Raw genomic sequence first — 45826 nt, forward strand, 5'->3', positions numbered from 1 at the left:
TAGCAATCTTTTTGTTTGTTTAGGATTTTTTTGGATGTAGTTCCAAGTGTAGCTCATGGTTTTTGAGGTTGATAAAAGTGATTAATTTTATCTTATTTTACCATAAGTTTGTTTTTTGGAGAGGTCTATTGTTAGAATTTATCATAGCAATGGCGCAGTTGTGGGAGCAGGATTTTTAGCATCTAACGGCTATTTGCTAACCTGTGCTCATGTCATTACTGAAGCCTTGGGAATTTTACAAACTACTCAAGACGCTCCTAGTGAACCCATTAACTTGGATTTTCCCTTGATTGCTCCCGGTCAGAAACTAACCGCTAGTGTGGTGTTTTGGAAACCTGTTTCGGACACTGAAGTAATTGAAGATATTGCTGGCTTAAGGCTCAATAGTAAATTACCTGATTCCGCTCAACCAGTGCATTTAGTGACAGCCGAGGATTTGTGGAACCATTTGATTAGGGTTTTTGGCTTTCCCAAAGGGCATGATCATGGGGTATGGGCATCGGCAGTATTGCGAGACAAAAATGCCAAAGGCTGGCTACAGATAGAAGATATTAAAGTGCCTGGGTATCAAGTTGAGCCAGGATTTAGCGGTGCTCCTGTGTGGGATGAGGAGTTAGCAGGAGTGGTGGGAATGGCAGTAGCAGCAGAGAAGCGTAGAGAGAATGTTAAAGCCGGATTTTTAGTTCCTACTCAGGTTTTGAATCAATTTTGGTCTGAATTACCGCAATTGGGGCAAATTTTGACGAATTATAAACCATTAACACCTCGAAAGCGTCGTCGCCTTGAGCAAAAATTGGAAGATTTACAACAGCCTTATGATAGAGTCAGAGGAAAACTCCTTACATTGCGTAACGAACGTGCTATTGCCAATGACCCTAGTACTGAATTTAAGTTAGATATGGATATAGAAAAAGAACAAGGGGAACTTGATCAACTTGAGTTGCAGATTGAGGAAATTGAAGAAAAGCTTGGTTGAATTATATAGGATTAAGCTGTAATCAGCTTTCCAAACTTTTCTGAAAATCCAAGTTAAGAAATAGCAGTATACTCCCAATGCCAATACCTATCACGATAAATTGGGGTAAGGTTTGTGAAAGTAAGGAAACCCAAAAATCGTTTAGAATAGGAATAATATTAAATAATTTACTAAAGATTGTTTGTAATCCAAAGGCAATAAGCATAACTAAAAAACTGAAGAATAATACTCTCCACCAATTACCTTTAACTATAGAGCGACTGTAAGCGAAAGCAGCTGTTCCCCTTTGGTCTCTGAGAATAAAAGCAAACCCATAGTATGCATTATTGATTGCATAAATTATACCTGGTATGATAAGTAGCAGCAATCGCAGATAAATGTTAATAAAATAACGAACACCTAGGAAGAATAGGGGAACTAGGATGGCCAATATTTTGTTGACTACACTCTGATAGCTAGTATTTCTTCCGTGAACATAATTTTCGGTAATAACTGATATGGCTATAAAATAGATATTTTGAAATATAGAAAAAACAAATAACCCAAGATAAAAGAACACCTGTAATACCAATGACAATCCTGAAGGATTATTTTGAATGGAAAATGACACAGCTAACATAATTATCATGAAAGGTAAATATATTGTAGAAAATACCAGTAGGATAGGTTTCAAGTTTTTCAGATAAACCTCAAACCCCATTGAGATTAATTCTATTAATCCGATTTTCCTACTTTGAAGTTCAGATAGAATACTCATATTGACTGTTCACTCAAAAGTTATTTATAATCAAAACGCGAAATTGCGTGTGATTTAAGCTGAATTTTCGACTTAACTAGACAAAGCGACTCGCAAACCAATGGTGAGAATCCTGTTTTCAGGAGAAACACCATTGCGATAACCAGAACGACACACGTTTGGAATGTCAATCCAAGACCCACCTCTGATCACTCGATTTGACGCTCTATAATTGCTTATCCTAGCAGTTCCGTCTACGGTCGCATTGATATAGTTATCATACCAGTGGTCAGCACACCACTCCCAGACATTACCATGGAGATCCTCTAGTCCAAAGGCATTGGCTGCTTGATGAGAGCCAACTTCCGTTGTCTGTTGACTAAAATAGTAATAACGCTTTGGTCCAGAACGGTATTCTTGAGTGCCATCATAAGTTGCTACTTTGGGAGAAATGGTTTCACCAAAGTGAAAAGGAGTAGCTGTGCCAGCACGACAGGCATATTCCCATTCTGCTTCACTGGGTAAGCGATAGGGTCTACCTGTTTGTAGTTGCAAGCGTTCACAAAACTCAATTGCCTCGAACCAGGTAACCCCTTCTACTGGCAGGTTTTCACCTGGGAAGCGTGAGGGAGCAGGTGGTAAATCAATCCTAACTTTATCTGTCCTGGCAATAGCTTTCCACTGCGCCTGATTCACAGGAAATCTACTCAAGAAAAATGGAGCAACGTTAACTAGATGTTGAGGTTTTTCTCGATAGTCTCCCTCTTTCTCGGGTGAGCCCATTTGAAATTCCCCTCCTGGGATCTGCACCATTTCCAATACACTTAAACTATGCTCTCCCAGTTGTTCATAAAAAACGTCTGCCTGACCCCAATAACAATTGATCACCCATTTTGAACCCAATCCCATAAATCTAGGTTGTTTAATCAGTTCAGCCATTTCAAACTCCAATGGATGTAAGGAAGGAGGATGGACTTTAACAGTATTAATAGTCCAAACTGACTTCTCAAATTCTGGAATAGGTAAAGTCACTCCTGCCACTACTAGGCAATTATTGGGGGTTGGCAACTGGTCAAACTTAGATGCTGCTCGTTGTTCATGGCCACGAGCCAAATCCCGCATTCCTTGCAAGTAAATTAGCAAATGCTCGAATTGCCCTTCCCTGAGGGGAGTAGCTAGTGTTTCAGCCAGCTTAGACATTCGCACCCACTCTGTTTTTTGATCTAGACTTAATTGGGTCAGTTGTAAGGCTAAGTCACGAGCTGCTGCTTCAGGAGAAATATATGCTAGGGCAGTCCACCGTTGAGCTTGAGCAATAGTCCGAACAGAATTCTTGGGACTATTCAGTTGTGGTTTTATATAAGCCAGCAGAAAATGAGCTAGCATTTTAATGCGCTGATGATTATTTCTGTTAAATCGAGGATTACTGTTGAGTTCCTCGAGCAATACATTTCGTGTTTCCAACTCCATCTCGTATAGCTCATGTCCCACTTCATGACACAGAGGGGATAGTAGTAAATCTGCCACTGCTATCCAAGGGATGTTTAAATTGTCACCTTGTATATCTTGCTGAAAGTTAGCCCACAGACAATAGAGTAGATCAGGTGTCAGAGCAATGGGAAAGGCGGCATGATATGCGAAATACAGATGTGGGTCACCAAATTTATCCCTAAAGGATTGAATTCTATGGATAATGTCTGGTGAAGCAATTTCAGTTGTAGATGCACTAGCCTGAGTCATAATTAACGGATTGATTTTCCTAATTTTTGATCCCGTCCACGCAATATCTCTATGGCTTGATCAAATCCCTGACGATTAACTTCAAACATAGGAACTAGCTTGGCAATTTCTTCAGCAGTGGTGGATTCCCAACGGTCACGGGGGAAAGGATTAAGCCAAGCAATGGGAGGTACATAGTGTTTTAACTCCTTCAGAAAAAATTTGGTGCGACGACGACGCCTAGAACTAAACTGTCCACGAGCAGCCCCGGCATCACTAAAGATTAAGCAAACTACTCGTATTTTTGGCAGTTGTGACAGACAATCTTCAATTGGTACTGCTTCTAGGTGGTATGGATCTTGGTAAAGATAGTCACTAGGACAGTTATGGAAATAATAAACCCTGACCTGATTAAAACGTCCACCTCTTGAGGCTGTATCCACCAGTGCTTGTGAGAGGTGATGAAAAGGTACCATCGAGCCATCTTGATCGATCAGTAATAAAAGCTCTATCTTATTGATGCGACGAGGTTTTACTACCGGATTGAGTAAAAAACCCTGTTGTCCAATTTGCTCTACGGTTGCTTCCAGGTCTAGTTCCGTTGGTACCCCCTCTCCCATCAAATGTCGCAGATAGCGCCACCCTTGCTTCATTTGCCGATAGGTAACCGGAAGATCGTTATTTATAATCAGGAAAGTCTCTCCCAGCTCACTCTCAGGCTGTTTGATTGCTTTGGCAACTTGTATTTCGTCAAATAGGGTCTGAATAACTTTAGGGGAAAGTTTAGCTATCGGTAAATTGGTCAGATATTCAGTATCTTCGTGATCAGAAGCACTAATTATTTGGCGCAGATTTCTCATTTTAACAACAATCAGTAGGGTCAACAAGCCTGCAATTATAATCAGACCAAGTTCCCACCAAGAACCAAACCGTTCTACTAAAGATTCTACTAAAGAATAAAACCAACCAAATAAGTCTAAATCTTCTGAATCAGTAATAGTCAACGTAGCAGTGTCTTGTGGATTTATTTTGACTTGCCCTTGAGGGTTAGTTAATCGCAGAGTAATTGGCTCATTACCCTCGTAATTTTTGTCATATAAAATAGTAATAGGAACTTCTTTTAATCCAGATTTACCATTAGCAAATGTTACATTAATAGAATTTTTTTCAAAGTCTTTAAGTGATGCTTTTATTTTTATAAAAATATCGTCTGTTTCCTCTCTAATCAATTTCCAATAATCCAATGATCGTCCTTCATAATAATCATCTGTTTCATCAATAATAATTGATGCACTGACCTCACCTCTACTTCCACCAGTACGAACAATTATAATTGTTGGATTTTTGTCATTCTCTTGTATATTGCCAAGGGAGTTAGAAAATGGAATAGTTTTAAAGCTTAAAGTACCAGGATTTTGTGGCAGTAGTGTTGACCATAAGAAAGGAATTACAATAGCTGTTACTAAGAAAGCAATAACTCCAAAAATAATGTACCAAATCCGTCGAACAGGTTTACGCTGTTTGGTATTGGCATCAATGTCTTGTCTAGTATCTTCGGGGATGAACTGGTCAAAATACTCTTGAAAGATAAGTTGATCCTGATCAGATTTAACCCAAAGGGTAGAACAAAGTTGAGCTAAGGCATTGCGGTCATCCTTACCGAAACCACCATCCACTGCTTGGAGCAACAGGTGATATTCCTCTAACCCTAAGGGTAGTCCTGCTTCTCGGAGACGATTGAATAACTCTAGCAGTGCTGGCTCATTCATTCGGTATCCTCACTTAGCCTGAGATAACTAATATGTGCTTCCCAACTCTTTAGCAATACTTCTAAATACGGAAGCGGTTTTTGGGATAATTTTCGTAATGCCTCTTCCAGAGTATCTTGCTTTAGGGCCTGAATCCAGTCCAATAACTCACTGGTACTTACTTTTTTAGTAGATCGTCCGGTTTCCTCTGCCATTAATTCACGCAATTCTAAAAATCGGGAAACGGATTTTTTGGTCAGTTGATCGGCAATATCCGGAAATCTAGCCTTGACAATCCCCACAATCTGCTCGTATTTAGGAAATTTAACGTAGTGGAATAAACACCGGCGTAGGAAAGCATCCGGTAAATCCTTCTCATCATTACTCGTGATAAAGATAATCGGTGCCGCTTTGGCACTGATTTCCATTTCTTGATCACCGACTCTCACTTCTTCAACTTTAATAATTTTTTCCTCAAGTTCTAGAAGCAAGTCATTAGGGAAATCAATATCAGCTTTATCAATTTCATCAATCAATACTACCGTAGGTTTGTCATTATTAAAGGCTCGTCCCAGTGGTCCCAGACGCACATAGGACCTTGGATCATCAAATCGTTGCTTTTCTGCCTGTGTCAAGGAACCAGACGCCGCCAATTGAGCATCCCGCAACCTGCCCACGGTATCATAGGTATAGAGTCCATCTTTGGCTCGGCTAGTTGATTTGATATACCAAGCCTCGAAAGGCAGTCCTAACTCATAGGCTACTGCGATCGCTAATTTGGTTTTACCACATCCAGGCTCACCCCTTAGTAGTAGTGGACGCTTTAAGTAAATCGCTAAATTCACTGCGTCTATTAATTCTTTGCTAGGAAGATAGGGATAAATTAGTTTGCCCTGATAGGTTTCTCCAGACTTTTTGGGTTGAACTCTACCCGTGTATTTAGGATAATCTTGATTTACAGGCGCAACCATTTTTTCTCCTGTTCATACCAATTACAGCCGCAGAGAGCACAAATTTTACGAAACGTAGGCTCTGGAATGCCTTTCTTTGCCAAAATTAGTTTAACAGTTTCCTCTTTATCAAGGGAAAGACTCTCTGGTAAATGGTCTTCTTGGTGATCGAGCCAAGTTCTAATAGTTTCGCGACCAAAGGGGATAATCTCTGGCAATTCAAAGGGAAGTCTAGTTTTAAAATCAGGTTGGTAATCAGTGACGAAAGCAATATTCCAAGACCTGACCAATCCTTGATAATCTAGAAAAAAGATTAATAACTTAAATCGACTTGGTTGATGTTGGGATATTGTTTGAACTAGCCCAGTCCATAAATTATCAATTAAATCTCTCAAATTATCTTCAATAGATTCATCGACATTGTTAAAACAGATCAAAACATGCTGTGATTGCCATAACTTTAACAATCCAGTCACAATCTCACCAGGAGAGCTTTCTTCTGCCAAACTAATTCTCCCTGCAAATTCTTCCCAAATACTGGACATATCAGTCCTTAAAGATCTTCTGTTTAGATCAATAAGGATAGTTTTACCTGCCAAGTTTCGGGCAGCATTAAATGCTAATCGATTCGCTAACCATCGTTGACCATAGTCATGGGACTTACCATGAATGAGAAATGCACCGTGAGATTCTTGATGGGTTCTGACAATTTTTTCAAATAGCTGTTGTTGCTGCCAATACCCCAACTTGAACAACACTTTATATAAGGTATCAACATTTTGAGGTTTGTTTATAGCCTGAGAATGATTGCCTCTCTGAGAGTTTTCGATTTTTTCCTCTATATCATCAAGTTCTTGTTCTATTGCTTCAAGCTTTTCTTCATATTCTTCAATGTCTTCCTCTAGCTTAAACTTCACTGCTGTATCAGTTTCAATAGCATAGCTGTTCCTGAGCCTCTTCAACTTTTTGCGTAACCTTTGATAGGTTTCTTCCAAATCTTCTTGTTTTTCCTCCAAGCGTCTAAGTGAGGGCATTCGTCACTCTCAAGATTTAGGTCTAACATAGTAGTTTTTCAACTTACTCCTGATTTTAACCGCTAGAGCAGCGATTAGTTGCGTAGGGTGCGTGATAAGACGGGCTCGCCCTCATTTTCTCGGTAGCCAGTGTTGGGACACTCCGTCCGAAAATTGTAACGGGCAAGATGCCCATTCCACCACCGTGTCAAACAACTTTAATGAGATGCACCCTTTACCTAACCCATGTCAGGCTCAATACTGCTGACCCAATCCTAATCTGATGGCTGGCTTTTTGGTTAGAGTTTGCCAATCCCTGCTTAGCCTGATCAGCTTGTTTTAGTTTTGTTATTAACTCATCTAAATTCAGTGCTGGTTGTCGTAGATAAGAAACCAGATAATCATGGAATAATTGATAGCGGTCAGCAACAGTATCGGGTACCTTAACTACCAATCCCGACTCTAATAAAATCCTTAATACCAACTCTAATTTATCAGCTTCTGTTCCTAAATAATTAGCTAACTCAGCTTTTGTCTTCAGGGGACGATTGCCTGTTTCATCTGTTATTAAATATAGCACCAGTTCCGCCACCTGCTGATTCTCTGGTCCACAATCTTCCACTACTCCAGTCACATACCGCGCCATCAATCCTGGCTTTGAACCCCGTTCCCAATAGTGTTCCAGGGTAGTAATACTTTCCGCCTGCAATTGCGCTCCTACTATCTGCAATTCCATCGGACGTACTTCCGAGAATTCCCCAGCTAAATCCTGTACCAATTCTTCAATCAAAGCTGGTTCCAGGTCAAAAGACGATTGTTTAGTTACTTGCTCAATCACGGACTTGGCATCATCTCCGGAAAAATTCCCTAAAGGATAGCGCACATGCTTACTTAATATGTCATTGCCAATAATGTCCATACTGGCCATGGGATTACCGCTACCCGACCATGGTGCGCGTTCGCACTCCAGTAAATAATGGAGATAATCCTCCCGCATCGACAGAATCACCTTAACTGACGGACTAGTAACACACTCTTCTAGGAATTCAAAAAATTGCCGTCGCTGAGCTTTATCCAGGTAAACAAAGAAAAAGTCTTCAAACTGGTCAAAAATCAGTACTGTCCGCAAATTGTGCTGTTCATTTTGCCGCAATTGCTGTATAATAGCATCTGGGCTTTGTAGAGATGTTCCATGCAATGTCTCTATATTTATTCCGGTTAATGCCTCTACCAATAACCGTCCCAATTCTTCTACCCAATTGCTATAGACTGCCATCACTACAGGCAACACATCTTCTGTACCAATTACAGTCTGTTTCAACCCTGGTACTAATCCCCCATTCACCAGAGAACTCTTGCCCACCCCGGATTTCCCATGAATCACAATTAGCCTGTAATCATTGCTTCCAATCCGTTCAATCAATCGATTGACATCCTGCTGTCGCCCAGAGTGGGCAATTTCTAGCGCTATAGTTTCTGGATTTTCATCCTCTAGGGGGGCAAGGCGTTGCGCTCCAATCAAATTTGTTGGCAAACCCACCAACTTTATCTGTTGTCGTGGCTGTAATCCACCAGCACCAATAAACCCTCCCCAACCATACTGTTGCGCTAACGATTGTTGATATTGCTTAAGTTGGAAAGCTTGGAGATACTGCCCCTGCTGGAAATAAAGCGATTTCCCTAACCGACCGCTACGCGATCGCAATCCCTGCAAAATCCGAGTGTAAAACCGAGGATTATCCTCAGGTGCAATAACCCTTGCCTGTTCTAGATGTTGGAGTGCAGCTTCAGCTTCACCTAGCCGTTGCTCAGATTGAGCTAACAGTAGTAGATACAGACTGGTTTGAAGTGAGTGCATGGTCTGGAGTGCATTGTCCTGAATGCTGACTCCTGAGTTAAGAGATGGTTTTGTGCCCTGTGTTTCCTGTGTTTCCTGTGTTTCCTCTGTGCCCTGTTCTGCAACACCAGAGGAAACTGTCGCTATCGTATCTAATGCTTTCTGAGCATTTTGCTTAGCCTCTTGCCAACGAGATTGGTTAAGAGCCACTTCTGCTAAAAATCCGTAAGCTTGGGCTTTTAGTGGTGCCAGACCTTGCGCCCCTAATAGGATTTGGCGTTGCTGTAACCCGAGGGCATTGTGAGCCAAGTGATACAAATCATCCCAATCCTCTAGGCGTTGCATCACCTCACCTAGTTGATTGATAAACTTCGTGACTAAATCATGACGATTCAACTGCTCAAACCGATCAAGACACTGCTGGAATAATCCTCTAGCATCGTTCCAATAGAGACAGTTTTCTGGTTCCCGAGACTTTTCCCCCTGCTGGAAATAACACAACCCAATGTAAAACAGGACGATTCCCTGACGCTCCAGGAATTGCTGATCAGAAACGGTAATCTCATTTACCGTAGTATCACTTCCGTTTTCTAAGTTATTTATATCCTCTAAGTTATCTAGATATTCTAAGCTATTTATATCATCTAAATTATCTAGATATTCTAAGCTATTTACATCTTCTAAGTTATCTAAATTAGATGAAGAAACATTGTTCCGACTCTCCCCATCTCCTGATCTCGTGATCTCCTGATCTCCCGATCTCTCAGTCTCTGTTTGAGCTGGTTGCCAAAATGCCAAACTTTGCTCATAGTGAGTTACTGCACTACCCAACTGATAGTTAGCATAAGCCTCTTGACCACGAAGGAATTCTATACTAGCTTTGAGAGCAGGTTCAAGGGTTTCACCGCGATGCTGTAAATCCTTCAGAGCAGCATCAATTTCCCGGTGACGTAGAATACCTATATCAGTAGGTACAAAGTATGCTATACTGTTTGATTTTAAAATATAGTCAAAGATAGCATCGGTAGTCTCTTTGAGTTCAGTAATTAAGGTTTCTGTTGCGTTCGCGTAGCGGTTCCCAAGGAACATCGCAAATTCTATCCGTGTCCCCAAACTCTCGAAATCTGGAGCAAACTGGATCAGTTGCTGCTGAACGTCATCTGTAATCCATAACACCAAGGGGAAAGGAAGATTTTTCTGAAACTCTTCGAGCACTTGATTAGTCACACTCAGCATCTGTGCTAGATTCTGCACCGATTCTAAGCCCAACACCATCACAGCACTAGGGCGTTCTTCTGCCAGTATTGACCGAATGGTGTCATAGAGCACGTTGTCCGATGGCTTAAGGGTTACGGTATTAATGTCAACCGAGCAGAGTGTTGGTAATTGCGCTACCAAACGGAAACGCACCCTGATATAATTGCAGCGGGCTAAAATCAGCTTGAACTGTCCCTGAGAGGCTTCTACTGCCGACGCCAGTTTTTTCAGGGCATGCTGATTTTCAGTTGCGATCGCATTAGATTTGTCCATCGACCAATGTAGGGTCTTCCCGCCATTCAAGTAGCCATCTCAACCCTTAACTCTAACATCCAAACTCCAAAAAGGGACGCCAAGGGCGAACCACCGTCAACCACCGATTGCTAGGATAACTGTTGCAAAGCCAGTCACACTCAGACGGTCTTCGTTATAGAAGGCAGTACGTACTACTAAATCGAGATAAACTCTAGGGCGTAATTCCCCTCGCCAACTAATCGAGTCACCCCGTTGGCGGTAAGGAGACTCTCCGGTCGGTAATCCACCCAACTGCGCACCTTGTTCAGTTTTGCCGGTATAACTCAAAGTGGTTCCAGGAATTGTTTCTCCCTGCTTGACTCGGTATAAAACTGGAACCTTGTAAACCACTAGACTGGGGTTTGTTTTGTCCGGTACCTGCGGTACCCAACCAGGTTTAGAAGATACCCCATCTACCGTTAGACTAACACTACCACCAGCTTGTAGGCGTTCCTCACTATAAACTAATACCCGTTGGTTCAGGCCCATTTCGACTCCCCTCAGAGGGCTTCCAGTCCAGTCTAGAGAGTCACCACTGCGCTTGAATGCCCGTTGTCCATTGATCAACACTTCAGCAGTTTTCTCCTCCGTCCTACTGATGTACCGAATATCAGTCCCTGGTATCAATGAACCAGCTTTCACCTCCTGCCTTACTGGTCCTTTGTAGACCAAGGTAGAGTTTGACCGAGGCTGCCGTTCCAGTAGACTGCAACTAGTCGTGGTAGGGACAACAGCCAACAGCACCGCTGTGGCAATTAGTAAACGTTTAAGCAAACTGAGTGCTGAGTTTTGAGTGCTCAGTCCATTCTCTTGAGTGCATTTTCCGGCGTTGCTGAATAATGGAATGATTTTAAGAGTTTTGTAGAATGGGCATCTTGGTGGAACTGGCATCTTGCCAGTTTCAAGAGATTTTCGCGCGGGCAGGATGCCCACTCTACTCCTATTCATTACTTGATTCAGCAACGCCCATTGTCCTGAGTGGTAAGAAGTGCTCAAGACTGAATAACCTAGTCTATGGTCAGCTCTTGCAGTGTAGGATCTGTTTTCCAAGTCAGGTTTCATGTTTAGCCTCTTTTACATCCAAGCTTGCCCCCCGATCGTCGGTGAGTATTGGGGGATACCCTTTTGCTTGTCTTAATTCCTACTATAGCGATTACCAAAACCTATCTGGCTTGGTTAACATCAAATTGGTCACCGTTTCCGCAGTGAGGGCTTCACCAAATAAGAATCCTTGTCCATATTCACAGCCTAAATCTTGCAAAATATCCTTTTGTTCTTGGGTTTCTATACCCTCAGCAATTACCTGAATTTTTAGTTTTTTAGCTAGATTTACAATCGCTTCTACCGTATCAAAATTTTTACCATTTTTTGTAAATCCTTGGCTAATAAAAGAACGAGCAATTTTAATGATATCAATTGGCAAATCATTTAGATAGGAAAACGATGAGTATCCGGTGCCAAAATCATCGATACACAATTTTATATTTCTGTCTTTGAGTTTATGCAAGATAGTGCTATCAACTGAGGCATTATCTACCAACACACTCTCAGTAATTTCCAGCTTCAAGTTCGCCCCACTCAATTCTAACGTGGTGCAGATTTGGTCAATCTGGTCAATCAGCTGGGGTTGGTTGAGTTGAATACCAGACAGATTCACACTGATACTCAAAGAAGAATAATCAGGAAACTGGTCTTGCCAAAGGCTTAACTGTTTGCAGGCTTCCCGTAAAATCCATTCACCAAGGGGGATAATTAGTCCTGTTTCTTCTGCTACCGGAATAAACTCACTAGGACTAACCTTGATGCGAGTGCGGTGCTGCCACCTGGCCAAGGCTTCAAAACCAATAGTTTTGCCGGTTGTCAGGGACACTATTGGTTGATAATTCAGATGCAATGTTTCGTATTTAATTGCCTGTTGTAAGTCGGTTTCTAACTGTAGTCGCTCAATAGCTCTCTTTTGCATACTAGGATGAAAAACTTCTGAGGCTCCTTTCCCCTCTAATTTGGCATAATACATCGCCGTATCTGCCCCTCGCAGCAAATCTTTCGGTTGCTCATACCCCATGGTACTCAGGACAATACCAATGTAGCAATTAGAAGACACAACTCGCCCATTGAGATCGAATGGGATGGAAATCTCCTGATGGATACGCTCAGCTGTCTCTTTCACCTGAGCTAAGTCTTGGATATTCGAGAGCAAAATCGCAAATTTATTCTCTCCCATCCGTGCCAATATATCCTGATCACCGATGCATTCCTGTAAGCGTTGAGCAGTAGCAACTAGGAGTTGTTCACTGAGTAGATCACCTAGACTGTATTGGATAATTCCGTAGCGACTGAGAGTCAGAGATAGCACAGCAAATACATTATCCTTCTGAGTGTTTCCAACAATTGGTTCATCCCAGCAAAGAGTTGGTATAATCGGGTATGCCATCGGTAGACATTTGCGATTGTGAGTTGGCTGTACTGGCTTAAACCACTGGCGCAGGTAGTATAAAAACAATGTCCGATTAGGCAAACCGGTTAATTCGTCATAAAACGTCAGGTCTTGTAACCTCTTGATTGCCTTCCGGTAATTTTTGCGCACCTTTGCTTCTCTTAACTCCCGCTCCACCGCCGGAACTAATCGTGCTAACTGGTGTTTAAGTAAATAGTCATGGGCTCCCGCTTTCATAGCAGCGATTGCCATATTTTCCTTAATCGAGCCGGAGACGATAATAAACGGTAAGTCTAACCCTTTTTTTTGTAAGAGTAGTAAGGCACCAATGGCGCTAAACTTAGGCATGAAGTAATCAGCAATCACAAGATCCCACCCCTTATTATCTAAGGCTTCGTTCATTGCTCCTGGTGCTTCCACTCGTTCATAAATTGCTTCGTAGCCACCATTTTTTAGTTCAACCACCAGCAACTCAGCATCATCTTCTGAGTCTTCGACAATCAAAATTCGCAGTGGTTTATTCATTGATATGTCCTATCTATTGTTCAATAAGTTTCTACTTGATTAGAAAGCTTTTGGATTATGATATTACTAATCTCATCATCTACACATTTATGGCTAATTTTTAACTCAAATCGATGTCATTACCTGAATTGGCTGGTTTTGAGGAGTATACAGAATACATAATTCAGAAATCAGGATAATAATTTAGCAAGGTTAGTGGTAGTATCAATAACGATTAGTGGATTACCAAGCAAATTTATATTAAAAATTCCTGGATGGAAAATCAATTATTATGACTACTGATTCCTGACTACTGACTCCTCAATTGCCGGATAGTTGGTTATGTCGAACTCAGGTAAGTTTAGGTTTAATCCCAACCGATAAATGGCTTCTCCTAAAGTCTCCTTAGACTAGAACTTGGTTAACACCTAGTGCTTTGTAGTGCGGATTATCCTTGAAATCTTTGCTTTGCAAAGTTGACCATAGCTAACCTTAATACTCTTGTATTCTCGGCGTTTCTGAATCAAGTAATGAATAGGAGTAGAGTGGGCATCCTGCCCGCCCGACAATATATTGAAACTGGCAAGATGCCAGTTCCACACAAGATGCCCATTCCACAGGTGCGACCCGTGGCGAATTTAATTCGCCAAGTAAGAGCGCACCTAAGCAAGATGCCCATTCCACAGGTGCGACCCAAGGCCGCGAGGGATTGCTCGCGGCCTTGGAGGCGCGCACCTACTATTAAAATCATTACATTATTAAGCAACGCCGTCTTTGGGACCAACTCGGTACATGTCATAAGCATCAAAGTAAGTGTAATACTCACAGTTTTCAAAATAAGTCTGTCTTACTGCCTACCAAGCCTGCTTGTACAGGTTGTTGGCTTGTTCACACCAGAAAACAAGTAGGTCATTAGTTTCATCTGGTATGTTCCCAGACAATAATCCAGATAATAATATTTTCTTTGTCCCGTATTGCACTAGTTATATCACCTCCTAATCACAAAGAAAGTAGACCAGGGGTGTGCATCCCCTAACTTGTTTTCACCCCCCGCGTCAAGCAGGGGGGCAAACAAGCTGCGATTTCTGTAAATTCAATTCCTAACAGCTTAAATTGCCTAAGCGCCATAATTACCAAAGCCATCTTAAAGCCTGTATTATCATAAAAATGAAACACATGGCTGCCATTTTGTCATTTTTATGTTTGCACACAGATCATCAATTGTAATTTAACTATTGCTAATCATTAGATCAGTAGTGATTGCAATAGTTTTTAGGTAAGCATTCAGCTATCAGTTATCACCTATCAGCTAATGGGCTACGGGCACGCTACTGTTCGCGCAGCGTGCCCGTAGCGCAATCGGTGCTATCAGCTATCAGCCAAAGGCCAGGCTACGGGAATGGCCACGCTACTGTTCGCGCAGCGTGCCCGTAGCGCAATCGGTGCTTTTGAATAAAATAAGCTGACCACTGACCACTGACGGCTGACGGCTGACGGCTGACGGCTGACGGCTGAATGCTTACGTTTTTAGGTGTGGAGGAGACCAAGCAATGGTGTTATTATAGCGAATAATTTTTGAAGGGTGGAAGGGTAAAATAAAACGTTGCTCCTTGTTCAATTGCACTTTTAGCCCAGACTCTGCCACCATGTCGGTGAATAATACGCTTTACAGTAGCGAGTCCAATGCCATTGCCAGTAAACTCGGCTTCGTTGTGCAAGCGTACAAAAGGGATAAATAATCTGTCAGCGTCAGCCAGATCAAAGCCAGCTCCATCATCCCGGACAAAATAGGCGATCGCTTCATCACTAGTTTGCTCTTGCCCCCCTGTCTGAGGTGCGGACAATGGGCAAACTCCAAATTCAATCCTGGCTTGGGGATGATGGGATGTGTATTTCCAGGCGTTGTGGAGTAGATTCTGTAAAACAATCCGGAGCAACGTACTATCTCCATAAGCCTGAATTCCTTTGGCAATGACCCATTCCACGCTCCGTTCAGGTTGGGTTTGTGTGAGTTCTAACCTAATTTCAGCAACCATCTTGCTCAAATCAACCTGCTGGTAGTGCATCGGGTCACCGCTAACTCTCGAAAGCTCTAGCAAATCCTCAATGAGTTTCCACATATGCTGACTGTTAGCAGATATACGTTGGAGATAGTGTTGTCCTTTGAGATCCAACTGGTGATGATAGTCCTTTGATAGAACCTTAATAAAACTCTTAATCCTTCGTAGTGGAGCGCTTAACTCGTGGGATACTGAATAGGCAAATGCTTCTAGTTCCTGATTTGTGGCTTCTAGTTGAGCCGTGGGCTGATTAACTCCGTCTACCAGCTGTTGATTAGTAGCCAACATTGTTGCTGGTTCTAGCACTTGCAGCAAACTATTTTCTGTAATGATACCTGTCGGTCGTCCACTATCCTCTACAACTGGTAGATGACGAATCCGATGTTGGCGCAATCGAGACAGTAGCTTGACTATATTCTCGACATTCTCGACTTCAGTGGCTGGTAGTGTAATTAATTCTGTGGTCATCACGTCAGCGATCGCTAGTCCAGAAAGCCCAATCCCTTCGACTATGACCTTTAGCAAATCTCGCTCAGTAAAAATGCCTACTAATGACAGTTGCGACTGGACGAGTACGTAACTAGAGTCGAACTGGATCATGCGGGCAATTGCCTCTGTTACTAGAGTTTCGGGAGATACAATCAGAGGATCCCTATTAATTGCTGCGTCTAGGTTCAAATACATCGGGTAAGAGTGTAGCACAAATTTCAACAATCTAGCAGTAGGAATTGGTGAAATTATAGCGATTGTGATTAAACAAATTCATTCCAAAATGGCGAAAAATTTCAATTTAACTAGTCAAGATAGAGGGAAATTTTTATTTTTACCTCTCCCTCTTACCCTTTCACCATAATTTTAACCAACTGCACCAGTAAATTAATAAGCAAATTAATACGATGTCAGCATTCAGCATATGCGCATTCGCGCACGCTACGCGAACAGAATTCAGCCATTCCTAATCAGCCCTTAGCTACAAGCAATCTTGAATCAACCAACCTTTAAGAAAGAACATTCTCGCCCGAATACTTATGTACTCCCATCATCTACTCCCATCCAGACCCAAATACCTAAGTTTGGGTCGATGCTTTAGCTGACTCCTGAGCAGCTGAGCCCTGAAGGCTTACCGTTTAGCTCCAATTGACCAGGTTTTTTGTTGATCCTTGACTGTTCACTGCTGACAGTAAACGTCATCTAGTATTTCCAAATAAATCATGAAACCCAATGCTGATTTGTCATAACAAGTAAGCATAATGCCGTCAGCCTAATGCCGTCAGCCTTGTGGCACAGGCTTTGGCCTTGGCCTTTTGGCCTTTTGGCCACGCTACGCGAACGGCCACGCGTGCGCGTTTGGCCACGCTGTGCGAACGACGCTGTGAGGTAACTCAGCATTATTCCAATGCTTACTTGTTTTATTCCAAAGCTGTTCGCGTAGCGTGCGCGTAGCGCATTAGCTGATAGCTGATAGCTGATAGCTGATAGCTGATAGCTGATAGCTGATAGCTGATAGCTGATAGCTGAATGCTTACCATAACACCAAAAAAATACTTGGAGCTCTTTCCTACTGTTACCTACCCCCCTTATTAAGGTTAGGGGGGATTCCTGTACCCTTTTTCAATCAATCCTAGTTTCTATCAAATGGGTTCTATAGACTGTGAACAGTCAACAACCAGACTATTACGTTTATTTTTACCGTCCCACTTACTCGATCACGAAACTGCTATTCTATTATGGATTTCTTGAACAAGACTTCCCTGGCTAGGTAGTGATTAGTTATTAGTCCAGTATTAGTCCATTGTCGTCAACAATAAGTCTTCTGGTCTTTAGCAATGACTAATTACCAAAGACCAAAGACCAAAGACTAATGACTAATGATTAATGACTAATCATTAATAGACTAATGCTATAGCCAACGACTAGCAATTGGCATCCGCCAGCCAGTACCAAAGGCGCGGTCAGTAACCTTTAAGCCTGGCGGGGCTTGTCGGCGCTTAAATTCAACACGAGCGACTAGTCGGATGATTTTGTGAACCACTTCGGGCTGATGACCTGCATCAATAATTTGCTCCGGGGCTTGGTGCTGCTGGATCAGTCGCTCGAGAATATCATCTAGGATATCGTAAGATGGCAAGGAATCTTGGTCTACTTGACCAGGTTTTAATTCAGCGCTGGGGGGCTTGATTAGAATATTAGCAGGAATAATTTCTGTTTGGCTTAAAGGTTGTTCGCCTTTGGCGTTCGAGTCAGTTAGGTTAGCAGGTTGACGCTGATCAGCTTGAAGCTTAGAAGAGGAGTCTGAAGGTTCAAGATTGAGCGTACTAACCTGCAACTTCTGATTAACCTGGGACTCCTCTGCCCTAGAATTTAGCCACCGACATAGGGAGTAGACCCGGGTTTTGGGAACATCGGCAATTACAGCTAATCCACCATTCATATCACCATAGAGGGTACAGTAACCCACTGCCATCTCTGACTTGTTGCCAGTAGAAAGCAGGAGATAGCCAAATTTATTAGCGATCGCCATCAGTAAGGTGCCCCGAATTCGGGATTGAATATTCTCTTCAGCCACACCGAACTCTGTCCCAGCAAATAGAGAGGTTAAGGTTTGGTCAAACCCTTCCATCAAGGAACCAATGGCTAGGGTGTGAGTCTTAATACCTAGGTTTTGTGCTAAAGAGAGAGCATCTTTGACGGAGTGGTCAGAACTGTAGGGAGAAGGCATGAGAATCCCCAAGACATTCTCTGGTCCTAAGGCGGCGGTGGCAATAGCAGCTACAAGAGCAGAATCAATCCCACCACTCAAACCAATTACTACTTTTTTAAAACCACACTTACGGGTGTAATCTCGGACTCCTAGGACTAAGGCTGACCAAATTTCTTCGTCTAGGCTGGCTGGGGCTGGTGCTATTGCTGCCGATGGTGGAGACTCTATAGTTGTTTCTGGTGGGGTGACCAGATCGTGTGTTTCTCGGTCATATTCCAAAATGACTAAGTCTGTTTCAAAGGCACGGGCGCGACATACCATCTCACCAGCCTGATTAAATGCTACACTACACCCATCAAATATCAGGTCATCATTGCCTCCTAGCTGATTGGCGTAGAGGATAGGTGTATGGTAACGGCTAGCGCTATGGCGCAACATTGCTTCCCGAGTTTTCTGTTTACCCGCGCTATAGGGTGAGGCGGACAAGTTTACCACTAGGTCTACACCCTGTTGAACTAAGTCTGTGATCGGATTGACTTGATAGCTGCGTTTGCCCCAAAACTCTTCATCGTTCCACAAGTCTTCGCAAATGGTAACACCGATTTTAATTGGAGAGTGGGCATTCTGAGTTGTGATTGCTGATGGCTGGTGATCAATGGTGAAGGAATTACTCTCCCGTCCTGGTTCAAAGTAGCGGTTTTCATCGAAAACATCATAGGTGGGCAAGAGTCGCTTGTGAAAAATCTGCCGTACTTTTCCCCCCTCTAGTAGAGCAATGCTGTTATATAAAGGTTTGCCACCAGCAAGCTCTGCTTTGGTATTCGGTGTTACTGTCCCCACCAAAACAGCTAGAGACAATGGTAGCTGCTGAGCTAGTTGTTGCACTTGTGTAGTCATCGACTCTCGAAACTTGGGATTGAGCAGCAAATCTCGTGGTGGATAGCCACACAAGGATAATTCTGGTGTCAGCAACAGACGCACATCCTGACTCGCAGCAGTGTTGGCTACTTCAAGAATCCGTTGAGCGTTGCCTGTAATATCACCAATGGTGGGGTTGAGTTGAGCGATCGCAATCTTCATCATTTTTGATTGTTTTTTATAGTTTAGGCCATCTACTTCACACAATCTTTAGTAATCTGGGTTTGGTTAGTAATTAAATGACAAAATATACAGTTTATATCGTCTTGACCAATCCGGTTTTTTTATCAAACCAAAAACTTGCTTATAATTAGCATTTTTTGTTGATATTTTTACTTCTTAATTAGTTGATAAACTTATTGGCAAATCAACTAAAAAACTTGCTATCAATATTAGTAATTTATGATATCATAAATTACTAATATTGCATAAATGTTGAATTCCAAGAGTTATGTACCTAAAATTAGATACACTACACCTATAACACGCCAGATAGGTTCACGAGAACACCATCTTATCAAACCAATGTACATAGCTAATATTTTCACACATAAAAGCTTGTAAATATCGTAGTTTATCTAATGTTTTTTTACCGAAACATTTTGGAATCACCACTAATTGTAATAAAACATAACCAATTAGACAGCTATATATTTGTATCTCAATTCCATTGATATTTTTTGTGATTAATCTGTCGAGTTTTAGATGCATCTTCAAAAATTTCCAGAATAACTCTATTTGCCAGCGCCAACGATAAAAATCTCCAATATCTTCATTACTTATTTCTGATTCACCTGTTTCTGGTAGGTTAGTCACTAGTCTAAATTCAGTTTTAGTTTCGAGGTCACAAAAGTTGACTACTCTAGCTTCTATTTGATCTTTTCCGGTTCCGATTAGAACCTGCCCATTTGATAACATTTCTAGCTGAAAGTTCTGATTAATTCTTAATACAAAATAACGATTATATTTGGTCTTTAGATTTTTTATCCTCTCCAAGCTCGCAAATCCTCTATCCATTACGCCAACTCCGTTTTCTGGAGTTGATTCTATTGTGTTATCCCCATATTTACTATCATGACCTTGACCAAAATGAATCATTATTCCTCCTGGCTCTGCTGTTAATAAATTTAAGCCACTGAATAATTTTACTTGATTAAAGCCTTGGCTCCATAAAAGCTTGCTTGTTAATGTTACTATGGTCGAATCAATCGGAAATAATGCTAATTTATTCTTCCCTACTTTTGGGCTTTTATGTAGAGCTTTTCTTAATTGAATTAACAAATTATAAAACAACATTGGATTTCTCACTTTGCTCGCCTTAGAGAAAGTCGATATGTCTACATCTATGCCACGTACATTCAAACGCTTAAATAAACTCCTCATACTAGTTTGACTTTGGTCTAATACAAATTCTAACCAGGTTGATACAAATAGCGATGCAGCGCGGTCTTGGGGGTTTCCCCCATGAGCGACTGCATCAAGACAGGAAAGTATTGAGGACTGGATAATCATCAGTAGGTAGTTTTCCTAGGTGTTTTTTGATGATTTGTGGAAAATTTGATATCATTTAAGCAACATTATTATATTTTTATTTGGCCTCTATTTTATCAAATTAGAGGCTATTTGTCTAGTTTTTTAACTATCATTCAACATTTCTGCTAATATTGATAAGTATTTAGGGGTATAAATGTCGATTTTTTTTATTTTTTTTACCGTTGTTTAGATGTTTTAAACTAATAAATAATAATCAGGTGGCAACGAAAGTAAACATAAACGTAAACTCGAACGTAAACCCTAACGCAAACCTAATCCTTGATAGTGTAGATTAAGTTATCATTAATAAATCATGAACGTGGAAGAACTATAAAACCGTTATCGAGAAGAGATTCAAAGTCTAGCTAACCAACTTCAAAATGCAGTTCTCGGACTGTCTCAGACAGAATAAAAAATTGCTAAGATGGGACGGTCTATAGAGAACCTGAGCCAAATCCTTGAGTAATTTATCTTACAGCAGAATCAAAAAAAACTAATTCCATGACTGATGGACAATAAATGTCAAGTCGCTTGACCGTAGGTCACGCTGCGCGAACGCTCCAATTCAAAGTTCAAAATTATTAATTCAAAATGATTCGGACAATTCTAGATTTTTAATTTTTAATTTTTAATTTTTAATTCCCCGGGGGGCTTGTACCCGGAATTAATTAATTCAAAATTTGTTCAATGTCTTGATGCAATAGCGAGTGGGGGAAACCACGGCAATAGCGAGTGGTTTGTTCGCGTTCGCCTTTGGCGTGGCCTACGGCCAAGCGTCGCCTTTGGCGATAGTTACCGTAAGACAGGCTCGCCTTAATCAATGGAGGCGCGCTTTCCGCTTGAAGAATTAAATTACGGGGTCGCGCCTCAAGTTTTAACCCTTTTTTGCATAACCTACCAACCATAAAGGCTCAACGTAATCAGGTTTCGTCTCCGGGGGAGACCACGGCAATAGCGAGTGGGGGAAACCCCCAAGACCGCGCTGCCTCCCCAAGACCGCGCTGCCTCCCCAAGACCGCGCTGCATCGCTTCTAGATTTTTAATTTTTAATTTTGAATTTTGAATTCCCCAAAGGGGTCAATGATTTCCCTAACAGGACTTACGCAACAACCCTATCTGTAGGGTGCGTTATTAACTAACCAAGCGCTTTTGTGGAAGCACCTTTGTGGCCGAGTTTTGCGTAAGTCCTGCCTAAGACTTCAAACTCATATCATCTCCGGTACCATCGGTATTGTATACCACAAGAGTGTTTTGCAGGCGGCTCAGCCTTGTGGCTCTCAAGACAAATGACAAAAAAAGCGGACTGGATATCAATTGGTTATTTCTTCCTCTATGGCTTGTTCTATTTCTCTGAGAAGCGCTGGTTTGACTAGATAACGACGAGCTCCTAGTCTGAGAGCTCGCTTTTTGTCTGCTGGGAAGGAGTAGGCAGAAAGGATAACTATAGGGATTGTTGCCCATTGGGATTTCTTGAGTTTTTCGATCAAGGTAAAGCCATCAACTTCTGGTAATTTGAGATCCAGCAGAATCAAGTCAGGTTGAAAGTCGGCGAGGTCTCGTTTAATGGTTAACCCATGGGGTAAAGCGCAAACGTCATACCCTTGCAACTGAAGGTATTCAGTGATAACTTCTCGATTGAAATCGTCATCCTCAATAAATAGGATTTTCTGAACCACAATTACAGATGTTTTTTCATTGCTACATAAATACCAACGGTTTATCCTTTAAACGACCATATGCCTCCGCATCAAAGCGGTACAAATTTCAGGGACGACCTGCTCCATGAGATACTCTTAAACTAGTATCCGCCAGGAATAATAGCTTTAAAAGACGAGGGCTAAAATTGTAATAATCCGAGACGTTTTCAAAAAAAACTGTGGTGTACAGTTGATAAATAGTATAGATATTATTGAGGGTAAATACATCTCGGAACAGGTCAAAGGCGACAGGATTGTCTGCCAATTTGTTGCGCAAATGCCGATAACCATAGTCCAAAATTGGATTATGCTCAAAGGCGAGCTGCGGCACATGCTCGATGGAATACCAGGTAATACCACTGACATGATCTGTGTTGAATTTAGCTTCTTCTAGTCCCACTAGGGCAAAGTAACTGACGGATAGGTAACCCATGGCATAGTGGTGGTTATAGGTAACCTCGACTCTAACCAATTTTGGTTGATAACGACCTAGTTCTCCGAAAGTGTACAGTTGCTCTAGGTTCAGGTTGTTAACTCCAATTTTCTCTGCCCAAATCCGATCGCATAGCGTGGCCATTCGCGTAGCGTGGCCGAAAGGCCAAGGCCAATCGCGTAGCGTGGCCATTCGCGTAGCGTGGCCGAAAGGCCAAGGCCAATCCCCAGCATTGTCTAATGATTCTCCGTCCGACACCAAGGTTCCTGGTAAACTCGATTTACCGAGGAAGGCTTCCTCTTGGAGTACCAAAAGGCGGCTTTGTTGGGTATTGAGGGAAAAAATCACAGGATCAACCCCGACCTGGACGTTGGCTAGAGCTGGTAGTTTGACCTGTTTGGTGCTGCTTTGGGTCATTGGTACAACTGCTCTTGATGGATATAGTCCTTAACCAGAGGAGTCAGTGCTTTTGTATCACCATTCTCACGATACGCTGTAGAGGAAACTGATGGTACCGTAATATCAGCGATCGCTAATTGTGCTCCTAGATGCTTCAACTTTTCTAAACTAGCCTGATCTACTCCATATCCTGAACGAGGTATCACCAGCAACTGTACTTGTTTTAACAATTGTTCAATTTGATACCAACGGGGCATCTGACGGACTAAATCAGCACCAATCACCAGAGTCATGTTTGCCTGTAATCCCCAGCGCTGTTTAGCTAGTGCTATGGTTTCCAAGGTTCTAGAGCTACTCAAGTCGGGGCTGACACGGATCGGATTTTGATACGGGTCAATCTCCTCAATCAGTAACTTGAGCATGTGGGAACGTTGTTCTAGGGTAGTCTGATGAGACTTGAATGGATTATCTGACGCCCAAACCACCACTTGGTCATAGTGATGGGATAGCCACTGGAGAATGGATTGATGAGCACAAGTTGGGGGATCTGCACTGGTACCAAACAGGGCTATATTGACCATAGTTAGTTAAAAGTTAGTTAAAAGCTCAAAGGGGTTTGAGATTAGGTTTGCTCTTCAGTATCTAGTGCGTGAAAAGCGATCTAAGCCTAGGCTTGGGTTTTAGCTTCAGAATTCTAAAATTTAAACGCGCCACGGCTTAGGGTACACTCAAAGGAAACAGAATGGGATGGATGCGCGTCCCGCAATTAAGCGAACGCTTCAACTGCTACACGCTATATATAGCTTATTTGCTTCAGCCCTGAGACCAATGGTGAGAGCCCCCTAGTTGATTGACAAAAGTCCTTAAACTAGGGGGCATGACAGTTGGTACAATGGATATAGCCTGAGAAATCCGACAAATCAAATAGGATTTACTGAGAACTCCAACTGATCAGGACTTATCCAGGAACTCCCTTGAGTAAGGTGCGTTATTAACCCACCTTACTAAGCTGTCGCCTATTTAATTTGTCTATTTTTGAATAAGCGGGAAAAACTATACAATCTTCTCCCCTTGCCGATTCAATTTATAAATCAATTAAATGTAGATGCGACCAATATGTAGATGCGATCAATATAATATGCTTGATGTAGATGTTTTACAGCTTACTTACCTTTCTTCCCACTGTTCTATCTCTTTCATCCCACCACCAATAATCTCTCTAAAAGTGCAACGCCCCTCAAAGTGTGGGAGTTTCAACCGCCCGATACTGTAGCGTGGCCATTCGCGTAGCGTGGCCCAAAGGCCAAGGCCAATCAACTGGTGCGATCTCACCTCCATTGCCTAGGCTAAGCTTGTTTCAAGCCTATTGTTTCAAAATAAACACCGGATCCTGAGCGTTTAATTCAATTCCCTCCTGGTCAAAGAAATCCTTAATCATTTTACGAAGCACTAGCTTGATCTGGTGGTGCTTTCCTGGTTTAACTTTGGTAATGGTTCGTATGGACAGATCAAAATCCCCAAAGTCCTCGATTCCATCCACCTTGGTCGGTTCAAGTACCTCCGAATACTTTTCTTTTAACTGGTGTCCCACCTTTTCAATCACCCTGTACACCTGATCGAGGTCAGCATCATATTCTATGCCAACTTCCACTACAGCATAGATATAATCCTTGGAGTAGTTGGTAATTGAGCCAATATCCCCGTTCCGAATAATATACATTTGACCATTGACGTGTCGAATACGGGTGGTTCTCAGTTCAATCGCCTCCACAATCCCCTCCGCTTCCCCTGTCTGGATATAGTCACCTACCAGGTAGTAGTTTTCAAAGAGGATAAAGAATCCACTAACCATATCGTTAATTAGATTCTGCGCCCCAAGACCCACTGCTAGCCCCACAATGCCAGCACCCGCTAGGATTGGGGTGGCGTCAATTTCTATGGTATCGAGGATCAATATACCCGAACCAAAGTAAATCAAGTACTTCAGTAAACTCTCTAGTACGGGAATAATCGTTAACCGCTTCTTTCGCTGCACATCAGTCAGCTTCGGGTACCTCAGCAGTGCTTCTTGGAGGAACAAATTGGCGATCACGATCAAGCCGCGACTCAGGAAGATGATACCGATAATTTTGACAGCTTTCGATCCATAGGTGGCTAAGTTAGCAATTATCTCTATCTGCTCAACCACCAGGGTGGCAATGCTAACATAGATTATATATTCTAGGCACCGCTTAAAGAAAGGAATCAGATGCCTGAGATTGCTATAGAATCGCAGGATATTCTCAGGGCTAGAGTATTGAACAGTCAGGGTGTCTATGCTATCGATAATGACCACAATGGATCTCAGAATGAGCAACCCGATTCCAATAATCAGATAGATGTTCAGAAGAACGTACAGATACTTAGCTGTGGATTCTGGCACTTTCAGAAACTGGCTACACCAGATTAGGGAAAGCAGCCAGAGTCCACTGGTGAGGATTTTGGTTAAGTAACTAAAGAAATCCTCAATGCTTTCATCACTAGCAGTGATTTGTTCTAGTTTCTTTGCCCGAACACAGCCATAGTTGAGCAAACGCTGCAAGGGTTTTATGGCGAAGGCAACTAGCATCAGAAGGCAGATGCATTTGCCTAACCCAGTGCCAAGGGTTATCCAGAATCCTTTGGGAATATTACTGACTAACCCGAGTGTGTATTCCTTGAGGTCTTTCCCCCGATAGATCAGCCAACTGTTGCCACCAACAATTACAAGGCATAGCGCTATACAACAGATAACGATCAGCGCCTGGAGGTTCCGGCGGAGGTTTCTAGCATTGCTGTTCACCTTTTGGAACCAAGCAACCCTGATCAGTTGCTTGAATAGTCTACTCACCAGCCAGTTGACTAGACAGAAAACTACGATGACCAGGCTGACTTCAGCCAAGATAATAATTATGTTGTTCACTTAACAAATCAGCTCAACCTTTCAGTATAATACAATACTTTACTCATTAAATATAAATTATATTCTTAACTACAATTAAATTGATACCACTACAGGAAGGTTCATCCACCGCCTCATAGCCATAAGTTCATGAAAGTTTCAAAACGTTTTTCTTGACAGTATTCCATGGACAGGAAACGCCTAGGTCGATCTGCGCCATTTGATCACAACTTAAGATCAGATCATCACTTCAGCTTAATTTAACATTTTCTTCACATTTTCTTCATTATTTATCCCTGTTTTTAATTATGCTTCATAATCTTTGCGTAAAAGTTTTAATGGTGTATTTTTTAGTGTATTTTTTTATTTAATGAGACAATTAGACAGGTATCTAAGCCTGGAAAAGCTCACATTCAGATCAGAGCAATAGAACTTAACCCTTCCAAAGCTGACTGCTGAGGGGCTGAGCGCTGAATGGTTACGAGCTATTAGTTTATCCAACTTATAGCACGGAAGTCACGGTCATCACCCTGAGGGTATTACCTAAAGCAATTGCTATGGTGCTATTACAGGGAATCGGGAATCGGGAATCGGGAATCGGGAATCGGGAATCGGGAATCGGGAATCGGGAATCGGGAATCGGGAATCGGGAATCGGGAATCGGGAATCGGGAATCGGGAATCGGGAATCGGGAATCGGGAAAAAATCCTGTCTACCTGATGAATAGGATAACCGCTATTTTAAAAATAAGTAATAGATATAAGAGAGTGAAGAAAGATAATTAAATTAAAAAAGTATTGATAAAATTGCCAACTATTTTAGCCTAAAAGTCCTAAGGTATGTTTTGTTTTTTTTAGGCAGGGTTGATTGGAAAAACGTTCAATTGGCTAGACTTCAGTCTATTAATCATTGGTCATTGGTCATTGTTAACCAGCTTTTATCCTGTTTTAAATGATGTTATTGACAGTTCTAATTCGTGGTTTTTAGAAGCGCTTAATCTTCCCAAAGCAGCAAGGGCATGATTGCCCAGTCACGAAGTCAGGTCAGCTTGAACGCGATCGCGTGGCCGAAAGGCCAAGCTTGATGGTTGAACGCGATCGCGTGGCCGAAAGGCCAAGGTTGAAGCTTGAAGGTTGAAGGTTGAACCCGATCGCGTGGCCGAAAGGCCAAGCTTGATGGTTGAACGCGATCGCGTGGCCGAAAGGCCAAGGTCGATGGTTTGATAGTTTGAAGGTTTGATGGTTGAAGATTAGAGGCTTAAGAACTGAAAGCCGGATGTATAACTGGCCACCTGTAACGTTAAACCTGTCAAATATAAACTTTAAAGTTAAATATGCACATTATAACGTTAAACCTGTAACTTGTAACGTTAAACCTGTAACCTGTAACTTTCAACCTGTAACTTTCAACCTGTAACTTTCAACCTGTAACCTTCAACCTGTAACCTTGGCCTTTCGGCCACGCGATCGCGTTCAAGCTGTAACCTGTAACTTTCAACCTGTAACCTGTAACCTGTAACCTGTAATCTGTGACCATTCAACTGATCAGGTGATATATGCTAAAAAAAGCCATCGTATTAGTATCTATCGTACTGCTTGCCTTCGGTACAGTTGTAGCAATTGATAGCTTCGAGGGATATAAAGATAGGATAACCATTGCGATCGCAGCTCCGTTAAGCAATGCTAGTGAATCAGCACAACGCTCAGGCAGAGCAATGGTAGACGGTGCTGAACTTTACATTAACCAAGTTAACAAGGCTGGCGGTGTTAAGGGCAAAAAGTTGAAGCTAGAGGTTTATGATGACCAAGGCAATCCGGATGTGGCACGCCAGGTTGCTCAGAAGATTGCTCAATCAAATGCGATCGCAGTGATTGGTCATTACAGTAGTGGGGTATCTACGGCTGCTGGCAAAGTTTATCAAGACCATAAGATTCCTGCGGTGACCGGCTCAGCTACTGCTGATGCGGTCACCCAATCGAACACTTGGTATTTTCGCACCATTTTTTCTAACAGTGCTCAGGGTACTTTTATCGCCAATTATATCCAAAAGATTCTGGGATCTTCCAAGATTAGCCTAGTTTACAGCCCCAGCACTTATGGCTTGACCTTAGGGAAGACTGTTGAAGAGACGTTTCGGGAGTTAGGGGGAGAAGTAGTAAGTAAGTGGGTATTAGGGGATGATATAGACCAAGCCATAGAAACGATTTATCAAGATTTATTGGCTTTAAACAATAGCGGGAAAGACCCAGGAGTGATTGTGATGACAGCGAATCGCAATCAAGTGGCTGGATTAATTGCAAAAATGAGGAGTTCTGGGATGAATTTCCCCATTTTTGGCGGTGACTCCTTAGCCGAAATATCCCTGGGGCAACGGTTTGAAGACTCCCCAGAGGAGATGGATGAACCAGGCTTCTTTACCAATGGAATTTATGCCATTGCTCCGATTATTTTTGACATTTCTGATGATGGGGGTCAACAGTTCAGAAACGAATTTGAAAAGAAGTACAAACAAGCGCCGGGATGGGTGGCGACTTGCTATTATGATGCGGCAAAAGCCATTGTTGAGGCAATTAAGCGCTCTGATCTTACCTGGGACGATTTACCCAAAAACCGTTTGATGCTCAAAGAGAGCTTAGCAACTATTAATAGCCAGGAAACGGCGTTCAAGGGGGCAACCAGAAATATTTATTTTGACTATTACGGCAATGCAGTAGCACCAGTTTTTGTGGGTATTTTTGATAGAAGAAATTTTATTTCAGCGTTTAGCCAGCTGCAAATAATACCGGACTTACGGGCTGTTGCTAATCTGCAAGAACAGCTCGACAGTGGTGAAATTGTAAAGGTTGGTAATAACTATATGGTAAAAACCCATATCGTTTACACCGGGATGGATATCAATGAGATTAGTCACATAGATGAAAAAACGTCCTCCTATTTGGTGGATTTTTACATTTGGTTTAGGTACCAAGGCGATATTACTGCAGACCAAATCGAGTTCACAAATTATGGCATTGAGCGGCTAGATTCAGGAGAAAAATTGACCTTAAAGGAACCGATAGATACAGATTTAAACGATGATATAAATTATAAAGTATACCGGGTTAAAGGCGATTTTCATGAAAAGTTTGATTTTCATGATTACCCGTTTGACCATCAGACTCTATCAGCGAGATTTCGACATATTAACCTAACTCGGGACAAGCTAATTTATGTAGTGGACTTCGTGGGAATGCGAGATACCACTACAGAAGAAGTTCTCAAAAATTGGGAGAGAGCTAAAGTGTTTGAGAAGATTACCGATTGGAGTGTTGAGAATGCTACCTTTTTCCAGGATACGGTGATTAACGATTCCACTTTGGGCAATCGACGATTTATCGACACAGATTCAGATATCGAATATTCCCGATTCAATGTGGTTATTAAAATCAAGCGGGATTTAGTCAGTTTCAGTATCAAGAATCTATTGCCTCTACTGTTTTTTGTGGTGGTGGGATACCTGTTCATGTTTCTCCCTTTCGATCACATGTCCGTAGAAGCAGTAAGTGGCTTGCTACTAGCGATTGTATTTTACCATTTGAGCTTGATAGAAGGACTACCGGAGGGGGTTGGCTATGTAGTGGCTCTCGACTATGCCTTTTTTATCGTTTACGTACTCAATGGCTTACAGTTGTTGATGGTGGTGATTGGGAATAGTGAGGGGTTTCAGTCTGGTAAAATCAAGATTAGCAAATTAATGGAGTTTGGAAGAGTGGCGTTTCCAGTAATTTTGGTAGTTTACACGTCTCTTCTGTGCTGGCGGTATTTGTAGCAATTTGTTAATTGTTAATTGTGATTTGAAATTTAACATTTGCCTTTTACCTTTTGGAGGTAGCTATGGTGAGCTGTTGTAGGGCATCAGAAATTTCTACAGGTAGTGGGGTGGGCTGATGAAGTTGTCGCGTTGAGGTGGCAAGACTGGCAACAGAAGCAGCTGTGCGTTTTTGTATCACGTCTAAGGATTCTGGCAGCTTGAGTCGTTGACCTTGTTTGATGACTTGTTCCAGCAGAGGTTGCTCATGATCTTGGCAGGATTCACTCATCAATCCTAGCCGGTCTTTGATAACTGTATCTTGGTGAAATTGGCGATAGATTTGCTTGCGCCCTGGATAGGTGATTTTGCTACTGGACTGTTTCATGGTGGGAATGCCATCAATTTCTACTAATTTGTAGACTCCATTGACTGGGTTTCCAGTGACTAGCCGAGTTCCGAGTCCATAACCGTCGATACAAGCACCAGCCTGTTTGAGTCTGGCTATTTCATACTCGTCTAAATCCCCACTGGCAAAAATTGAGACATTGGGTAAATGCGATCGCACTTTTTGGGACAAGGTGACTAAATCCCCAGAATCCAAACGTACTCCAGTCACTTGGATTTCCCCAGCTGCGATTCGTTGAGCCAGACTCTTAGCGGCTGCTACAGTATCGTAGGTATCTATTAATAAGGGAGCATTGGGAAAATAGCGATAAAAGGCCGTAAAGGCATCCTGCTCACTTCCAGATACTGCTGTGATCGCCATCACCAAAGCATGAGCCATGGTTCCTTGAGGCTGACATCCTAATTTCAGGGCTGCTAATACATTAGATGTGCCATCCAATCCAGCTGCTATAGCTGCTCGTGCTGCCCACAGGGATGCCTGAGGACTAAAGGCCCGTCGAGTGCCAAACTCTAGTAAGGTAGCCTCGGCCCCCGCCACATCTCTTAGCCGTGCTGCCTTAGTGGCAATCAAGGTCTGATAGTTAATTGTATTGAGTAGGTAAGTTTCTACTATCTGTGCTTGCCACAGAGGAGCATCCACCCGCAAAAACGGTTCATTAGCAAATATTGCTGTTCCCTCGGGCACTGCCCAGACATCACCGGTGAAGCTTGCTTCTGCTAAGAGTGACCAAAACTGTTCCGGTGCTCCCTGAAAAATGCCTGTCTCTTTTAATGCGTCCAGTGCCTGGGGACTAAAGCGAAACTGTTCCAGGTAGTCCAGTACCTGAGCGAGTCCCATAGCAATCAAGTAACCAAAGCCATTAGGTAAACGTCGCGCAAATAGTTCAAAGGAAGCTGGTTTTTGGGCTAAGCCTTCACCGCTATAACAGGCTGTCATGGTCAGCTGATACAGGTCAGTTAATAAGCTATAGTCCTCAGCTGTAGGTATTAATTCCTGGTCTTTAGGGTTCATAATAGTACTGTTTAAGGAGTAATGTTTAACATAAGGTAAAGGAACTTTAAATAGGTACAGATTTTTTAACAATCCTCTCAAAATTACCAAACAAATCTTAGTGATTAGTCAAGCTTGAGAAAAGTATTGCAAATATTACCAAACAAATATTACTAATCCTGGCACTGAATCGATAATCCTCGATAAGATAAAGTACACCAGACAGAAACGTCTTTCAGTCTGTACTCACAGTTAAGACTCAATAATTTGAGAACAGCAATTTGATGACAGCATGGCAGTACTCACGAACCACCAGAAAAGGGAAAGGTTCGCGCTAATTATAGCCACTGCTGTTTTCAACTCTAACTCAACTAATTCAGGAGAGCAATTTTATGGCTTTTTACAAACTATTGGAAAGCAGTATTCAATATCTTTCTGAAGCAGTAGCTAGGATTTTTGGTCCTAATGATGACATTTATCCTGCTATTGGTGTTCAACCCTTTAGCGGTGACCCCTTTGAGCAGAAAGAGGCATCTTGGTAAATTCGATTTTAGCTATAATATGAACCCTGGGTTATAGCGGTTCTTGCTGGAATACAAAACACCCTTAGGGGCGCACGCCGTGCGCCCTTAAGGGTGTTGTGGGGTTGCCTATTGGTGGGATGATTTAAGCTGGAAGCGAACACTGTGATGCAGTAGCTTGGCCGTAGCGCATTAGCTGATAGCTGATAGCTGACGGCTGAATGCTTACCTCATAACTCCCTACTCCCTACTCCCATTAACTCAGCGGTTGCCAATTTTCTAGTGGTTTACCTTGACAAAATGTAAGCATTCAGCTATCAGCTATCAGCGATCAGCTATCAGCGATCAGCGATCAGCTATCAGCTATCAGCCATTGGCCACGCTACGGAAATGGCCAGGCTACTGTTCGCGCAGCACCTCAAGTAGCGCAATCGGTGCTTTTAGGTGCGACCCGTGGCGAATTTAATAATTAGATGCGGAAAGCGCACCTTTGAATAAAATAAGCTGACCACTGACCGCTGACCACTGATGGCTGACGGCTAACGGCTGACGGCTGACCACTGACCGCTGAATGCTTACGACAAAATTGCTTTCACTTTTGCTTTAAACATTTCAAACTCTTCTGGTGTTGGTTGAACTTGCTGCCAACTTTCCCGTTCCTGTAAAGCTGTTTGCCAATTTTGCACTGAGGGATAGTCTGCTAAAGAAACGCCGATCTTGCTGAGAAAATATACTGACAAACCGGCGACAATATCGGCTAACGTAAATTGCCCTTCTACAAAGTAGTTTTTATCGCCCAATTTTTCGCTATAAAATTTCATCACTGTGGCAACTTGTTTTTGAGCTTGTTCTAATTTTTTTGCTTCTACTTCAATCTCCAAGTTATGGCGCATAAAGGTTACGATAGCAGGAGCAAGCTCATTGACATTGACCAGTTGTATCATCCTCACTGTAGCAATAGCTTGGGGGTCAGTAGGCATCAGAGCAGGAGTTGGATATTTAGCTTCTAAATAATCTAAGATGGCTAAGGATTCTATCACTTTAAATCCATCATCGATTAGGACTGGGATGTGATGAAAGGGATTGATTTCAATAAATTCTGGCGTAAATTGATCTCCATCTAATTTTATTTCAACAGGCTCAAAGTCAATCTGTTTTTCTAATAAAGCAATCCATACCCGTCGGGCATTGTTGGACATAGGATTATTGTAAAACTGTAACATTGACTCAACTCTCCCTTACTATCAACGTTTGATTGATTCTTAGTTTAATATCTACTTTCAAGCACAAGCTCATAACTTGAGCTATTTCAAGAACCCTTCAACCCAAGCTGAGGATTTGACTTAAAAAGAACCCTAGTGCTGCACTACCGATAGGAACTGTGAGATTATCAATCCCGAACTTGGAGAAGGCTTCTAATAGTGTGGCAAAAAATGCGATCGCAATTGACATCAACCAGGTTTCCCAGACATTACCTTGAACAGCGAAAAGGATCAGGCTACTGACGACATAGCTAGTGACAGCCATGGTTCCAGACCCTTCCCAGCTTTTTTGCATCCCCCAAGCCTGATAGGGATGTTGGCCAAATTTCTGACCAATCAGTCCTGCCAATCCATCCCCCCATGCCATCACTAAAATACCAATAGCGGCATACTGGAATTGTTGTAAGGGCCAAAACCAGGCAATCACGACACCAATACTGACAGCATAGAAGAAAGTGCCTAGGCTTTTGCGCCCAACGCTGTTAATACCAGGCAAAATAGGAATGTAATAGGACAAAAGAGCGATCGCACCAGCGATAACTGATGCCAAGATACCTACCCAGGCAGGTATTTGTAGCCACCAAGCCACTAAAATAACGTTACCGGTGCCAATGTGAACAATTTTACGGGTAATTTCTGAATCCCTGGCGGTGCGCTGATGTAGTGTTTCCGCCAGCAGCACAATCGCACCGAGACCGACAGCAATCAGTGCAATTTGCAGCCATAGGGTTGGGATTGATTCTATCCAGGTTACAGAATTAAACAAGGATCTGATGGCAGCATACTTTAAGACCTATTTATTACTGTATTAGATGGGGTGACCATTACATGAAACTTTTACTGATTTGGCTAATTCGAGGCTATCGAGCTTTTATTTCGCCCCTATTTCCTCCAGTCTGTCGCTTTCGCCCAACCTGTTCCCAGTATGCTATCCAAGCGATTGAGCGGTTTGGTGTCTGTCGGGGTGGTTGGCTAGGAATTCGGCGTATTCTACGGTGTCATCCTCTCTATCCAGGGGGTTATGATCCCGTGCCTGACGTTTATCCTAATGGTAATAGGGATAAATCTAGAAGTGTTGAACTTCGGAACAGGGAACAGGAAACAGGGAACAGGGAACAGGGAACAGGGAACAGGGAATAATTAGTGGCTCTTGTGGTTTGAGTATGGTAAAAAAGTAGTTAAATCATGCAAGAGGCAAAAGGCAAGAGGCAAAAGGCAAAAGGCAAAAGTTGGTTTTAGGTTGAGTTTTTTAGGTGTTAAAAATGTGACCGTTAAAAGACTTTAAATATTTTCTAATTTTGCCAAAAGATATGCTTCGCGCTGATCAACGCTTTTTGATAACTCCAAAAATGCCCAAAAGAAAAACTATAGCGGTTCTCATAGTAATGAGAGTAATGAGGTAAACAGAATTTTTACCACTTCCGACTTCCCTACTCCCTACTCCCTACTCCCTACTCCCTACTCCCTACTCCCTACTCCCTACTCCCGACTCCCTCGCAACCAACTGCTAGTAATTACCTCAAGCAATTGAGAACTGCAACTATGAAACCTTATCAGCAAATCCCAATTGTAGAGTGTGGAGAACCCCTCATCCCCATTCCCTTAGCACAATTTGCCGCTCGTAACCCTCACCCCTACCAAAAACTGGGGGCACCTTATGGTAAGGCTTCCCCTTATTATCTGCGCGAGAGTGTGATAGAAGCACTCTTTGTGGCTCAAAGCCAACTCCAACAGCAGCATCCAGGTTGGCGCATCCAGATTTTTGATGGCTATCGACCGGTGGAAGTCCAACAATTCATGGTTGACCATACTTTTGCCCAAGTAGCTCAGGCACAACAACTCAACCCAAGCATCCTATCGGAACAACAACAGCAAGCGATTTGGGAACAAGTCTATCAATTTTGGGCAGTACCCAGCTCTAACCCCATGACTCCACCCCCTCACAGTACAGGTGCTGCCTTAGATATTACCCTGGTGGATGCCACCGGTGAAACCATTGATATGGGCTCTGAGATTGATGAAGTCTCACCACGCTCCCATCCCGATTATTACGCCAATCAGCAAGACTTGCCTTATCACTACAATCGACAGCTGTTAAAAAATTTAATGTACTCGGCTGGGTTCCGGTGTCATCCTAGAGAGTGGTGGCATTTTTGCCTCGGAGACCAAATGTGGGCTTGGCTGCGCAATCAAGAAGATTCAACCAATACCTTGATGGCACGATATGGTGGTGTTGAGTGCGGAGCCTGTTGAGTCCTGAGACTGAGTCGGAGAGTGGGTCAGTCCTAAGTGGGGAGCGTGCTAAATGGGGAGCGTGGTGATAGCTCAGTTGCTGCTAAGATGGTTTAGCAGTGGCATTGTAGTGGAATTATTAATCAAGTAGCTCAAAGAATGCTACAAATAGACCATTTTTTATTGCCCCTCTTGCCTGTCTTGGCCCTCCTGCTATCTCTCCCTGGCATTAAAGCAAAATGGTATCAGATATCCTATAAAAACAATTAAAAAATAACGATTACTTAAGGTTATATAAGATTTATGATGGCACCTAAGCAAGTATACGTCCTTTTATTTAATGCCCGGACAGAAAACGAGGGAATTCACACTATCCAAATTGGCGATAAGCAAACGGTATTGATGTTTGAAAAAGAAGACGATGCTACCCGCTTTGCTTTATTGCTCGAAGCTCAGGATTTCCCAACACCCACCGTGGAAGCTATCGATCTAGAAGAGATTGAGGAGTTTTGCCAATCGGCTGGTTATGAGTCGGAGTTGGTTAGTGAAGGAATGTTGGCCATGCCACCGGAAACAAATCTAGAAAAGACGGATTGGCAACCTGACCTCAAGAAAACCGAAGAACCTGACCTCAAGAAAACCGAAGAATCAGAAATATCAGATCTAGACCGCATTCGCCGTCAGTTGGAAAATTTATTGTAAGCTGATAAAAATTTGAGGAATACATTTGAACCGTCCACCTTCAGCCGTCAACCAAACAACCAAACAACCTATCCTTCACCGAACGCCAAAGGCGAACAACCAAACAACTAAACAACCTATCCTTCACCGAACGCCAAAGGCAAATAACCTTGGCCAAAAGGCCACCCTAGGCAAACAAACTACCCTAAGGGAACGCCAAAGGCGAACAACCTTGCCCAAAAGGCCACGCTAAGCGAACAACCTTAAACCCTTAAACCAAATAACCTTCAACCAAATAACCTTCAACCTTCAACCTTCAACCAATGACTAAATAATATAATGCAAAATTTAGAACAACGGGGACATCTACTGACCGAACAGATTAATCCCAATAGTCAGAACCTTGACCAGCTGACATCCCTAGAGTTAGTCGATCTATTTAATCAAGAGGATACCAAAACCCTAGATGCGATCGCAGCAGCTCGTAGCGAGCTAGCTCAAGCCATTGACTGCACTGCAAAGGCATTGCGTCAAGGAGGATGCCTCTTCTACGTGGGAGCTGGTACCAGTGGACGCTTGGGAGTCCTCGATGCTGCCGAATGTCCCCCCACCTTTTGTACACCCCCAGACCTAGTCCAAGGGATCATTGCTGGAGGAGCAGGGGCGTTGGTGCGGAGTTCTGAAGATTTGGAAGACCGACAGGAAGATGGTGCAAAAGCGATCGCCCATCGCCGGGTACATGACCTAGATGTGGTGGTAGGCATTACCGCAGGTGGGACCACACCCTTTGTCCACGGCGCACTCCAAGAGGCACGAGGGCGGGGCGCAACCACGATTGCGATCGCTTGTGTCCCCCCTGAACAGGTCAGTATTGATGCTGATATTGATATTCGGCTGCTAGTTGGTCCGGAAGTCCTAGCTGGCTCTACTCGCCTCAAAGCCGGTACTGTCACTAAAATGGCCTTGAACATCCTTTCTACAGGAGCGATGGTAAAGCTTGGCAAAGTCTACGGCAATCGCATGGTAGATGTGGCAGTGACCAACAAGAAACTTCATGACCGAGCCCTGCGCATCCTCAAAGACCTGACCAACCTCAGCCGAGAAGACTGCGCTCACTTACTAGAGCGCAGTGGCAGGCAGGTAAAACTAGCGCTACTAATGTACTGGACAGGATTAGACCAGCTAGAGGGAGCCAGCTTCCTAGAGCAAAACCAAAGTGATCTCAGGGCCGCTCTCCAAAGTTGGAAACAAACTAGTACTCCATCAAAATTGAATTGATAATGTTTAACGGATCAGAGACTACTGTCACTTTGGTGATCATACTCGTAGCCCTCGGTGTTCTAGGTTGGGGCTATAACCGCGCTCGTTCTTACGGCAAGCTAGGAATTTTAGCCTGGTTGCAGTCAGTAGTCTTGACACTGCCCTGGCTATTATTCTTTGGCTTAGTCAGCATGGGAATTTACCTGAATATCGTTGGGATCCTATTTCTGCTAGTCGCTTCCACCGGCCTATACATCTACTTGGGCAGGCTCTTACGTGCAGCAGGTCAAGATGAAGTTTGGCGGGAGCGTGCCACCAAACTGTTCGAGGAGCAACAACAAAGCAAGGATGCCCAAAAGTCTGAGGAGCAAGATACTGCAGCTTACAAAAATTTAACTGCCGTATCCGAGGGTCCGAATACCACCAGGATCGGAGTAGCTACAATTCCTGATGAAGACCTACAAGTTATTAAAGGGATTTTTGGGATTGATACGTTCTTTGCTACGGAAACTATAAAATATCAGGAAGGGGCAATTTTTACAGGCAATCTGCGGGGAAACGATGCCGAATTGGTACATTCTCGTTTGTCAGCTAATCTAGAGGAAAAATTAAGCGATCGCTATCGGCTATTTTTAGTCGATAATCCAGAAGGGAAACCAGTTGTCATTATCTTGCCCAGTACCAATGACCCACGAACCACTACAGTTCCGCAAAAAATATTAGCCCTTGTCCTGGTAATTGCGACATTTTTCACCACTTTAGAAGTATCTGGGTTACTGCTTGACTTTGATTTATTCAGTGAACCTGAACGGTTTCGGGAAGCCTTACCGATTACCATCGGAATTTGGATAGTTCTCATTACCCATGAACTCGGTCACTGGTGGCAAGCCAAAGCTCACGACGTTCGCCTCAGCCTACCCTTTTTCCTTCCCAGCTTGCAAATCGGCTCATTTGGTGCTATGGTTCGCTTCGAATCCCTATTACCCAATCGAAAAGTATTATTTGATATTTCCATAGCCGGACCAGCCGTAGGTGGTGTAGTGTCTCTAGTGATGCTGATTTCAGGATTAGTCCTTTCTCATCAAGGCAGTGCTTTTCAGGTGCCAGTGGAATTCTTCCAAGGGTCAATTTTAGTCGGAGGGCTGGCAAAGTTAGTGCTTGGTAGTGCTATCCAAGAGTCTTTAGTGGATGTTCACCCTCTCACCATTGTCGGTTGGCTAGGTTTAACCATAACAGCCTTGAACCTAATGCCCGCAGGACAACTAGATGGTGGGCGAATTGTCCAAGCTATCTACGGACGCAAAACTGCTCGACTTACTACCATTGCCACCTTAGTGATTTTGGGGATTTTGGCCTTAATCAATCCAGCCAATCCCATAATTTTGTACTGGGGAATCTTGATTTTGTTCTTGCAGCGGGGTTTGGAGCGTCCTAGCCTCAATGAAATTACCGAACTCGATGATACTCGAGCATTGTGGGGGTTATTGGCGTTGTTTTTAATGGTCGCAACTCTGATTCCCATTAATCCCGCTTTGGCAGGAAGGCTGGGAATTGGGGGCTAATTTCAAGGGTTGAAGATTGTTCGCGTAGCGTGGCCTTTAGGCCAAGGTTGAAGGTTGAAGGTTGAAGGTTGAACGGTTGAAGGTTGAAGGTTGAACGGTTGAACGGTTGAAGGTTGAACGGTTGAAGGTTGAACGGTTGAAGGTTGAACGGTTGAAGGTTGAACGGTTGAACGGTTGAAGGTTGAACGGTTGAAAGTTGAACGGTTGAAGGTTGAACGGTTGAAGGTTGAACGGTTGAAGGTTGAACGGTTGAAGGTTGAACGGTTGAAGGTTGAACGGTTGAAGGTTGAACGGTTGAACGGTTGAACGGTTGAAGGTTGAACGGTTGAAAGTTGAACGCGATCACGTGGCCTTTGGCCAAGGTTGTTAAGTTGAACGCGATGGACTTCGTCCCGCTTTGCTGCGAAGCGCGTGGCCTTTGGCCAAGGTTGTTAAGTTGAAGTGTAAGCATTCAGCTATCAGCCAATCCGCTAGGCCAAGGGCTTTTCCCCAGACTTTCAATTCTGATTAATATCGAACTATTAAATTCTCCCGTTTGCGCATTGCGCATTGCACATAGGCGCAAGCTACGCGAACGGCTGAATGCTTACCCAAATTCAAAAATGGTCAATGGGTTTCATCATACAACCATCATCACCTCGGCCCGTGCAGGTGGGTGGGCTGCTTCCGGATGCTTATAGCACTACGCATTCAGATGTTTGACATTGTCTTGATGCAATAGCGAGTGGGGGAAACCCCCAAGACCGCTTAGGTGCGCTTTCCGTTGGCGAATTAAATTCGCCACGGGTCGCACCTCTGCATCGCTCCTAAACTCCGAAACTTATTCATAGCTTACTTTTGACTTCTGACTTCTAACTTCTGACTTGCGCGTAGCGCTATATGACCCAAACTATACTCCAGAACTGGGGGAACTTTTCGGAGTTGCAAGCCCATAGTAGGGTCTAAAAAAACCAGGTTCTGGTCCCGACAGCCGTCAACCAGTTGGAACCTGGTATTCTAGCTTAGGGAATCGGAGACCGTAGTACAATGACCTTTGAACTGGTGTGGGCGTACGAAGCGTTTGTGGCAGTGTTTGTTGTATGTTACAGATGGTTTCAAGGTGTATCCCAACTACATCCCGGATGGAGACCAGATATCGTCAACAAGTTGTATATGACCCGAGGTTCGGGTGATTTCACTCGATTGAGGCACGATCTGGCTCGGCTACATCCCAAGACTTTGTGTTACTCGAAGTCAGTAGAAATGCTGAAGCATTCGATAGGACTGTTAGTGCATTACCTGAAGTTAGCCGGAGGTGCCGGTGCCACCGAGGCAAATACCTGTCTATCCCTGATTCATCCCGTAATTCAGTAACGCTTTGGAGTTTAGTCATGTCTATGTTGAATTGGAGAAGCAAACATGGTCAATCTGCATAAGAAGTACGAAGTTCAGAATGTTCAACAAAATCGTTCAGAACACGACCCTTTTACTTTGAAAAGGTACGAACAATTCTTCAGTTTTTTTCAGAAAGGAGCTGTAAAGATTCTTGATGTAGGTTGCAATACGGGTAGAGGTGGATTACGTTTTAAGGAGTTGAACCCGAACCTGACATTATTTGGTCTTGATTGTGTACAAGAAAGATTAGATGTTTTGCCTGAGTGCTATTCACAAAAAGTCTATGGTCTTTCAACAGACATACCTATGGAAGATCGATTTTTTGATGTGATTACTGCTGGTGAGTTTCTTGAACACCTGTATCCTGCCGATGTAGATAAAACATTATGTGAATTCCAAAGAGTGTTGAAGATTGGCGGAAGGCTGTTGCTTACCACTCCCAATCCTAATTACATAAAAAATAAAATCATTGGAATGTCAGTTTACGGTGTCAGCCATTTAACTCAGCATTTTCCAGAAGTTCTGCGATTGAGATTGCAAATGCATGGATTCTCAGGAGTTAAATTATATGGATCAGGTAGGGTATCCCAGTATTTAGGTTGGCATTTTCCGTTGATGTCAATCTATGGTAGCTATCTCGTTGTAGCAAATAAGTACTGAGCAGGCTAAGATTACCGTGGTGCATCTCACTGTCTTGAGGCAAAGCGCGAGTGGGGGAAACCCCCTCAGGTCGGCGCATCCCTTGCTTTTGCAATTAGGCAAAAATTCCCGCGAAAATTCCTACACTCCCCACACTTCCCACACTTCCCCTTCTTTTTTACAAATATGAGATGCACCCTCCCACTCTCCCCCTAGTAGCCCTGATCGAGAATGTAGGAAAATTCCGAAAAATCACTCTTCTCGATTCCCACCACCAAGAAGTTAATTTGAATAAATAGTGAAAATCAATAGTACCCCGAAGGGTACTGTCAATATCCGACAGCTATAGAACACTAGAATTATCAGTTCATCAAGTTGTTCAGGAATTGGGGTGAGGGAAAGATGGCCAGTAATCAAGAACGTTCTTACGATGTGATTGGATTTGGTGTTGACATCCTCCCTCGTTAAATCAAAGATTATAACGAGGGATTCCTAAGACTCACGACTTAGGTTTCTGCTTCTTAGCACTAGCCTTCCGAGACTTACTCTCTTCAGGTCTTACAGTCGCTCCACAGACTGACACGGCAAGCCCTGCCGCCAAGATATTAATTGATGCATTAATATCGCGATCATGGTGAGCGTTACAAGATGGGCAATCCCATTCCCGGATACTCAGAGGCAAAGATTCCACACGATTAAGGCATACAGAACACAACTTAGTACTGGGAAACCATCTGTCAATGGAAATAGCTTTACGGTTGTACCATTCTGATTTATATTTGACCTGACGGATTATTTCACCCCAGTTAGCATCACTGATTACCTGAGCTAGTTTGTAATTTTTCACCATATTTTTCACCGCTAAATCCTCGAACACAATCAATTGGTTTTCTTTGACCAGTTGAGTGGTTAGCTTGTGAGTAAAATCTCTTCTAGCATCCTTGATTTTTGCGTGTATCTTAGCTACCTTTAATCTTGCCTTGTAACGATTGTTAGAACCTTTTTGTTTTCGTGACAAAGCTTTTTGGTATTTAGCTAATTTTTTCTTTAGTTTTTTAAAATGCTTGGGATTAGGAATTTTGTCGCCGTTACTGGTCGTGATTAAACTGGTAATCCCCAAGTCAAAACCAATTTGTTTATCCTTTGGAGGCAAGCTCAAGTCTCTATAGTCATTGAATCTAATTGAGATATGCCACCGTTCGCATGGATCTAAGCTGACCGTAACGGTACTTGGATTGCAGTTTTTAGGTAATTGACGACTCCAACGAATAGGTAAAGGTTCTTTGCATTTAGCCAGATAAATTTGATTGTCTTTCCATTTAAATGCCGATTTTGTCAATTCTGCACTACCACCGTTACGTTTTTTCTTGAAGTTCGGATATTTTGTTCGACCTGCAAAGAAATTAGTAAAAGCGGTTTGAAGATGTCTCAATCCCTGTTGAAGTGGTACACAGCTAACTTCATTTAAGAAAAATAAGTCATCCTGTTTTTTCCATCCTGTCAACATTGAGGAAGTTTCTTTGTAACTAATCCGTTTTTGGTTTTCGTACCATCCTTTGGTTCTAGCGTCTAAGGCTTTGTTGTAAACCAGCCTTACACAGCCTAAAGTTCTTCTCAACAGGTTCTCCTGTTCAGAGGTTGGGTAAAAACGGTAACGGTAAGCTTTTTCAGTCATATTCACATTGTAAGATATTAAATGTGAACTTTCAAGACAAAATTCAAACTCTGTCCTTCCGGAGACGAAACCTTAGAATAGTGGTTTGTTCGCGAACAAACCACTATTCTAAGGGAACTTCTGACCTTTCCTCTCACCGCTAAATCTCGCGATTATAGCGGGAGTCTCCAGGAAGGCGAACAGATGAAGGCAATGTGGCAATTCTTCCAGGGGGTAGGCTTTCCTGGAATGCCCTCCTGTGTAAGGTCAATGGCAGTGAAGCAGAGGAATTTGCTAAAGCAGGTGCTAAACCCTCTGCTAAGATTCTCGAAGAGATGAATTTCGTGGAAACTTGGCTAAAGGGTATCGGAGCGAAAGCCGTTAAGCCAGCATCTGAACTTTATATCCGCCATGCAGGCAATATTACTGGTGTAGTAGACCCTCTCTATGGCTCCCAAATGCTCTTAGGTGGCACACCGAATTGGTCTGCTTTGGGAACCTTTGGCTATCATTTTGATGTGCGCGGTGGTATCGAAGGTCTTGGTAACAGAGCCTCTGAGAACGGGATAAAAAGTGTAAGTTTTAGTAAGCCAATTTTCAACATTGGCATCCAGCATGCCCAAATTAAGACAGTTCCTAATTTAGCCGTTGTTAGTCCTGGTTCTGGTTTTCAAGGGTTTGCTTCATCCGCTGGTAGAATTGTGGAATTCAATGCTGGTGTTGGTCAGGCATTGGGGATAGCTGCCATTACTGCTCTTCTTTCTGGCAGAAACCTAAGTAATGTATCCAACTCTGAGGTCAGAAAAGTACTTTTAAGCACTAAGCAACTTCCTCGCGTCTATGGATATGCTAATAATAATGAAGCTAAGAAATTGAAGAATTTTGAGTCTTTATTAGTGCTGGTTTGAGAGACTTTTGATTAAGTAAATCTTACAGCCGTTTTCCTGACGGGGCGACAAGCGCCCTGTCAGCTTATATGGTCAAACTTGGGTGAGTTTTATGGAGTCGTTTTGGGATTTGGTGAAGGAGTTAATGAGCTTAAATCCCAATAAACTGGAGTATTATTTACGAGGTATAAGAGCTAGGTCGCTTATTATGGTTACATTCTAGCTTCCATGTCACCCCTTCAGGATAAACGACTATCGACTGGAATTCAGAATACAAACCTACCAGTAAGTGGTTGATTAGTTTTGTCAGTCAACCCGCGCTTGTTCTGTCAGCTTTATAGCCATTCATGTCGCCCCCCCAGCAAAAATGACATGCTCCCTCCCGGTAGCGGTGGGCTAAGGTGTTTTTGTTACTTAATTCAACAAAACTTTATAAAGTTAAGAAAATCTTATGCTTATAGGTTACACCAATCTGTTAAAGTTACAAGAGAAATAATTGAAAGAAAGGAAAATCATGATACTATTAAGGCTGTAGTTAAAGCCTATCAAGAGCAAGAGAAAACTTGACATATATTGACATATAAATCATCTTAATGTTATGAATGACAATGTATCTAGATAATTACATCAAAAAAAGGAATTTTGTAAAGAACAATTACGATTTTTTATATCAACTCAGGAAATTAACAAAAAAAGATTTCACTATTCAGATTCCTGCTGGGGGAAAGCTTTCAGATGATGGGATTCGCAGGGACGTGCAGCTATTGACAAATCTATATGGTTTTTTTGTTCTCCGTACTCACGAAAATGATGCGTTATTAGATAATCGACGTTTTCAAGAATGGCGAAATCAGTTGCATTTATTGCTCGGGGAACAAGTGCGACAACCCTATAGTAATGCTGGCAAAATAGAATCCAATGAGAATGCTTTAGCCAGAAAAGTGTTAGCTGACTATGGCGTTGATTTTAAAGAAAATGATGTTTTGATGATGGCAAATCCAGCTGATCGTGTTAAGGGTAATAAATACAACGGTCATCAGGAAGTCCATCAAGACAGCACATTCTTAAAAGTCGTTCCTGATTGGGTGGTGTTTACAGTCCTAGAAAATGCTCAATCAGGAGGGGAAACTCGTGTGGCGAGTGGACAGCATCTTTTAAATGCTATTCCTTTGCCTTATCTAGCTGTTTTAAAAGAAGCAGATGCTGTTACCTTTTTTAGGGAAGGAACGGATGGTCATCTTAGTAAACCAATTATTAATTACCATAAGGAAAAAAGATGCATTACAACGGGTTATCGCGCCGATGGTGATGTTGAATATAAATGTAAAAGCGCTTTGACTCAGATAGCAATGAACTGGATCTGGAATTTTAATAAAGATCCAGAGAATTACACAAGCGTTTTGTTAGAAGAACTTAGGGAAAGTTTAGTGCTGGCAAATTTAGTTGCTTTTCATGGTAGAGAAGGATTTACTAACTCCGAAACGAAGATTAGAAAAGTTCTGCGTTGGACTTTCGATAATAATACTGCCAATCCCATCGACCAGGGAATTTATTTTACTGGACACAAAGAACTAGAAAAGGTGGTTACAAGCCAAAGTTTTGAGGCATATTTACAAGATGAATTGGCCTGGAAAACACAAAGCGACATTCTCTCTAAACTTGCTTACTTTAGTCCCGATAACTATCCAGAAGACTTAGAGAGTAAACTCAGAATAGAGGATCTTAATAGACAAGTAAGTAATGACAAGAAGATATGAATAATTGTGAAGACAATTTTAGGCAAAAAAGGGACAAAAATAATCAGCATAAAAATATGATTATTTTTTGTAACGAAGATATTATCGCTAATATAACTCTAAATTTTTTGCTTCCTTTTTTGAGCAATATAAACTTTAAAGTTCATATATTTTTGTCACAAAAAGTATCGAGAAAAGCAGAAAGCCAAGTCGAAAAATTGTCTAAGTTTAATTTTTTGACTAAAGATTATATCCGTAACATAGTTTTCCCTGACATTGAAAAAAATCTAGGCAATAAAAAATGCCATTTGATGACATTCAATCAAATGGCGAGACACTACGAATGCAAATTGTATCGCATCAAAAGTACGAAAAACAGAGAAGAACAGGAGAAAATTATTGCTATTTATAAAGAACATGAACCTTACATTAGTTTGTCTGTAAGGAACAATCTAATCATCAGTTCAGAAATTATTAAAGTAGCAAGTGAATATGGTGTGGGTAAGATTTTCAATATTCACTCATCAAAACTTCCTGAACGTGCTGGCGTGTGGTGTTCCTTGTGGGATATGGCTGGGGGGGCGACGATATGGCTTGAAACGATTGATACGTCAAGAGTGTAACGATCTGTGATAGAAAAAGATAGGTCTCAAATTGTCAATAAGACCTATCTGTTGCAAATGTTACCCTTATTCTATCA

The 45826-nt window shown here is 42.5% G+C and carries 40 protein-coding genes and 2 pseudogenes; 16 read left to right on the plus strand and 26 right to left on the minus strand.

Annotated elements, in window-relative coordinates:
• The first annotated feature begins 115 nt into the window (after nt 1-115).
• Nucleotides 116-976 (plus strand): S1 family peptidase, encoded by an 861-nt coding sequence (locus F6K64_RS31445; RefSeq protein ID WP_287267430.1) that lies wholly within the window; start codon nt 116-118, stop codon nt 974-976.
• Nucleotides 977-998: 22 nt separating this feature from the next.
• Here F6K64_RS31445 and F6K64_RS31450 read toward each other — a convergent pair whose 3' ends face one another.
• From F6K64_RS31450 to F6K64_RS31545, 20 genes and pseudogenes are all read right to left on the minus strand, one after another.
• Nucleotides 999-1733, minus strand: a complete 735-nt coding sequence (locus tag F6K64_RS31450; protein ID WP_287267433.1) for a hypothetical protein — start codon at nt 1731-1733, stop codon at nt 999-1001.
• A 72-nt stretch (nt 1734-1805) separates the two neighbouring features.
• A complete protein-coding gene (locus F6K64_RS31455; protein WP_287267435.1) occupies nt 1806-3452 on the minus strand; it encodes a formylglycine-generating enzyme family protein in 1647 nt (548 codons plus the stop codon).
• A gap of 2 nt (nt 3453-3454) precedes the next feature.
• Nucleotides 3455-5200, minus strand: coding sequence for a Calx-beta domain-containing protein (locus tag F6K64_RS31460; RefSeq protein WP_287267437.1), 1746 nt, complete (start codon nt 5198-5200; stop codon nt 3455-3457).
• The gene (locus tag F6K64_RS31465) at nt 5197-6150 is read right to left on the minus strand and encodes an AAA family ATPase (RefSeq protein WP_287267439.1); all 954 of its coding nucleotides are present in this window, start codon (nt 6148-6150) and stop codon (nt 5197-5199) included. The genes F6K64_RS31460 and F6K64_RS31465 overlap by 4 nt, the downstream gene beginning before the upstream one ends.
• Complete coding sequence (locus F6K64_RS31470) at nt 6135-7163, minus strand: hypothetical protein (RefSeq protein ID WP_287267440.1); 1029 nt, start codon at nt 7161-7163, stop codon at nt 6135-6137. Before F6K64_RS31470 ends, F6K64_RS31465 begins: the two co-directional genes overlap by 16 nt.
• A 214-nt stretch (nt 7164-7377) precedes the next feature.
• Complete coding sequence (locus tag F6K64_RS31475; protein WP_287267441.1) at nt 7378-10509, minus strand: nSTAND1 domain-containing NTPase; 3132 nt, start codon at nt 10507-10509, stop codon at nt 7378-7380.
• Nucleotides 10510-10605: 96 nt separating this feature from the next.
• A complete protein-coding gene (locus F6K64_RS31480; protein ID WP_287267443.1) occupies nt 10606-11478 on the minus strand; it encodes a hypothetical protein in 873 nt (290 codons plus the stop codon).
• Between the two features lie 205 nt (nt 11479-11683).
• Nucleotides 11684-13492, minus strand: coding sequence for a GGDEF domain-containing response regulator (locus tag F6K64_RS31485; protein ID WP_008179388.1), 1809 nt, complete (start codon nt 13490-13492; stop codon nt 11684-11686).
• 471 nt (nt 13493-13963) lie between these two features.
• Complete coding sequence (locus F6K64_RS31490; RefSeq protein WP_131826933.1) at nt 13964-14206, minus strand: hypothetical protein; 243 nt, start codon at nt 14204-14206, stop codon at nt 13964-13966.
• Between the two features lie 656 nt (nt 14207-14862).
• Nucleotides 14863-15018: a hypothetical protein gene (locus F6K64_RS31495; RefSeq protein ID WP_154659669.1), complete on the minus strand. Its 156-nt coding sequence runs from the start codon at nt 15016-15018 to the stop codon at nt 14863-14865.
• Between the two features lie 12 nt (nt 15019-15030).
• Nucleotides 15031-16233: a sensor histidine kinase gene (locus tag F6K64_RS31500; protein ID WP_131826932.1), complete on the minus strand. Its 1203-nt coding sequence runs from the start codon at nt 16231-16233 to the stop codon at nt 15031-15033.
• Between the two features lie 1198 nt (nt 16234-17431).
• Nucleotides 17432-19312: an NAD+ synthase gene (locus F6K64_RS31505; protein ID WP_008179380.1), complete on the minus strand. Its 1881-nt coding sequence runs from the start codon at nt 19310-19312 to the stop codon at nt 17432-17434.
• Nucleotides 19313-19648: 336 nt separating this feature from the next.
• Nucleotides 19649-20717: pseudogene (locus tag F6K64_RS31510) on the minus strand (IS4 family transposase).
• A 634-nt stretch (nt 20718-21351) separates the two neighbouring features.
• Nucleotides 21352-21588 (minus strand): hypothetical protein, encoded by a 237-nt coding sequence (locus F6K64_RS31515; protein ID WP_154659668.1) that lies wholly within the window; start codon nt 21586-21588, stop codon nt 21352-21354.
• Nucleotides 21578-21709, minus strand: a complete 132-nt coding sequence (locus tag F6K64_RS31520; RefSeq protein ID WP_267871982.1) for a hypothetical protein — start codon at nt 21707-21709, stop codon at nt 21578-21580. Before F6K64_RS31520 ends, F6K64_RS31515 begins: the two co-directional genes overlap by 11 nt.
• 284 nt (nt 21710-21993) lie before the next feature.
• Nucleotides 21994-22359 carry a response regulator gene (locus tag F6K64_RS31525; RefSeq protein WP_008179375.1) on the minus strand — a complete coding sequence of 122 codons (366 nt, stop codon included), beginning with the start codon at nt 22357-22359 and terminating at the stop codon, nt 21994-21996.
• Between the two features lie 22 nt (nt 22360-22381).
• A pseudogene (locus tag F6K64_RS31530) lies at nt 22382-23230 on the minus strand (NUDIX hydrolase).
• Nucleotides 23227-23793: a nicotinate-nucleotide adenylyltransferase gene (locus F6K64_RS31535; protein ID WP_008179371.1), complete on the minus strand. Its 567-nt coding sequence runs from the start codon at nt 23791-23793 to the stop codon at nt 23227-23229. Before F6K64_RS31535 ends, F6K64_RS31530 begins: the two are co-directional and overlap by 4 nt.
• A 586-nt stretch (nt 23794-24379) precedes the next feature.
• Nucleotides 24380-24544: a hypothetical protein gene (locus tag F6K64_RS31540; RefSeq protein ID WP_154659667.1), complete on the minus strand. Its 165-nt coding sequence runs from the start codon at nt 24542-24544 to the stop codon at nt 24380-24382.
• Nucleotides 24545-24575: 31 nt separating this feature from the next.
• Entirely contained in the window at nt 24576-26153 is a 1578-nt protein-coding gene (locus tag F6K64_RS31545; RefSeq protein ID WP_008179367.1) for a mechanosensitive ion channel family protein, read from the minus strand.
• A 531-nt stretch (nt 26154-26684) separates the two neighbouring features.
• Between F6K64_RS31545 and F6K64_RS31550 the strand changes: the two genes are divergently transcribed.
• Nucleotides 26685-26852 (plus strand): hypothetical protein, encoded by a 168-nt coding sequence (locus F6K64_RS31550; RefSeq protein ID WP_287267445.1) that lies wholly within the window; start codon nt 26685-26687, stop codon nt 26850-26852.
• Between the two features lie 318 nt (nt 26853-27170).
• Here F6K64_RS31550 and F6K64_RS31555 read toward each other — a convergent pair whose 3' ends face one another.
• On the minus strand, nt 27171-27341 hold the full coding sequence (locus F6K64_RS31555) for a hypothetical protein (protein WP_154659666.1): 171 nt from the start codon (nt 27339-27341) through the stop codon (nt 27171-27173).
• A 346-nt stretch (nt 27342-27687) separates the two neighbouring features.
• On the opposite strand from F6K64_RS31555, the gene F6K64_RS31560 reads away from it, so the two are divergent.
• A complete protein-coding gene (locus F6K64_RS31560) occupies nt 27688-29940 on the plus strand; it encodes an ABC transporter substrate-binding protein (protein WP_008179362.1) in 2253 nt (750 codons plus the stop codon).
• Between the two features lie 46 nt (nt 29941-29986).
• Here F6K64_RS31560 and F6K64_RS31565 read toward each other — a convergent pair whose 3' ends face one another.
• Nucleotides 29987-31339, minus strand: a complete 1353-nt coding sequence (locus F6K64_RS31565; protein WP_008179360.1) for a nicotinate phosphoribosyltransferase — start codon at nt 31337-31339, stop codon at nt 29987-29989.
• Nucleotides 31340-31710: 371 nt separating this feature from the next.
• Between F6K64_RS31565 and F6K64_RS31570 the strand changes: the two genes are divergently transcribed.
• Together F6K64_RS31570 and F6K64_RS31575 are read left to right on the plus strand one after the other, a co-directional pair.
• Entirely contained in the window at nt 31711-31860 is a 150-nt protein-coding gene (locus F6K64_RS31570) for a hypothetical protein (RefSeq protein ID WP_008179358.1), read from the plus strand.
• Between the two features lie 271 nt (nt 31861-32131).
• The gene (locus F6K64_RS31575; protein ID WP_287267446.1) at nt 32132-32305 is read left to right on the plus strand and encodes a hypothetical protein; all 174 of its coding nucleotides are present in this window, start codon (nt 32132-32134) and stop codon (nt 32303-32305) included.
• A gap of 109 nt (nt 32306-32414) precedes the next feature.
• Here the strand turns inward: F6K64_RS31575 and F6K64_RS31580 are convergent, their stop codons facing one another.
• Both F6K64_RS31580 and F6K64_RS31585 read right to left on the minus strand, forming a co-directional pair.
• Nucleotides 32415-33062 (minus strand): glutathione S-transferase family protein, encoded by a 648-nt coding sequence (locus tag F6K64_RS31580; RefSeq protein ID WP_008179356.1) that lies wholly within the window; start codon nt 33060-33062, stop codon nt 32415-32417.
• A 97-nt stretch (nt 33063-33159) separates the two neighbouring features.
• Entirely contained in the window at nt 33160-33867 is a 708-nt protein-coding gene (locus F6K64_RS31585; protein ID WP_008179354.1) for a diacylglycerol/polyprenol kinase family protein, read from the minus strand.
• A 62-nt stretch (nt 33868-33929) separates the two neighbouring features.
• Here F6K64_RS31585 and yidD point away from each other — a divergent pair, with 62 nt between their 5' ends.
• The 6 genes from yidD to F6K64_RS31615 all read left to right on the plus strand — a co-directional run bounded on the left by yidD (nt 33930) and on the right by F6K64_RS31615 (nt 38836).
• A complete protein-coding gene (gene yidD / locus F6K64_RS31590) occupies nt 33930-34241 on the plus strand; it encodes a membrane protein insertion efficiency factor YidD (RefSeq protein WP_008179352.1) in 312 nt (103 codons plus the stop codon).
• Between the two features lie 402 nt (nt 34242-34643).
• Nucleotides 34644-35354, plus strand: a complete 711-nt coding sequence (locus F6K64_RS31595; protein ID WP_008179350.1) for a M15 family metallopeptidase — start codon at nt 34644-34646, stop codon at nt 35352-35354.
• Nucleotides 35355-35636: 282 nt separating this feature from the next.
• On the plus strand, nt 35637-36035 hold the full coding sequence (locus F6K64_RS31600) for a DUF3110 domain-containing protein (RefSeq protein WP_044492183.1): 399 nt from the start codon (nt 35637-35639) through the stop codon (nt 36033-36035).
• 25 nt (nt 36036-36060) lie between these two features.
• Nucleotides 36061-36267 carry a hypothetical protein gene (locus F6K64_RS31605; RefSeq protein ID WP_131826930.1) on the plus strand — a complete coding sequence of 69 codons (207 nt, stop codon included), beginning with the start codon at nt 36061-36063 and terminating at the stop codon, nt 36265-36267.
• A gap of 86 nt (nt 36268-36353) precedes the next feature.
• Nucleotides 36354-37292 carry an N-acetylmuramic acid 6-phosphate etherase gene (gene murQ / locus F6K64_RS31610; protein WP_008179345.1) on the plus strand — a complete coding sequence of 313 codons (939 nt, stop codon included), beginning with the start codon at nt 36354-36356 and terminating at the stop codon, nt 37290-37292.
• Between the two features lie 2 nt (nt 37293-37294).
• Complete coding sequence (locus F6K64_RS31615; protein ID WP_008179343.1) at nt 37295-38836, plus strand: site-2 protease family protein; 1542 nt, start codon at nt 37295-37297, stop codon at nt 38834-38836.
• Here the strand turns inward: F6K64_RS31615 and F6K64_RS31620 are convergent.
• Entirely contained in the window at nt 38796-39287 is a 492-nt protein-coding gene (locus tag F6K64_RS31620) for a hypothetical protein (RefSeq protein ID WP_287262898.1), read from the minus strand. The genes F6K64_RS31615 and F6K64_RS31620 overlap by 41 nt on opposite strands.
• A 575-nt stretch (nt 39288-39862) precedes the next feature.
• Here F6K64_RS31620 and F6K64_RS31625 point away from each other — a divergent pair.
• Both F6K64_RS31625 and F6K64_RS31630 read left to right on the plus strand, forming a co-directional pair.
• A complete protein-coding gene (locus F6K64_RS31625) occupies nt 39863-40189 on the plus strand; it encodes an IS1 family transposase (protein WP_008179341.1) in 327 nt (108 codons plus the stop codon).
• A 45-nt stretch (nt 40190-40234) separates the two neighbouring features.
• Nucleotides 40235-40870, plus strand: coding sequence for a class I SAM-dependent methyltransferase (locus F6K64_RS31630; protein ID WP_008179339.1), 636 nt, complete (start codon nt 40235-40237; stop codon nt 40868-40870).
• 478 nt (nt 40871-41348) lie between these two features.
• Here F6K64_RS31630 and F6K64_RS31635 read toward each other — a convergent pair whose 3' ends face one another.
• Nucleotides 41349-42524 (minus strand): RNA-guided endonuclease InsQ/TnpB family protein, encoded by a 1176-nt coding sequence (locus F6K64_RS31635; RefSeq protein ID WP_008179337.1) that lies wholly within the window; start codon nt 42522-42524, stop codon nt 41349-41351.
• Between the two features lie 194 nt (nt 42525-42718).
• On the opposite strand from F6K64_RS31635, the gene F6K64_RS31640 reads away from it, so the two are divergent.
• The 3 genes from F6K64_RS31640 to F6K64_RS31650 all read left to right on the plus strand — a co-directional run bounded on the left by F6K64_RS31640 (nt 42719) and on the right by F6K64_RS31650 (nt 45749).
• Nucleotides 42719-43411, plus strand: coding sequence for an FAD-dependent oxidoreductase (locus tag F6K64_RS31640; protein WP_287262895.1), 693 nt, complete (start codon nt 42719-42721; stop codon nt 43409-43411).
• A 587-nt stretch (nt 43412-43998) separates the two neighbouring features.
• Nucleotides 43999-45147 (plus strand): TauD/TfdA family dioxygenase, encoded by a 1149-nt coding sequence (locus F6K64_RS31645; RefSeq protein WP_287247431.1) that lies wholly within the window; start codon nt 43999-44001, stop codon nt 45145-45147.
• Nucleotides 45144-45749 (plus strand): formyl transferase, encoded by a 606-nt coding sequence (locus tag F6K64_RS31650; protein ID WP_008179328.1) that lies wholly within the window; start codon nt 45144-45146, stop codon nt 45747-45749. Before F6K64_RS31645 ends, F6K64_RS31650 begins: the two co-directional genes overlap by 4 nt.
• The last annotated feature ends 77 nt before the right edge of the window (nt 45750-45826 follow it).

The organism is Moorena sp. SIO3A2 (genome assembly GCF_010672265.1).
In the GTDB taxonomy this organism is placed as follows: Bacteria; Cyanobacteriota; Cyanobacteriia; order Cyanobacteriales; family Coleofasciculaceae; genus Moorena; species Moorena producens.

Bases quoted from the DNA above. Each gene is read 5' to 3' on its own strand.
- F6K64_RS31455 (WP_287267435.1), bottom strand. From the start codon at position 3,452: ATGACTCAGGCTAGTGCATCTACAACTGAAATTGCTTCACCAGACATT.
- F6K64_RS31560 (WP_008179362.1), top strand. From the start codon at position 27,688: ATGCTAAAAAAAGCCATCGTATTAGTATCTATCGTACTGCTTGCCTTC.
- F6K64_RS31625 (WP_008179341.1), top strand. From the start codon at position 39,863: ATGACCTTTGAACTGGTGTGGGCGTACGAAGCGTTTGTGGCAGTGTTT.
- F6K64_RS31650 (WP_008179328.1), top strand. From the start codon at position 45,144: ATGAATAATTGTGAAGACAATTTTAGGCAAAAAAGGGACAAAAATAAT.
- F6K64_RS31580 (WP_008179356.1), bottom strand. From the start codon at position 33,062: ATGTTACAGTTTTACAATAATCCTATGTCCAACAATGCCCGACGGGTA.
- F6K64_RS31475 (WP_287267441.1), bottom strand. From the start codon at position 10,509: ATGGACAAATCTAATGCGATCGCAACTGAAAATCAGCATGCCCTGAAA.
- F6K64_RS31485 (WP_008179388.1), bottom strand. From the start codon at position 13,492: ATGAATAAACCACTGCGAATTTTGATTGTCGAAGACTCAGAAGATGAT.
- F6K64_RS31480 (WP_287267443.1), bottom strand. From the start codon at position 11,478: ATGAATAGGAGTAGAGTGGGCATCCTGCCCGCGCGAAAATCTCTTGAA.
- yidD (WP_008179352.1), top strand. From the start codon at position 33,930: ATGAAACTTTTACTGATTTGGCTAATTCGAGGCTATCGAGCTTTTATT.
- F6K64_RS31635 (WP_008179337.1), bottom strand. From the start codon at position 42,524: ATGACTGAAAAAGCTTACCGTTACCGTTTTTACCCAACCTCTGAACAG.
- F6K64_RS31460 (WP_287267437.1), bottom strand. From the start codon at position 5,200: ATGAATGAGCCAGCACTGCTAGAGTTATTCAATCGTCTCCGAGAAGCA.
- F6K64_RS31600 (WP_044492183.1), top strand. From the start codon at position 35,637: ATGATGGCACCTAAGCAAGTATACGTCCTTTTATTTAATGCCCGGACA.
- F6K64_RS31620 (WP_287262898.1), bottom strand. From the start codon at position 39,287: ATGCTTACACTTCAACTTAACAACCTTGGCCAAAGGCCACGCGCTTCG.
- F6K64_RS31615 (WP_008179343.1), top strand. From the start codon at position 37,295: ATGTTTAACGGATCAGAGACTACTGTCACTTTGGTGATCATACTCGTA.
- F6K64_RS31535 (WP_008179371.1), bottom strand. From the start codon at position 23,793: ATGGTCAATATAGCCCTGTTTGGTACCAGTGCAGATCCCCCAACTTGT.
- murQ (WP_008179345.1), top strand. From the start codon at position 36,354: ATGCAAAATTTAGAACAACGGGGACATCTACTGACCGAACAGATTAAT.
- F6K64_RS31570 (WP_008179358.1), top strand. From the start codon at position 31,711: ATGGCTTTTTACAAACTATTGGAAAGCAGTATTCAATATCTTTCTGAA.
- F6K64_RS31565 (WP_008179360.1), bottom strand. From the start codon at position 31,339: ATGAACCCTAAAGACCAGGAATTAATACCTACAGCTGAGGACTATAGC.
- F6K64_RS31450 (WP_287267433.1), bottom strand. From the start codon at position 1,733: ATGAGTATTCTATCTGAACTTCAAAGTAGGAAAATCGGATTAATAGAA.
- F6K64_RS31645 (WP_287247431.1), top strand. From the start codon at position 43,999: ATGTATCTAGATAATTACATCAAAAAAAGGAATTTTGTAAAGAACAAT.
- F6K64_RS31505 (WP_008179380.1), bottom strand. From the start codon at position 19,312: ATGAAGATTGCGATCGCTCAACTCAACCCCACCATTGGTGATATTACA.
- F6K64_RS31520 (WP_267871982.1), bottom strand. From the start codon at position 21,709: ATGCAGCGCGGTCTTGGGGAGGCAGCGCGGTCTTGGGGAGGCAGCGCG.
- F6K64_RS31470 (WP_287267440.1), bottom strand. From the start codon at position 7,163: ATGCCCTCACTTAGACGCTTGGAGGAAAAACAAGAAGATTTGGAAGAA.
- F6K64_RS31465 (WP_287267439.1), bottom strand. From the start codon at position 6,150: ATGGTTGCGCCTGTAAATCAAGATTATCCTAAATACACGGGTAGAGTT.
- F6K64_RS31595 (WP_008179350.1), top strand. From the start codon at position 34,644: ATGAAACCTTATCAGCAAATCCCAATTGTAGAGTGTGGAGAACCCCTC.
- F6K64_RS31515 (WP_154659668.1), bottom strand. From the start codon at position 21,588: ATGGTTGGTAGGTTATGCAAAAAAGGGTTAAAACTTGAGGCGCGACCC.
- F6K64_RS31630 (WP_008179339.1), top strand. From the start codon at position 40,235: ATGGTCAATCTGCATAAGAAGTACGAAGTTCAGAATGTTCAACAAAAT.